At 68.8% G+C, this 57,671-nt stretch carries 54 protein-coding genes (2 of these 54 cut by a window edge); 14 read left to right on the top strand and 40 right to left on the bottom strand.

Going from position 1 to position 57,671, the window contains the following annotated elements:
• A protein-coding gene (locus LX88_RS19425; protein ID WP_258949173.1) for a cytochrome P450 crosses the window boundary here: on the top strand, positions 1-302 show its end. It extends 883 nt beyond the left edge of the window; only the last 302 of its 1,185 coding nucleotides appear in the window; its start codon lies beyond the left edge, outside the window; its stop codon occupies positions 300-302.
• On the opposite strand, the gene LX88_RS19420 is transcribed toward LX88_RS19425, so the two are convergent.
• The gene (locus LX88_RS19420; protein ID WP_258949172.1) at positions 280-690 is read right to left on the bottom strand and encodes an anthrone oxygenase family protein; all 411 of its coding nucleotides are present in this window, start codon (positions 688-690) and stop codon (positions 280-282) included. The two genes, LX88_RS19425 and LX88_RS19420, sit on opposite strands and share 23 nt — an antisense overlap.
• Before the next feature lie 82 nt (positions 691-772).
• Between LX88_RS19420 and LX88_RS19415 the strand changes: the two genes are divergently transcribed.
• Complete coding sequence (locus LX88_RS19415) at positions 773-1,672, top strand: AraC family transcriptional regulator (RefSeq protein ID WP_258949171.1); 900 nt, start codon at positions 773-775, stop codon at positions 1,670-1,672.
• Here the strand turns inward: LX88_RS19415 and LX88_RS19410 are convergent.
• Complete coding sequence (locus LX88_RS19410) at positions 1,654-2,019, bottom strand: VOC family protein (protein ID WP_258949170.1); 366 nt, start codon at positions 2,017-2,019, stop codon at positions 1,654-1,656. The genes LX88_RS19415 and LX88_RS19410 overlap by 19 nt on opposite strands.
• 56 nt (positions 2,020-2,075) lie before the next feature.
• On the opposite strand from LX88_RS19410, the gene LX88_RS19405 reads away from it, so the two are divergent.
• Both LX88_RS19405 and LX88_RS19400 read left to right on the top strand, forming a co-directional pair.
• Complete coding sequence (locus tag LX88_RS19405) at positions 2,076-2,666, top strand: alpha/beta fold hydrolase (protein ID WP_258949169.1); 591 nt, start codon at positions 2,076-2,078, stop codon at positions 2,664-2,666.
• A gap of 58 nt (positions 2,667-2,724) precedes the next feature.
• A complete protein-coding gene (locus tag LX88_RS19400; RefSeq protein WP_258949168.1) occupies positions 2,725-3,990 on the top strand; it encodes an MFS transporter in 1,266 nt (421 codons plus the stop codon).
• On the opposite strand, the gene LX88_RS19395 is transcribed toward LX88_RS19400, so the two are convergent.
• The 7 genes from LX88_RS19395 to LX88_RS19365 form a co-directional block, all read right to left on the bottom strand.
• Positions 3,953-4,351, bottom strand: coding sequence for a VOC family protein (locus tag LX88_RS19395; protein WP_258949167.1), 399 nt, complete (start codon positions 4,349-4,351; stop codon positions 3,953-3,955). The two genes, LX88_RS19400 and LX88_RS19395, sit on opposite strands and share 38 nt — an antisense overlap.
• 10 nt (positions 4,352-4,361) lie before the next feature.
• Positions 4,362-5,489: a glutamate 5-kinase gene (proB, locus tag LX88_RS19390; protein ID WP_258949166.1), complete on the bottom strand. Its 1,128-nt coding sequence runs from the start codon at positions 5,487-5,489 to the stop codon at positions 4,362-4,364.
• 4 nt (positions 5,490-5,493) lie between these two features.
• Positions 5,494-6,942, bottom strand: a complete 1,449-nt coding sequence (gene obgE, locus LX88_RS19385; RefSeq protein ID WP_258949165.1) for a GTPase ObgE — start codon at positions 6,940-6,942, stop codon at positions 5,494-5,496.
• 106 nt (positions 6,943-7,048) lie between these two features.
• Positions 7,049-7,306: a 50S ribosomal protein L27 gene (gene rpmA / locus LX88_RS19380; RefSeq protein ID WP_090071165.1), complete on the bottom strand. Its 258-nt coding sequence runs from the start codon at positions 7,304-7,306 to the stop codon at positions 7,049-7,051.
• 14 nt (positions 7,307-7,320) lie between these two features.
• Complete coding sequence (gene rplU / locus LX88_RS19375) at positions 7,321-7,632, bottom strand: 50S ribosomal protein L21 (protein ID WP_030479431.1); 312 nt, start codon at positions 7,630-7,632, stop codon at positions 7,321-7,323.
• A 265-nt stretch (positions 7,633-7,897) separates the two neighbouring features.
• On the bottom strand, positions 7,898-10,948 hold the full coding sequence (locus tag LX88_RS19370; RefSeq protein WP_258949164.1) for a translation initiation factor IF-2 N-terminal domain-containing protein: 3,051 nt from the start codon (positions 10,946-10,948) through the stop codon (positions 7,898-7,900).
• A 212-nt stretch (positions 10,949-11,160) separates the two neighbouring features.
• A complete protein-coding gene (locus LX88_RS19365; RefSeq protein ID WP_258949212.1) occupies positions 11,161-11,886 on the bottom strand; it encodes a TIGR03936 family radical SAM-associated protein in 726 nt (241 codons plus the stop codon).
• A gap of 205 nt (positions 11,887-12,091) precedes the next feature.
• On the opposite strand from LX88_RS19365, the gene LX88_RS19360 reads away from it, so the two are divergent.
• Positions 12,092-13,522, top strand: coding sequence for a S8 family peptidase (locus tag LX88_RS19360; protein ID WP_258949163.1), 1,431 nt, complete (start codon positions 12,092-12,094; stop codon positions 13,520-13,522).
• 3 nt (positions 13,523-13,525) lie between these two features.
• Here LX88_RS19360 and LX88_RS19355 read toward each other — a convergent pair whose 3' ends face one another.
• The 5 genes from LX88_RS19355 to LX88_RS19335 are packed head-to-tail and all read right to left on the bottom strand — an operon-like array spanning position 13,526 to position 18,499.
• The gene (locus LX88_RS19355) at positions 13,526-13,969 is read right to left on the bottom strand and encodes a hypothetical protein (protein ID WP_258949162.1); all 444 of its coding nucleotides are present in this window, start codon (positions 13,967-13,969) and stop codon (positions 13,526-13,528) included.
• Complete coding sequence (locus LX88_RS19350; RefSeq protein ID WP_258949161.1) at positions 13,966-15,927, bottom strand: TIGR03960 family B12-binding radical SAM protein; 1,962 nt, start codon at positions 15,925-15,927, stop codon at positions 13,966-13,968. Before LX88_RS19350 ends, LX88_RS19355 begins: the two co-directional genes overlap by 4 nt.
• Before the next feature lie 45 nt (positions 15,928-15,972).
• The gene (locus LX88_RS19345; RefSeq protein ID WP_258949160.1) at positions 15,973-16,815 is read right to left on the bottom strand and encodes an ABC transporter permease; all 843 of its coding nucleotides are present in this window, start codon (positions 16,813-16,815) and stop codon (positions 15,973-15,975) included.
• On the bottom strand, positions 16,812-17,585 hold the full coding sequence (locus LX88_RS19340; protein ID WP_258949159.1) for an ABC transporter permease: 774 nt from the start codon (positions 17,583-17,585) through the stop codon (positions 16,812-16,814). The genes LX88_RS19345 and LX88_RS19340 overlap by 4 nt, the downstream gene beginning before the upstream one ends.
• Positions 17,585-18,499, bottom strand: a complete 915-nt coding sequence (locus LX88_RS19335; protein WP_258949158.1) for an ABC transporter ATP-binding protein — start codon at positions 18,497-18,499, stop codon at positions 17,585-17,587. Before LX88_RS19335 ends, LX88_RS19340 begins: the two co-directional genes overlap by 1 nt.
• Positions 18,500-18,554: 55 nt before the next feature.
• Between LX88_RS19335 and LX88_RS19330 the strand changes: the two genes are divergently transcribed.
• Positions 18,555-19,142, top strand: coding sequence for a GNAT family N-acetyltransferase (locus LX88_RS19330; RefSeq protein ID WP_258949157.1), 588 nt, complete (start codon positions 18,555-18,557; stop codon positions 19,140-19,142).
• Between the two features lie 336 nt (positions 19,143-19,478).
• On the opposite strand, the gene ndk is transcribed toward LX88_RS19330, so the two are convergent.
• Positions 19,479-19,889, bottom strand: a complete 411-nt coding sequence (ndk, locus tag LX88_RS19325; protein WP_090071184.1) for a nucleoside-diphosphate kinase — start codon at positions 19,887-19,889, stop codon at positions 19,479-19,481.
• A gap of 97 nt (positions 19,890-19,986) precedes the next feature.
• Between ndk and LX88_RS19320 the strand changes: the two genes are divergently transcribed.
• Positions 19,987-20,604, top strand: a complete 618-nt coding sequence (locus tag LX88_RS19320; protein WP_258949156.1) for a hypothetical protein — start codon at positions 19,987-19,989, stop codon at positions 20,602-20,604.
• Here the strand turns inward: LX88_RS19320 and LX88_RS19315 are convergent.
• The 13 genes from LX88_RS19315 to LX88_RS19255 form a co-directional block, all read right to left on the bottom strand.
• Entirely contained in the window at positions 20,601-22,043 is a 1,443-nt protein-coding gene (locus LX88_RS19315) for a DHA2 family efflux MFS transporter permease subunit (RefSeq protein ID WP_258949155.1), read from the bottom strand. The genes LX88_RS19320 and LX88_RS19315 overlap by 4 nt on opposite strands.
• A 40-nt stretch (positions 22,044-22,083) precedes the next feature.
• Complete coding sequence (locus LX88_RS19310) at positions 22,084-22,539, bottom strand: MarR family winged helix-turn-helix transcriptional regulator (protein WP_258949154.1); 456 nt, start codon at positions 22,537-22,539, stop codon at positions 22,084-22,086.
• 77 nt (positions 22,540-22,616) lie between these two features.
• Positions 22,617-28,016 carry a pullulanase-type alpha-1,6-glucosidase gene (gene pulA / locus LX88_RS19305; RefSeq protein ID WP_258949153.1) on the bottom strand — a complete coding sequence of 1,800 codons (5,400 nt, stop codon included), beginning with the start codon at positions 28,014-28,016 and terminating at the stop codon, positions 22,617-22,619.
• Positions 28,017-28,110: 94 nt separating this feature from the next.
• Complete coding sequence (locus tag LX88_RS19300) at positions 28,111-29,355, bottom strand: hypothetical protein (RefSeq protein WP_258949152.1); 1,245 nt, start codon at positions 29,353-29,355, stop codon at positions 28,111-28,113.
• Positions 29,356-29,376: 21 nt separating this feature from the next.
• Positions 29,377-30,885: an alkaline phosphatase D family protein gene (locus LX88_RS19295; RefSeq protein WP_258949151.1), complete on the bottom strand. Its 1,509-nt coding sequence runs from the start codon at positions 30,883-30,885 to the stop codon at positions 29,377-29,379.
• A gap of 51 nt (positions 30,886-30,936) precedes the next feature.
• Positions 30,937-31,365 (bottom strand): hypothetical protein, encoded by a 429-nt coding sequence (locus LX88_RS19290; RefSeq protein WP_258949150.1) that lies wholly within the window; start codon positions 31,363-31,365, stop codon positions 30,937-30,939.
• A 44-nt stretch (positions 31,366-31,409) separates the two neighbouring features.
• Positions 31,410-32,108, bottom strand: a complete 699-nt coding sequence (locus LX88_RS19285; RefSeq protein ID WP_258949149.1) for an ESX secretion-associated protein EspG — start codon at positions 32,106-32,108, stop codon at positions 31,410-31,412.
• Position 32,109: 1 nt separating this feature from the next.
• On the bottom strand, positions 32,110-33,423 hold the full coding sequence (locus LX88_RS19280; protein ID WP_258949148.1) for a hypothetical protein: 1,314 nt from the start codon (positions 33,421-33,423) through the stop codon (positions 32,110-32,112).
• On the bottom strand, positions 33,420-34,025 hold the full coding sequence (locus LX88_RS19275; protein WP_258949147.1) for a DUF3558 domain-containing protein: 606 nt from the start codon (positions 34,023-34,025) through the stop codon (positions 33,420-33,422). The genes LX88_RS19280 and LX88_RS19275 overlap by 4 nt, the downstream gene beginning before the upstream one ends.
• Before the next feature lie 13 nt (positions 34,026-34,038).
• A complete protein-coding gene (locus LX88_RS19270) occupies positions 34,039-34,335 on the bottom strand; it encodes a PE domain-containing protein (protein ID WP_258949146.1) in 297 nt (98 codons plus the stop codon).
• Between the two features lie 151 nt (positions 34,336-34,486).
• Positions 34,487-34,879, bottom strand: a complete 393-nt coding sequence (locus LX88_RS19265; protein WP_258949145.1) for a DUF4233 domain-containing protein — start codon at positions 34,877-34,879, stop codon at positions 34,487-34,489.
• Positions 34,876-36,213: a bifunctional tetrahydrofolate synthase/dihydrofolate synthase gene (folC, locus tag LX88_RS19260; protein WP_258949144.1), complete on the bottom strand. Its 1,338-nt coding sequence runs from the start codon at positions 36,211-36,213 to the stop codon at positions 34,876-34,878. Before folC ends, LX88_RS19265 begins: the two co-directional genes overlap by 4 nt.
• Before the next feature lie 5 nt (positions 36,214-36,218).
• The gene (locus LX88_RS19255) at positions 36,219-38,867 is read right to left on the bottom strand and encodes a valine--tRNA ligase (protein WP_258949143.1); all 2,649 of its coding nucleotides are present in this window, start codon (positions 38,865-38,867) and stop codon (positions 36,219-36,221) included.
• 85 nt (positions 38,868-38,952) lie between these two features.
• Between LX88_RS19255 and LX88_RS19250 the strand changes: the two genes are divergently transcribed.
• Entirely contained in the window at positions 38,953-39,708 is a 756-nt protein-coding gene (locus tag LX88_RS19250; RefSeq protein ID WP_258949142.1) for a hypothetical protein, read from the top strand.
• A 164-nt stretch (positions 39,709-39,872) separates the two neighbouring features.
• Complete coding sequence (locus LX88_RS19245) at positions 39,873-42,161, top strand: FdhF/YdeP family oxidoreductase (protein WP_258949141.1); 2,289 nt, start codon at positions 39,873-39,875, stop codon at positions 42,159-42,161.
• A 1-nt stretch (position 42,162) separates the two neighbouring features.
• Here the strand turns inward: LX88_RS19245 and LX88_RS19240 are convergent, their stop codons facing one another.
• Both LX88_RS19240 and LX88_RS19235 read right to left on the bottom strand, forming a co-directional pair.
• Complete coding sequence (locus tag LX88_RS19240) at positions 42,163-42,321, bottom strand: hypothetical protein (RefSeq protein ID WP_170176577.1); 159 nt, start codon at positions 42,319-42,321, stop codon at positions 42,163-42,165.
• Between the two features lie 23 nt (positions 42,322-42,344).
• Positions 42,345-42,902, bottom strand: coding sequence for an ArsR/SmtB family transcription factor (locus LX88_RS19235; protein WP_258949140.1), 558 nt, complete (start codon positions 42,900-42,902; stop codon positions 42,345-42,347).
• 93 nt (positions 42,903-42,995) lie between these two features.
• Here LX88_RS19235 and LX88_RS19230 point away from each other — a divergent pair, with 93 nt between their 5' ends.
• Positions 42,996-43,634 carry a DUF2238 domain-containing protein gene (locus LX88_RS19230; RefSeq protein WP_258949139.1) on the top strand — a complete coding sequence of 213 codons (639 nt, stop codon included), beginning with the start codon at positions 42,996-42,998 and terminating at the stop codon, positions 43,632-43,634.
• Here the strand turns inward: LX88_RS19230 and LX88_RS19225 are convergent.
• Both LX88_RS19225 and LX88_RS19220 read right to left on the bottom strand, forming a co-directional pair.
• The gene (locus LX88_RS19225) at positions 43,525-44,016 is read right to left on the bottom strand and encodes a hypothetical protein (RefSeq protein WP_090071217.1); all 492 of its coding nucleotides are present in this window, start codon (positions 44,014-44,016) and stop codon (positions 43,525-43,527) included. The genes LX88_RS19230 and LX88_RS19225 overlap by 110 nt on opposite strands.
• A gap of 45 nt (positions 44,017-44,061) precedes the next feature.
• Entirely contained in the window at positions 44,062-45,576 is a 1,515-nt protein-coding gene (locus LX88_RS19220; protein WP_258949138.1) for a phytoene desaturase family protein, read from the bottom strand.
• A 64-nt stretch (positions 45,577-45,640) separates the two neighbouring features.
• Here LX88_RS19220 and fdhD point away from each other — a divergent pair, with 64 nt between their 5' ends.
• Genes fdhD through LX88_RS19205 form a run of 3 tightly spaced genes read left to right on the top strand, consistent with a single transcriptional unit; the run spans position 45,641 to position 48,506 of the window.
• Positions 45,641-46,468, top strand: a complete 828-nt coding sequence (gene fdhD / locus LX88_RS19215; RefSeq protein WP_258949137.1) for a formate dehydrogenase accessory sulfurtransferase FdhD — start codon at positions 45,641-45,643, stop codon at positions 46,466-46,468.
• Entirely contained in the window at positions 46,455-47,585 is a 1,131-nt protein-coding gene (locus LX88_RS19210; RefSeq protein ID WP_258949136.1) for a CaiB/BaiF CoA transferase family protein, read from the top strand. Before fdhD ends, LX88_RS19210 begins: the two co-directional genes overlap by 14 nt.
• A gap of 39 nt (positions 47,586-47,624) precedes the next feature.
• Positions 47,625-48,506 (top strand): alpha/beta hydrolase, encoded by an 882-nt coding sequence (locus LX88_RS19205; protein ID WP_258949135.1) that lies wholly within the window; start codon positions 47,625-47,627, stop codon positions 48,504-48,506.
• On the opposite strand, the gene LX88_RS19200 is transcribed toward LX88_RS19205, so the two are convergent.
• The 8 genes from LX88_RS19200 to tig all read right to left on the bottom strand — a co-directional run bounded on the left by LX88_RS19200 (position 48,503) and on the right by tig (position 57,419).
• Positions 48,503-49,801, bottom strand: a complete 1,299-nt coding sequence (locus LX88_RS19200; protein WP_258949134.1) for a serine hydrolase domain-containing protein — start codon at positions 49,799-49,801, stop codon at positions 48,503-48,505. The genes LX88_RS19205 and LX88_RS19200 overlap by 4 nt on opposite strands.
• Before the next feature lie 21 nt (positions 49,802-49,822).
• The gene (locus tag LX88_RS19195) at positions 49,823-51,040 is read right to left on the bottom strand and encodes a serine hydrolase domain-containing protein (RefSeq protein ID WP_258949133.1); all 1,218 of its coding nucleotides are present in this window, start codon (positions 51,038-51,040) and stop codon (positions 49,823-49,825) included.
• A complete protein-coding gene (locus tag LX88_RS19190) occupies positions 51,037-52,338 on the bottom strand; it encodes a serine hydrolase domain-containing protein (protein WP_258949132.1) in 1,302 nt (433 codons plus the stop codon). The genes LX88_RS19195 and LX88_RS19190 overlap by 4 nt, the downstream gene beginning before the upstream one ends.
• A 43-nt stretch (positions 52,339-52,381) precedes the next feature.
• Positions 52,382-52,960: an RBBP9/YdeN family alpha/beta hydrolase gene (locus tag LX88_RS19185; protein WP_258949131.1), complete on the bottom strand. Its 579-nt coding sequence runs from the start codon at positions 52,958-52,960 to the stop codon at positions 52,382-52,384.
• Positions 52,961-53,025: 65 nt separating this feature from the next.
• Positions 53,026-54,306: an ATP-dependent Clp protease ATP-binding subunit ClpX gene (gene clpX, locus LX88_RS19180; protein WP_030479397.1), complete on the bottom strand. Its 1,281-nt coding sequence runs from the start codon at positions 54,304-54,306 to the stop codon at positions 53,026-53,028.
• Positions 54,307-54,635: 329 nt separating this feature from the next.
• Positions 54,636-55,250, bottom strand: coding sequence for an ATP-dependent Clp protease proteolytic subunit (locus LX88_RS19175; RefSeq protein ID WP_090071479.1), 615 nt, complete (start codon positions 55,248-55,250; stop codon positions 54,636-54,638).
• A gap of 35 nt (positions 55,251-55,285) precedes the next feature.
• Complete coding sequence (locus LX88_RS19170) at positions 55,286-55,873, bottom strand: ATP-dependent Clp protease proteolytic subunit (RefSeq protein WP_090071481.1); 588 nt, start codon at positions 55,871-55,873, stop codon at positions 55,286-55,288.
• Between the two features lie 199 nt (positions 55,874-56,072).
• Positions 56,073-57,419: a trigger factor gene (gene tig / locus LX88_RS19165; RefSeq protein ID WP_258949130.1), complete on the bottom strand. Its 1,347-nt coding sequence runs from the start codon at positions 57,417-57,419 to the stop codon at positions 56,073-56,075.
• A 250-nt stretch (positions 57,420-57,669) separates the two neighbouring features.
• Between tig and LX88_RS19160 the strand changes: the two genes are divergently transcribed.
• Positions 57,670-57,671: a 2-nt sliver of a hypothetical protein gene (locus tag LX88_RS19160; protein WP_258949129.1), read on the top strand. The gene runs 763 nt beyond the window's last position; a 2-nt sliver of its 765-nt coding sequence is all that appears in the window; the start codon is cut by the window's right edge — 2 of its three bases fall inside, at positions 57,670-57,671; its stop codon lies off the right edge, out of view.

Here is a 57,671-nt window from a genome sequence, read left to right as displayed (position 1 = left end):
GGCAGGGCACGTTCCTGTTGTACAGCCCGTACGTCACGCACCGGCTGGCCGAGGTGTTCCCGGACCCGCTGAAGTTCGACCCGGACCGCTGGGAGACCAAGCCGGCGCTGCACGAGTTCCTGCCGTTCGGCGGTGGCCCGCACCGCTGCATCGGCGCCGGGCTCGCCACGACCGAGCTGACCGTGATGCTGAAAGCGTTGCTGCAGAGGCCGAAACCCGAACTGCTCCCCCAGCGCCTCACGCCGACCGGGCTCGCCGCGATGCGGCCCAAGCACGGCCTCAGAATCCGAGTAGCAGGGTGACCGCCGAGGCGAGGCAGGCGACGGCGCGCACGTGGTTCCAGATCGTCCACGTGCGCAGGTACTGCGGCCAGTAGGCGTCGTCGGTCTGTTCGAGGCGGTTGTTCATCGGCACGTTGACGACCATCGTGAGCAGAACGCAGCCGACGATGTAGAACAGGCCGCCGGCGATCCTGCCCTGGAAGACCTCGATGCCGCACAGCACGGCGTTGCCGAGGAACACCAGCAGGAACAGCGGGTTCTGGATCCGGACGTTGATCCGGCGCATCGCCTCGCGCGCGGTGGAGGCGGGCAGGTCGGCGAGGCCGGGCATGACAGCGACGGAGAAGGCGAAGAAGAGCCCTGCCATCAGGCCCGAAGCGGTGGCTGCGATCAGCGTGATTGTCCCCATGGCGCTCACTCTGACGCTCCAGGCCAGGACTCTCAATGACAATTCATCGCGCGGGCTTGCTCGTTCGTCCAGAATCAACGGCATGACGGACGCACTGGGCGAGGCACTGCACCTGTTGAGGATGTCCGGCACCTTCTACTGCCGCAACGAGCTCACCGAGCCGTGGGGCGCGACGATGCCCGACATGGCGGACTGCCTGTGGTTCCACGTCCTGACCAGCGGCCGGTGCGACGTCGAGGTCGACGGCCAGGTCGTCTCGCTCGAACCCGGCGACGTGTTGCTCGTCCCGGGCGGGCAGCGCCACCGGCTGTTCTACGGCGAGGCGGAGTCGCCGGTCGTCACGACGCTGCCACACGAGTTCGAGACCGACAACTACGCGATCCTGCGGCACGGTGGCGGTGGCGCGGTGACGCACCTCGTGTGTGGTGCGGTCCGCTTCGACCACCCGGCCGCGAAGCACCTCATCAACGTGCTGCCGAACGTGCTGTACGTGCGCCGCGCCGACGACATGCGCGCCACGATCGACCTGATGGCCACCGAGTCCCAGGCCGTGCGCCCCGGCGGCGAGGCGGTCATCACCAGGCTCGCGGACGTGCTGGTGATCCAGACGATCCGCTCGTGGCTCGCCAACGACCCGGCCGCGCGCACCGGCTGGCTCGGCGCGTTGCAGGACCGGCAGATCGGGCAGGCACTCGCGCTGATCCACCGCGATCCCGCGCAGCCGTGGACCGTCGAACGCCTCGCGCACCAGACCGCCATGTCGCGGTCGGCGTTCGCGGCGCGGTTCACCGAGCTCGTCGGCGAACCGGCCATGCGCTACGTCACGCGGTGGCGCATGCACGTCGCGATGAACCGGCTGAAGGACCGCGACAGCACGGTCAGCGAGGTCGCCCGCGGCCTCGGCTACGAGTCGGAGGCCGCGTTCAGCCGGGCGTTCAAACGGATCGTCGGGGTGTCGCCCGGTCAGGCGCGGGCGGGCTGAAGCAGGTCCCAGCGGTTGCCGTAGAGGTCCTCGAACACGGCGACCTTCCCGTAGACCTCCTCGCGCGGCTCCTCGCGGAAGTGCACGCCGTAGGCGACCATGCGGGCGTGGTCACGGTCGAAGTCGTCGGTGTTCAGGAAGAACCCGACGCGGCCACCGGTCTGGTCGCCCACTCGTGCCTGCTGCTGACCTGTGTCAGCCTGTGCCAGCAGTAGCGACGTCCCCTCCCCCGGCGACACCACGACCCAGCGCTTGTCACCCTGCGGCAGGTCCTCGACCAGCGTGAACCCGAGTCCCTCCACGTAGAAGCGAATCGCCTCGTCGTAGTCGCGGACCACCAACGTCACCAAACCAATAGATCGCACGACGACGAGTATCGACGACGAGAGAGGTCTACACCTGCATGGCTGACTCACTCGTACTTCTGCATCCCGGCGGCGCGGACCCTTCGGCGTTCGGTCCCCAGCTCGACGCTCTCGCCGACTTCGCCCTGCACACACCACATCGCGTCGACCAGGCCACTCAGGACCACACCGAGATGGCCCAGGAGACGATCGAGTTCCTGGAACGGACCGGGCCTGCCCACCTGCTCGGCTGCAGCGACGGCGCCACGGTTGCACTCCTCACGGCCGTGCTCAGACCAGACCTCGTGCAACGCCTTGTGGTCGTGTGCGGTGTCTTCCACCACGACGGCTGGGACCCGTCCACGGAACTGACGCCGATGCACCGCCGTTCGCCCGCGCTGACCGGAACAGATCTCGGGAAGTTGCCGAACCGGACGCTGATCATGATCGGCGACGACGACGAGGTGACGCTGGAGCACGCCACGGCCATGTACCGGGCGTTGCCGAATGCCGAGCTGGCAGTCGTCCCAGGCACGTCACACGGGCTGCTGCACGAGAAACCCGCACTGTGCAACGCGATGATCGTCGACTTCCTGACCAATGAACCAACCCCGACAATTGCCCCATTGGGGCGCGCCAGCGCCCGATGATCCAGCCCGCGCTGAACTGGTTACTCGTTCCAAGCACTGTGTGTGATTGGGTGCGTCTATGGCGGTTACATCACAAAAGCATCGACTGCCCGTGCGCACGCTCGTCGCTTCCAGCGCCGGCAACGCGGTGGAGTGGTACGACTGGGGCATCTACACCGCGTTCAGCATCTACTTCGCCACGCAGATCTTCCCCTCCGGCAACGAGGCCGCCGCGCTGCTGAGCACGTTCGCGACGTTCGCCCTCGCCTTCTTCTTCCGCCCGCTCGGCGGCTATCTGCTGGGCCGGTTCGCGGACCTGAAGGGCCGCCGCACCGCGATGCTGTTCACGATCGTGCTGATGTCCGGCGGGTCGGTCATGATCGGCCTGCTGCCGACGTTCGAGCAGGTCGGCTGGCTGTCACCGGCGTTGCTGGTGCTCGCCCGCATCGCGCAGGGCATGGCGCTCGGTGGCGAGGTGTCGAACGCCTCGGCGTACCTGGCGGAGATCGCTCCCGCCACGCACCGCGGCCGGTACTCGTCGTTCTTCTACATCTCGACCGGCGCGGCAGTGCTGATCGCGTCGCTGCTCGGGTTCTTCCTGTCCCGCAACCTCGACAAGGCCGCGATGGCCTCCTACGGCTGGCGCGTGCCTTTCCTGATCGGTGGCGTGCTCGGCCTGGTCGGGTTGTGGCTGCGCAGGGAACTCAAGGAGACCGAGCAGTTCGAGGAGAACAAGGCCAAAGCCGAGAGCCTGCGCAACCCGCTGATGATGACGTTGAAGGAGCACCCGAAGGCCGTCGGGCAGCTCATCGGCATCACGCTGCTCTCGACGCTGAGCTTCTACACGTTCTTCAGCGCGCTGACGCCGTTCGCGGTGAAGACGAAGGGTGCCAACGACATCGACGTGTTCCTGGCGCTGTCGATCGGCACCGTCGTGTTCATCGCGCTGCAGTACCCGATGGGGTGGACGGCCGACCGATACGGCCGCAAACCGCAGATGCTCGTGTGGTCGGCGGCGATGGCGTTGCTGGTCGTGCCGCTGTCGACACTGGTCAAACCCGGGCTGGCGAACCTCGTGATCGTGTTCGCCGTGGGGCTGGGGCTGTACACGGCGATCACGTCGATCGCGCCCGCGATCATGAGCGAGCTGTTCCCGACCGAACTGCGAGGGCTCGGCATCGGGGCTTGGTACAACCTGACCGTCGCGGTGTTCGGCGGCACCGCTCCGCTGGTCATCCAGGCCGTGGGCGGCACCGTCTTCTTCTGGTACGTGGCGGTCGCCGCGGTGACCACGTTCCTCGTGGTGCTCACGCTTCCGGAGACAAAGGGTGTTCGGTTGAGCTGAGGCAGAACTCGTTGCCTTCGGGGTCGGCCAGCACGAACCAGATGCCGTCGCGGCTCACCACCGAGGCACCGAGGACGACGAGTCGCGCCACCTCGGCCTCGACGTCGTCGCACCACAGGTCGACGTGCACCCGGTTCTTGACGGTCTTCGGCTCCGGCACGCGGTTGAAGAAGAACCGCGGCGAGCCATCGAGCAGCACCGACGGGTCGTCCTCGGGGTCGTCGACGCCCATGGCGCTCAACCGCGCCAGCTCGGGCTCGTCGTACGGGGCGATCTCGTGGTCGTCGAGCGCCTGCGCCCAGAACCGGGCGAGCGACGCGGGATGAGCGCAGTCGATGACGACATCGTGCATCCGGGCCATGCACCCGAGACTAACGATGCAACGGCACCAGATCATCGGCGTGCACGACCTCGCGGCGCTGTTCCTCCGGCAGGTCGTGGGTCTTGCGGCCGATCAGCGACGGCAGCTCCGCCGAGTCGTAACCGGCCACGCCGCGGGCCACGACCTCGCCCGCCAGGCTGACCAGCTCGACCACGTCGCCTGCCTCGAAGTCGCCGTCCACACCCGTGATCCCGGCTGCCAGCAGCGAACGACGCCTGCCCACGACCGCGGCGACCGCGCCGTCGTCGAGGTGCAGGCGGCCGTTGGCGTCGGTGGCGTAGCCCAGCCAGAAGCGGCGGGCGGTGAGGCGTGACCCCGTCGCGGCGAAGGCGGTGCCCACGTCGGCGGAGGTCAGCGCACGGCCTGCCTCAGCGGATCCGGTCAGGAGCACCGGGATGCCCGCGGACGAGGCCAGGCGGGCTGCGGCAAGCTTGGAGGCCATCCCGCCGGTGCCCAGACCCGAAGCACCCGCCGTGCCGGCCTGCACACCGTCCACATCGGACGCTGAAGCCACCTCGGTGATGCGGACCGCTCCCGGCTTGCGCGGGTCGCCCGAGTAGAGGGCGTCCACGTCGGACAGCAGGAACAGCGCGTCGGCGCCGACGAGGTGAGCGACGAGTGCGGCGAGGCGGTCGTTGTCGCCGAAGCGGATCTCTTCGGTGGCAACCGTGTCGTTCTCGTTCACGACCGGGACCGCGCCGAGAGCCAGCAGACGCGAGAACGTGCGCTGGGCGTTGCGGTAATGCGCGCGACGCACCACGTCGTCGGCGGTCAGCAGCACCTGGCCGACCGTCAGCGAGTAGCGGCCGAACGAGTTCGCGTAGGCGTGCGCCAAGGTGAGCTGGCCGACGCTCGCCGCGGCCTGCTGGGTGGCGAGGTCGCGGGGGCGGCGGGAGAGCTTCAACGGAGCCAGGCCGGCGGCGATCGCACCCGACGACACGAGCACGACCTGGCTGCCCGCTGCGGCACGAGCGGCGAGGGCGTCGACCAGCGCGTCGAGACGCGCTGGGTCGAGGCCACCTTCCGCTGTGGTCAAAGAAGAAGAACCGACCTTGACCACGATGCGGTTCGCCGAAGCGACCGCTTGCCGAGCTTGTGAGACCACGGGGGCCGTCACTGTGTTACTCCTCGCTGAGATCACCGTAGTCGCCGGGCGCACGGCGGGCCTTTTTCAGGGCCTTGCGCTCGTGGGCTCCGATGCGGTCGTTCTGCTCGAGACGGATGTCCGTGCCACGCCCGGTCATCGTCATCGCGATGCCGGCCGGGGTGGTCGGTTCCCAGTCGAAGACCAGTTCACCGATGGTGACCTGGCAACCGGGGACGGCGCCCATCTTCACGAGCTTCTCCTCGACGCCCAGCCTGTTGAGGCGGTCCGCGAGGTAACCGACGGCTTCGTCGTTGGAGAAGTCGGTCTGGTAGATCCAGCGCTCCGGGCGTTCGCCCTTCACGATGAAGCCACCCTCGACCGAGGGGTCCTCGGTCACGGTGAAGCCCTGGTCGTCCACGGCGGTCGGCCGCAGCACGATTCGGGTCGACTCCTGCTTCGGCTTGGCCGCGCGGTACTCGCGCACGACCTCGGCCAGCTTGAACGTCAGCTCCCGCAGGCCCAGGCGGGACACCGTCGACACCTCGAAGACCGGCAGGCCGCGGGCCTCGATCTCCGGGCGGACGATGTCGGCCAGGTCCTGGGCGTCCGGGATGTCGACCTTGTTGAGGATCACCACGCGCGGGCGGTCCTCGAAGTTGCCGCCGAGCGCCGGGGTGTACTCCGAGAGTTCCTTCTCCAGCGCGTCGATGTCCGCGATCGGGTCGCGGCCCGGCTCGTACGTCGCGCAGTCGACGACGTGCGCGAGGACGGCGGTGCGCTCGATGTGGCGCAGGAAGTCGAGGCCGAGGCCCTTGCCCTGCGACGCGCCGGGGATCAGGCCGGGGACGTCGGCCATCGTGAAGACGGTGTCGCCCGCGGTGATCACGCCGAGGTTCGGGACCAGCGTCGTGAACGGGTAGTCGGCGATCTTCGGCTTCGCGGCGGAGAGTACGGAGATCAGCGACGACTTGCCGGCCGACGGGAAGCCGAGCAGGCCCACGTCCGCGACGGACTTGAGCTCCAGCACCAGGTCCCGCGTCTCGCCCGGCTCACCGAGCAGCGCGAAACCGGGAGCCTTGCGGGCCCTGGACGCCAGCGAGGCGTTGCCCAGACCGCCACGGCCACCGGCCGCCGCGATCAGCTGGGTGCCCTCGCCCACGAGGTCCGCGACGATCTCGCCCGCCTCGGTCAGCACGACGGTGCCGTCCGGGACGCGCAGGACCAGGTCCTCGCCGTTCGCGCCGTCGCGGTTCGCACCGGCGCCGGACTTGCCGCTGGTGGCGGAGGCGTGCGGGTGGAAGTGGAAGTCCAGCAGGGTGTGCACCTGCGAGTCGACGACGAGGATGACGTTGCCGCCACGGCCCCCGTTGCCGCCGTCCGGGCCGCCGAGCGGCTTGAACTTCTCGCGGTGCACTGAAGCACACCCGTTGCCCCCGTTGCCGGCGGCAGCGTGGATCACCACCCGGTCTACGAAGCGGGCCACGGAAATACTTCCTCTCAAAGACTCTTGGACAAACAACGAGGGGCGGAGCCGGATGACCGGGCCCGCCCCTCGCAGAGGTCTAACTACGTTCTAGGAGCGGTCCTTTTCAGACCGCGACCGGAACGATGTTGACGGTCTTGCGACCGCGCTTCGAACCGAACTCCACCGCACCGGGCAGCAGGGCGAACAGCGTGTCGTCCTTGCCGATGCCGACGCCGACGCCGGGGTGGAACTTGGTGCCGCGCTGGCGGATCAGGATCTCGCCGGCCTTGACGACCTGACCGCCATACCGCTTCACGCCCAGGTACTGAGCGTTGGAGTCACGGCCGTTGCGGGAACTGGATGCACCCTTTTTGTGTGCCATGAGAAGTCAGGTCCTCACTTACCGGTGATGCCGGTGACCTCGACACGGGTCAACTTCTGACGGTGACCCTGTCGCTTGTGGTAGCCGGTCTTGTTCTTGAACTTGTGGATGCGAATCTTCGGGCCCTTGGTGTGCTCGACCAGCTTGCCGGTAACCGAGAACTTCGCCAGGGCCGCCGCGTCTGCGGTGACGTCAGTGCCGTCGACCACGAGCAGCGCCTGGAGGGAGATTTCGGTGCCCGGCTCGCCCTCGAGCTTCTCGACCTCGACGATGTCGCCGACAGCGACCTTGTACTGCTTGCCGCCGGTCTTGACGATCGCGTACATCAGGACGGAAGTCTCCTGCTACTCGATGGTGACGGGCCGTGCGCCAACTAAACTGGGAAGGTGTTTCCACCAATAGGCACCAGAGGAGGCACACGACAGGACCCGTCGGATGGCGGGCCGTCAACAAGGTTACGGGAGTGGGTGCTCCCGGAGCAAACCGGGGTGCCCCGATCACGTTCCCGCAGGCTGTGCGGTCCCTCACAACGTTGCCCCGCAACGCAAAACCGGGGCCGCCCGCAGGCGACCCCGGTCTCGCTTCCTCGCGTCAGTCCTCCTGGACCGGCGGTCCCGCGGGCCGCGACACGGCGCGGCGCCTGCGGGTGGTGGTGACCACCGGTGCGGGCATCTGGACCTCGGGCTGCTTGGGCACCTCGACCACGATCGGGGCGGGTGCCTCGGCCGCGGGGGCACCGGCGGCGCGCTTGGCCGCGCGACGCCGTGGACGTGCCGCAGGGGGCTCCACCGCGGCCACAGGGGCGGCGGCGACGGGCTCGGGTGCGGAGACCGGCTGCGGGGCCTCGGCGGGCTCCTGCTCGGGCTCGGCGGCCGGAAGAGGCCGCTGAGCGCCGATGCGGCCGGTCACCGCGGGCTGCTGAGCTCCGATGCGACCCGTCACGACGGGCTGCTCGGGCTCGGCGGGCCGCTGGGCACCGATGCGACCCGTGGCGACGGGCTGTTCGGCGACGGGCTCGACGAGCTCCTCGGCCGTCTCCTCGATCACCTCGGGCTCGGTGACCACGGGGTCGACCTCGACGGGCGCCGGGTCCTCGGCGACCTCGTGCGGCACGTGACCGTTGAGCTCCTGCTCCTCGACCACGACCGCGTCGACCACGGCCTGCGGCTCCTTGTCGCGGCCACGACGACGGCGGCGACGACGGCCGTGGGCCTCGTGCTCCTGGTCGGCGGCGACCACGTCCTCGGTGGTGTCCTCCGGATCGCCGGGCTCGAAGACCTCGACGACCTCGGGTTCGGCCGGCGCCTCGACGGCTGCCTCGACGACCTCGGCCGTCTCGGCGGCCTGCTCGCCACCGCCCTTGTTGCGGCGCGACTTGCGGCCACTGGTCTGCTGCGGCTGCTGCTGGCCGCCACCGTTGCCACCGCCGTGCGAGTGCATGGGCTCGGTGGACACGACGACGCCACGGCCGCGGCAGTGCTCACACGTCTGGCTGAACGCCTCGAGCAGGCCGGTGCCGACCCGCTTGCGGGTCATCTGGACGAGACCCAGCGAGGTGACCTCGGCGACCTGGTGGCGCGTGCGGTCGCGGCCGAGGCACTCGGTCAGGCGGCGCAGCACCAGGTCGCGGTTCGACTCCAGGACCATGTCGATGAAGTCGATGACGATGATGCCGCCGATGTCGCGCAGCCGGAGCTGGCGGACGATCTCCTCCGCCGACTCCAGGTTGTTGCGCGTGACGGTCTCTTCGAGGTTGCCGCCCGAGCCGGTGAACTTGCCGGTGTTGACGTCGATGACCGTCATCGCCTCGGTGCGGTCGATGATCAGGTAACCGCCCGACGGCAGCCAGACCTTGCGGTCCAGCGCCTTCATCAGCTGCTCGTCGATGCGGTACTCGACGAACGCGTCGTTGTTGCCGACGTGCTTCTTCAGGCGGTCCTGCAGGTCCGGCGCCACGTGGCGGACGTACGAGTCGATGACCTCCCACGCCTCGTCGCCCTGGACGACGAGCTGGGCGAAGTCCTCGGTGAACAAGTCGCGGACGACCTTCACCAGCAGATCCGGCTCTTCGTAGAGCAGCGCCGGCGCCTTGGCGGAGGAGCTGGCGGACTTCTCCTTGATGACCTTCCACTGCGCCTGCAGACGGGTGACGTCGCGGCCCAGCTCCTCCTCGGCGATGCCCTCCGAGGCGGTGCGGATGATCACGCCGGCGTCCTCGGGGACGACGCGCTTCAGGATGTCCTTGAGGCGCTTGCGCTCGTTGTCCGGCAGCTTGCGGCTGATGCCCGTGGCACCGCCACCCGGCACGTACACCAGGAAGCGGCCGGGCAGGCTGATCTGCGTGGTGAGGCGGGCACCCTTGTGGCCGACCGGGTCCTTGGTGACCTGGACGAGCACCGAGTCGCCGCTGGAGAGCGCCTGCTCGATCTTGCGGGACTTGCCCTCGAGACCGGCGGCGTCCCAGTCGACCTCACCGGCGTAGAGCACGGCGTTGCGGCCGCGGCCGATGTCGATGAACGCGGCTTCCATGCTCGGCAGCACGTTCTGCACGCGGCCGAGGTAGACGTTGCCCACGATCGAGCCGGAGCCCGACGACGTGACGAAGTGCTCGACCAGCACGCCGTCTTCCAGCACGCCGATCTGCGTGCGGTCGCCGCGCTCGCGGACGACCATCGTGCGGGCCACCGCCTCGCGGCGGGCCAGGAACTCGGCCTCGGTCAGGACCGGGGCACGGCGGCGGCCGGCCTCGCGGCCGTCACGGCGGCGCTGGCGCTTGGCCTCCAGGCGCGTGGAGCCGCGGATGCTGCGCACCTCGCTCTGCGCGGCCTCGGAGTCGGCCTTGTCGTCGCGCGCGTCCCGCGTCTCGCGGACGTGCACGACCGTGTTCGGCGGGTCGTCCTCGGACGTGACCTCGTCCTCGGCGCCGGTCTTGCGGCGGCGACGGCGGCGGCGACGGCGGGTCGAGCTCTCGTCGCCCTCGTCCTCTGCCTCGGCGGCGTCGTCGCTCTCGGCGCTCTCGGTGGCGTCCTCGGCCGGAGCCTCGTCGCCCTCCTCGTTGCCGTCGGCGTCCGTGCCCTTGCCGCGGCCGCGGCCGCGACGGCCACGGCGGCGGCGACGGCGGCTGTCCGCCTCGTCGTCACCGTCGACCTCGGCGTCGGTCTCCGCCTCGGCGGCCTCGGCGGCGTCGAGCTCGTCCGCGGCGATCTCACCGACGGACTTCTCCTCGACGACCGGCTCCTCCTCGACGACGAACGGCGAGGGCGGGGCCTTGGGCCGTTCGATCGGCTGAGGCGGCAGGAACACCGCGCTCGGCGCGGCGAAGATCGGCGCGAGCGCCGGTGCCTCGAACGCCGGGATCGCGGGCGCCTCGTAGTCCTCGGTGACCTCACCGGTGACCACGTCGTCCCAGTCGACGAGTGTCTCGGCGACCTTCAGCGCGACGTCGCGGCTGACGCTCGACTGCGCGCTCTTGGGGACCTCACCGAGGTCCGCCAGCGCCGTCATCACGTCCTTGCTGCTGACGTCCAGCAGTTTCGCCAGTGCGTGGACCCGCAACTTGTCCGGCAGGTCCGCCAGTTGAGGGCGTGCGGCAACCACGCCCTGCCCGCCGGTGACACCGGCAGGCTTGTCCTTGTTCGACATGCAGCTCCTCCACCCCCGGGCGCGTCCCGTGAGGACGCGGCCGCGCAGGGGCCTCTCTTGGTCTCTCTCCGCCGCTGCTCGCGGCAGGAATCCTTGCCTCGCGCGCAGGGCGTGGCGCCTCACTGGGCGCACGCTTGCGCAGGTCCCACGACGACGCCGCTGTCAGCGCCGCTCCTCCTGTTTGCGCGTCACGGTTGACGTTCCTGCGCTCGTCAGGACTCTCTGTCCTGCTGGAGCGGGTCCACCAGCCTGCCCTCGCCGTCGAGCCTTCCCTGCGCCATCCGGGTTGCTCTCGCAGGTACCGGCGGCACGAGATCGGCCACGACGCGAAGCGCATTCAGCACGTCGTCGGGTCGCACGGTAGGCGTTACCTGCCGTACAACCGTCATGAGTATCCCACACGGTCGTGACAAAGCGGTGTCATCGTGTCCGGCGTCGCTCGAACGGGGTTCGACCAGCGCTGACACGACGGCGGGCCGCACGTCGAGCATTTTCGTGCCGTTCTTGGTGAGCCGCTCCACCTCGACGGACTCGGCCGCGAGGAAGACGCTCACCGCCTTCGCCAGCTCGTCGGGCTCGACCCCGTCGAGCTCGATCCTCCACTCGCTCGCGTCGATGCGCTCGGTGAGGTTGCCACCTCGCGCCTGGACGATGTCGACGACGTCGATGCCGGGTGGCAACGCCTCGTCGAGCGCAGCCTTGAGCGCCACCGGGTCGACCCACTCGACCACCGAGACCTCGACGTACTCGGCCTCGCTGGCCACCCCGGTCGGCGCGGCGCCGACCCACGACACCTTCGGGTGAGGGCTGAACCCCTGGGAGTAGGCCATGGGCACGCCCGCCCTGCGCAGCGCACGTTCGAACGTGCGAGCGATGTCGCGGTGCGAAGTGAAACGCAACCTCCCCCGCTTGGTGTAGCGCAGGCGCAGTTTCTGCACCGCGACGGCGGAGGGGTTGTTCGGCAGGTTGCGGCTCAGCGGTGCTCCCCGAGTGGTGTTCCGACGGGTGAGCGGTCCCATCGGCGCAGGCTGTTCGTCCATGAGGACGGTACCGTGAACCTGATTCAGAACGTTCAGCTTGTCTAGATCGTTGCGCGTGGCTACGGTCCGGCTGACTGGACGCCCTGCCGACTGGAGGTCCCTGGTGCCTCTGCCACACCGCGCACGAGCGGCGGCGATGACCGCGTTGCTCGTGGCCGGGTGCTTGGCGGCATCCCTGCCCGCAGGCGCGGAACCGGACCCGGTCTCCGCGGCGCCCTCCTGCATCCAGCCCGGTCCCCTGCTGCGCTATCTGGTGGTGTTCCCGCAGGCCACGCCCGCCGAGACGGCGAACTCCGAGATCACCGAGGCGTGCGGCCTGAGCACCGTCTACTACCCGCAGATCGCGGTCGCGGTGGCCACCTCGCCCGACCCCGGTTTCCTCGAACGGATCGGCCCGCGGCGCGCGTACAGCGCCCAGGCCGAGGGCATCGCCAAGCGGTCCGCGAAGCGCAAGAAGGACGACACGGAGTTGTTCCGGCCCTCGGGCGTGCGCTCGGCCGAGCAGTGGGACATGGATCTCATCAACGCCCCGGCCGCGCACGAGATCACCACGGGCTCCAAGTCCGTCGTCGTCGGCGTGCTGGACTCGGGCGTCGACGCCCGCCACCCCGACCTCGTCGACGCGCTCGCACCTGAGCTGTCCGCGGGGTGCCTGACCGGCAAGCCCGACCCGTCACCCTCCGCGTGGACGCCGACGACCTCGCCCCACGGCACGCACGTCGCCGGCACCATCGCCGCCGCGGACGACGGCCGCGGGACCACGGGCGTCGCGCCGGGCGTCCGCATCGCGTCCGTGAAGGTCGTGGACGACGAGGGCTTCATCTACCCCGAGTACGCGGTGTGCGGCTTCATGTGGGCCGCCGCGCAGCAGATGACGATCACCAACAACAGCTACTTCATCGACCCGTACCTGTTCACGTGCCAGAACGAGCCAGGTCAGCGCATCGTCTACGAGGCCGTGCGCCGTGCCGTGGACTACGCGACCTCACGCAACGTGCTGACCGTCGCCGCCGCCGGTAACGCCGCCGCCGACCTGTCCCGGCCGGGGCGCGACTCGATGTCGCCGACGAACGGCGACGCGCAGACGCGGCCGGTCGACTCGACGTGCGTGGTGCTCCCGGCGCAGCTCAAGAACGTCGTGGGCGTGTCGGCGGTCGACTCGACCAAGACCAAGGCCGGGTACAGCTCGTACGGGCTGGGTGCGATCGACGTGACGGCGCCGGGTGGCGACTCGCGCACGCCGAACGGGTGCGTGCTCTCGACCGTGCCGTCCGGCTACGACTACTCGTGCGGCACGTCGATGGCGACCCCGCACGCGGCCGGGGTGGCGGCGCTGATCGCGTCGGTGCGTCCCGAGACGGACGCGGTGTCGTTGGGGCGCATGTTGAACGCGCAGGCCCAGACGCTGGCCTGCCCCGCCGACTACGACCTGAACGGGACGGGTGTGCAGGACGCGTTCTGCACCGGGTATTCGGAGTACAACTCCTTCTACGGCCACGGACTCGTGGACGCACGCGCCGCCGTGACGAAGTAGCCGTCACGCTGTGACGTCGTAGGCCCTGAGCTGGACCATCAGCGGTAACCCGTTGTCCTGGACCGTGCACCCGATCTGCACCGACCGTGCCGCGGTGTGCCAGCCCGCGACGTAGCCGTACGGGTACCACTCGTCGAGTTCGGCGACGGAGATCGCGCCCGGCCGCCAGCCCTCCGCACGGTGCTCGAACAACTCGCGCAACGCGTCCATCCGCGGCCGGGCCAGCGCTTCCAGTTGCTCGTAGTCGCGGTGTTCCTCGTCGTCGAGGTCCAGCTCCCACAGTTCGAACGTGAGCTCCCAGACGATCATGCCCTCGACCTCGTCGACGCTCGACGTGACGCCACCCAGGTCCAGGTCCTGCACGGCGCCGGCCAGGCCGGCCTTCGTCCAGTCCTCGTGGGACCGGACGAGGCCGAGCACCTGGTCGACGACGTCAGCGTCGCTCACGGCGTGAGCGACGGGTTCTTCACCGGTGAGCCGACGCCGACCGGGGAGATCGGCAGCAGCTTGCGGCCCGTGGGGCCGACCTCGATGTCCGTGCCCATCGCCGGGCAGACACCGCAGTCGAAGCACGGGGTCCAGCGGCAGTCGTCCTGCTCGCGCTCGTCGAGCGCGTCCTGCCAGTCGGCCCAGAGCCACTCCTTGTCGAGGCCCGAGTCGAGGTGGTCCCAGGGCAGGACCTCGAGTTCCTCGCGCTCGCGGGTGGTGTACCAGGCGAGGTCGACGCCGAGCGGTTCCAGCTCCCGCGCGGCCATGGTGGTCCAGCGGTCGTAGGAGAAGTGCTCGCTCCAGCCGTCGAACCGGCCGCCGTCGCGCCACACGGCCTCGATGACCTTGCCGATGCGGCGGTCACCCCGGCTGAGCAGGCCTTCGATGAGGCTCGGCTTGCCGTCGTGGTAGCGCATGCCGATGTTGCGGCCGAGGCTGCGGTCGCTGTTGACGGCCTCCCGCAGCTTGCGCAGGCGGTCGTCGACGACGTCCGGGGCGCACTGCGCGGCCCACTGGAACGGCGTGTGCGGCTTGGGGACGAACCCGCCGATCGAGATGGTGCAGCGGACGTCGTTGCGGCCGCTCGCCTGCCGGCCCGCGCGGATGACGTTCTTCGCCATCTCCGCGATCTGCAGGACGTCCTCGTCCTCCTCGGTCGGGAGGCCGCACATGAAGTAGAGCTTCACCTGCCGCCAGCCGTTGGAGAACGCGGCCGACACGGTCCGGATGAGGTCCTCTTCGGACACCATCTTGTTGATGACGCGGCGCATCCGCTCGCTGCCGCCCTCGGGCGCGAAGGTGAGACCCGAGCGCCTTCCGTTGCGGGACAGCTCGTTCGCGAGGTCGATGTTGAACGCGTCGACGCGGGTGCTCGGCAGGCTCAGGCCCGTGTTCGTGCCCTCGTAACGGTCCGCGAGGCCCTTGGTGATCTCGGCGATCTCGCTGTGGTCCGCGCTGGACAGCGACAGCAGGCCGACCTCTTCGAAGCCGGTCGCCGCCAGGCCCTTCTGGACCATGGCGCCGATGCCCTCGATGGACCGCTCGCGCACCGGGCGGGTGATCATGCCCGCCTGGCAGAAGCGGCAGCCGCGCGTGCAGCCGCGGAAGATCTCGACGCTCATCCGCTCGTGGACGCTCTCGGCGAGCGGCACCAGCGGCTGCTTCGGGTACGGCCACGCGTCCAGGTCCATCGTGGTGCGCTTGAAGACGCGGTACGGGACCCGGTCGCGGTTCGGCACGACGCGCTGGATGCGGCCGTCGGGCAGGTACTCCACGTCGTAGAAGCGCGGGACGTACACGCCGCCGGTCTCGGCGAGGCGCGTCAGCACCTCGTCGCGGCCGCCGGGCGAGCCCTCGGCCTTCCAGTTCTTCACGATCTCGGTGATCTCGAGAACGGCCTCTTCGCCGTCGCCCAGCACCGCCGCGTCCACGAAGTCCGAGATCGGCTCGGGGTTGAACGCCGCGTGCCCGCCGGCGACCACGATCGGGTCGGCCTCGGTGCGGTCCTTCGCGTGCAGCGGGATGCCGGCGAGGTCCAGCGCCGTCAGCATGTTCGTGTAGCCCAGCTCCGTCGCGAAGCTGATGCCCATCAGGTCGAACGCCTTGACCGGGCGGTGCCCGTCGACCGTGAACTGGGGGACGTCGTGCTCCCGCATGAGGGCCTCGAGGTCCGGCCACACGGCGTACGTGCGCTCGGCGAGCACGTCCGGCAGCTCGTTGAGGATCTCGTAGAGGATCATGACGCCCTGGTTGGGCAGGCCCACCTCGTACGCGTCGGGGTACATCAACGCCCAGCGCACGGACGCCTCGTCCCAGTCCTTGACGGTCGCGTTGAGCTCGCCGCCGACGTACTGCACCGGCTTGGAGATCCGCGGCAGCAGGGGCTCCAACCTGGGGAAAACAGACTCGGCACTCACACGACCAGAGTAACGGCCCCCGCGGGCGCCAGCCGAATCGCGGGTTCAGTCGAGCAAAAGCTTCCCCAATCGCCGTGCCGCCACCACCGTTCCCACGGCCGCGAGGACCGCGAAGTACGCGACGTGGCCGAGCATGCCCCAGCCGACAACGCCCAGCGTGAGGCCCCGCATCAGCTCGATGGCGTGATAGAGCGGCGTCCACGTCACCACCGCCTGCAGCCAGCCCGGGTAGACCGACAGCGGGTAGAAGGTCGTCGAGAACAGGAACAGCGGCAGCACCGCGAGCTGCACGAGGTCGAAGTCCTGCCACGACCTCATGAACGTCGTCGCCGCCATGCCCACCGCCGCGAACGCGAACGCCACCAGCAGCGCCGCCGGCAACGCGAGCAACGCCCACGGCGAGAAGATCAGCCCCATCCCGAGCATGACCGCGAGGAACCCGGCCGAGTACAGGCCGCCCCTGAGCAGCGCCCAGGCGATCTCGCCGATCGCGATGTCCATCGGCCCCATCGGCGTCGTGAGCATCGCGTCGTAGAGCTTCACGTACTTGAACTTGAAGAACACGTTGAACGTCGCGTCGTACACGGCCCCGTTCATCGCGCTCGCCGCCAGCAACGCGGGCGCCACGAACGCCGCGTAGCTGATCGGCCGCCCGTCCGGCCCGGCCACCGCCGACACCATCTGCCCGAACCCGAGCCCGAGCGACCACAGGAACAGGACGGGCTCGAACGCCCCGCCGACCAGCACGAACCACGCGCGCCGGTTCACGACCGCAGCGCGTTCGACGAGCATGCTCGCCTTGCCGCCGTACAGCCCCGGCGGAATCACGCGCCACAGCAGCCCCACGCTGGCGGGCACGGCCTTCTCGCGATCGAGGGTCTGCGTCATACCGCCAGCCTCCGGTGGAAGAACTTCACGCCGAGCGCGATGCCCGCGGCCGTCAGCGCCACGAGGTACACGAGATGTCCCAAGGCCGGTAAGAGGCCGACAGTGCCGAACGTCGCGCCTCTGGCGAGCTCGATGCCGTGCCACGCGGGCGTCAGCCACACCAGCGGCAGCAACCAGTCCGGCAGCTGGCTGACCGGGAAGAAGGCACCGGTGAACAGCGTCATCGGCATCATCACGAACCGGAAGATGGTCGTGAACCCGTCCGGCTTGTCCAACGTCGCGCTGTAGGCGACCAACGGCGCGCTGAACGCCAGCGCCGCCACCGTCGCGACCGGGATCGCGACGAGAATGCCGGGTCCCGCCGCCGCACCGAGCACGACCGCGATGCCCACGAACACGGCGGACCGCACGAACATCTGCGAGCCGATCCACAACATCTGCCCGTAGAGCACCTGCGCCGGGGTGATCGGCGTGGCCACCATCCCGACGTACGTCTTCTGCCACAGGAATGCCGACATGATCGCGTAAGTCGACTCGAACGTCGCACCCTGCAGCGCCGTGACGACGACCAGCGCGGGCGCGAGGTACTCCAGGTACGGCACCCCGCCGATCAACGCCGTCGACTGCACCTGCGACCCGAACCCGAGCCCGAGCGCCAGCAGGAACAACACGGGCGTCAGGAAGCTCGACACCACCGTGGCCCGCCAGTTGCGCCGGTACCACGTCCAGTGCTTCTCGAACCCGAACCAGGAAGCCCTCAGCGTCTGCATCAGTCCACCAACGTCCGGCCGGTGAGCCGCAGGAACACGTCCTCCAGCGAACTGCGCCGCACCAGGCTCTGCACCGGCTGCACCCCGTGCTCGTGGACTCTCTGCAGCGTCGCTTCCCCGTCCTGCGTGTAGAGCAGCAACCGGTCCGGCAGCACCTCGACCCGGTCGGCGAACCTCTCCAGGTCGGGCTTCTGCGCGCCGGGCTGGAACCGCAGCTCCAGCACCTCCCTGGTGGAGTACCGGTTGATCAGCTCGCTGGGCGACCCCTCGGCCGCGATCCGCCCGCCGTCCATCACCACGAGCCGGTCGCACAGCTGCTCGGCCTCGTCCATGTAGTGGGTGGTGATGATGAGCGTGACGCCGTCCTGCTTCAGCCGGAACAGCCTGTCCCACAAGAGATGCCGCGCCTGCGGGTCCAACCCGGTGGTCGGCTCGTCGAGCAGGAGCAACTCCGGGTCGTTCACCAACGACCGCGCGATCGTGAGCCTTCTCTTCATCCCACCGCTGAGCGGCTCGACCTCGTGGTCCGCCCTGTCCGTCAGGTGAGCGAACTCCAGCAGCTCTTCCGCTTTGGCCCGGCACTTCTGCCGCGACATGCCGAAGTACCGCCCGTAGGTCTGCAGGTTCTGCCGGACCGTCAGCTCCGTGTCCAGGTTGTCGAGCTGCGGCACCACCCCGAGCCGGGCCCGGATCTTGGGCCCCTCGGTCCCCGGATCCATCCCGAGCACCTTCAGCTCGCCACCGGTCCGCCCCGACACGCACGAGATCATCCGCATGGTCGACGACTTCCCGGCCCCGTTGGGCCCGAGGAACCCGAACGCCTCCCCCCGCCGCACCTCGACGTCGATGCCGCGCACGGCCTCGAACGACCCGAAGTGCTTGGTCAGAGCCTTGGCCTCAACAAGGTTGTCCACCCGCCCGACGTTAACGAACAGGTCTGACAATTCTCGACGCAATTACGATCACCCCATGCCCACGACGAACCTGCTCTGGCTCTCGGAAGCCGACGACGACCTCCGCGCCGAGATCCACGCAGTCGTGCACGACGTGGTCGCGGCAGGCGGCGCCGTCGGCTACCACGAACCCCCGACCTACGACCGCATCTCGACCTGGCTGGACGCAGTCCTCAAACAGGTCCGCGACGGCGACGCCGCCTTCACCGCAGCCACCGTGGACGGCGTGGTGCGAGCGGTGGGCTTGTGGCGCCGCGGCTCGACCGCCGTCTTCCAGCACCGCGCCGAGGTGCAACAGATCATGGCCCACCCCTCGGCCCGCGGCCTGGGCCTGGGCAAGCGGGTGATGGAGGGCCTGATCGAGAACGCCCGCGAACAGGGCATCGAAATCGTCATGCTCGGCGTCCGCGGCAACAACCACGGCGCCATCGAGCTGTACGAGAGCCTCGGGTTCCGCGAGTGCGGGAGGATGCCGAACGCGATCGCCGTGGGCACCGAACGGTGGGACGACGTGTGGATGTACCTGCCGCTCGGCTACCCGGAGGGCACCACTCTCAACGGCGACGAAGCAGGCGGCCTGGGCAGCAGCCCACGACGGACCTGAGCCCCCACGCACCCGATCGCACGCGACGCCGGAGGCGAGCCGTCCTTACCGAACGGTCTGGGTGGGGTGGCTTCGTCACGAGTCGTGCCATAGCTCTTGCTGCATGCGTGAAGGGGTGTCAACCGGACACGCTTTTCGTCCGCTTGACACCCCTTCACGCATGTGGCCTGCTCTTGGTGCGGCTCGTGACGAAGCCACCCCACCAACGCAACCATCTACGCAACGCAACTCCGCCCAAAGCAACAGGCGTGCCATCAACCCGCTGATGGCGTAGACCCCCGGCTTTGGATCAGATTGGCGGGGTCTGGGGCGGAGCCCCAGGAATCAGCCAAGAAATCAGAGGTTCGGGAACCAGATCTTGATCTCGCGCTCAGCCGACTCGGCCGAGTCGGACCCGTGCACCAGGTTGAACTGGACCTCGGTCCCGAAGTCCCCGCGGATCGTGCCGGGCGTGGCCTTCTCGACGGGGTCGGTGCCACCGGCGAGCTGACGGAAGGCCGGCACGGCCCGAACACCCTCGACCACGATGGCGACCAGCGGCCCACCGGTGATGAAGTCGACGAGGTCGGCGTAGAACGACTTGCCGTCGTGCTCCGCGTAGTGCTGCTCGGCGGTGGCGCGGTCGGCGGTGCGCAGCTCCAGAGCGGCGAGCTTGAGGCCCTTGCGCTCGATGCGGGCGATCACCTCGCCGACGAGACCACGGGCAACGCCATCGGGCTTAACGAGAACCAGGGTGCGCTCGGACACGACGGTGTGACTCCTCGAAAACAGGTACGGGATGTGCCAACAGGGTAGCCTCGCACGTCGGGAGGGCTGTGACCCGGGATACGTCATAGTTCTGCGCGTGAGTTCAAAGCACACCGGATCAGCTCTGACCGGCGCCGCCGTCCTGTTCGTCCTGCTCCGGCTCCTCGCGGTGTCGCACTACGACTGGCACACCGCGTTCGCCCTGCTCCACACCCTGGAACTGGACGACGCACCCGGTCTGTTCCTCGGCACCTTCATGGCGGACGACAGGATCAGCACGGTGTTGCTGATGATCGTCACCCCGGCGACGTTCTTCTTCTACTTCCGCACCCGCGAAGACCCGGAACGCGCGAGCACCACAGCGCTTCTCACGCTGATCGTGCTCATCGCCCTGATGGTGTCCCACACGCTGACGTACCACCGTTGGTGGCTCTCCGCGGGCGCCGTCGCGATCGGCGCGGCCATGATGCTGGCCATTCGCAACGCGCGTTGGCTGCTCAAGTGGTTCGCGTGGCTGCTCGCCGGTTCCGCGCTCGCGGTGGCCGCCATCGTCAGCACGCCGTGGGTGCCCAAGGAGAAGATCAACGACGCCGAGGAGGTCTACGTGTTCGAGACGAGCCCGGGTTTCCTCAAGGTCCTCAAGGCGAAGGACCGCGAGTTCACGATCCTTCGCACCGAGGACGTCCTGAAGCGCGTGGAGCTAGCCGATCACTAGTGCACCAGCACCGGCTGGGCCTCGCGGTCGACGGTGACCTGCCGCAGCACGAACACCGCCAGCCCGAGCGCCACCGCCACGAGCGTCGCCGAGATCCAGAACGCCAGGTGGAAGCCCGAGGTCAGCGCTTCCAGACGGCCGACGCCCGAGGCCAGCAGCGACGAGGTGTAGGTGGTCGAGGTCGTGGCCAGCACGGCCAGTCCCAGGGCACCGCCCACCTGCGCGGTCGTGTTCACCAGACCGGACGCGAGGCCCGCCTCGTCGTGTGCGGCGCCGGACATCGCCAGCGTCATCAACGCGGGGAACGACAACCCGAGCCCGATGCCCAACGGCGCCACGGCGGGCAGGATGTGCGCGACGTACGAGCCGTCGACCGGCACCTGCGTGAACACCACCATGCCGACGAGCATGAACAACAGGCCCACGATCAGCATGTTGCGTTCGCCGAAGCGGATGTTCAGGCGGGCTGACAGCGACACCGAGAACACCGCGATCGCGCCTGCGACGGGCATGAACGCGAGGCCGATCTGCAACGGCGTGTACTGCAGCACGAGCTGCATGTAGAGGGTGCCGAGGAAGAACAGGCCGAACATGCCGGCGACCATGGAGATCTGCACCAGGTTCGCGCCGGTCACGTTGCGGGACTTGAACACCCGCAACGGCAGCAAGGGCTTCGCGGCGGTCCGTTGGCGCTGCACGAATCCGACCAGCAACGCCAGCGCGACGGCGCCCAGTCCCAGCGTGTGCGCGGAGCCGAAGCCGTAGTGCTCCGCCTTGACGATCGTGTAGACGCCGAGCATCACCGCGGCCACGATCAGCAGTGCGCCGAGGACGTCCGCGCCTTCCTTCAGTCCAAGACCGACGGAGTCGGGCACCAGGCGCACGGCGGCCACCGCGGCCACGATGCCGATCGGGATGTTCACGAAGAAGATCCAGTGCCACGACATGGCGTCGGTCAGCACGCCGCCGAGCAACAGGCCGAGGGACGCGCCCGCCGCCGCGACGAAGCTGAACACGCCGATGGCGCGCCTCTGCTCGTTGGGCTCGGGGAACATCGTCACGACCATGCCCAGCGTCACGGACGTGGCGAGCGCACCGCCCGCGCCCTGCACGAACCTCGAAACGATCAGCATCTCGGCGCTGAACGAGAGCCCGCACAGCAGCGACGCCACCGTGAAGACGCCCAGGCCGATCAGAAACACCTTCTTGTGCCCGATCAGGTCGCCCAGCCGACCCGCGAGCAGGAGCAGACCGCCGTAGGCGATCAGGTACGCGTTCACGACCCAGGCGAGTCCCGCCTGGCCGAACTTGAGGTCTTCCGCGATCGCGGGCAGCGCGACGTTCACGATCGTCTGGTCCAGCACGATCATCAACATCCCTGCGCACAGCACGATCAGCGCCAGCCAGCGCGAATCAGTTCTCGATCCCCCTGAAGTCATAAGAGGAACCGTAACAGATAGTTTTGTACGGGACTATCTTCTACCCAACGGCATGACGCAGCGCACGTTTGCGCGGCGGCTTCTCGCAGGCGACCGGAGTGCTCAAACGGCCCTCGACCAGCCTCGTCAGGCCGTTGACCATGCCGTCGCGCTCGTCGTCGGGCAACGAGCCCAGCACGCTGCCGACCACGTCCTGGTACACGTCGTCGGCCTTCGCCACGATCGCGCGGCCCTGCTCGGTCACGACCACCACACGGGCGCGGCGGTCCGTCGGCGACGGCCTGCGCTCGGCGTAACCGGCGGACTCGAGCGCGTCCATCGTCACGACCATGGTCGTCTTGTCGATGCTGATCATGTCGGCGATCTCGGTCTGCGTGAGTTCCGCGTCCAGCGCGCTGGACAGCACGCAGCGGGCTCGCGGAGTCAGTCCGATCTCCGCGAGCCTCGCCGTCAGCTCTGTCTCCAGCGCGTGGCCCGTCCGATGCAGCAGCATCATCAGGTCAGTACACCCCGTCGTGCCCATGAGCTCGACGGTACCAAACTAATCTGGAACAAAACTATTTCTCAGCGGGACTATCGCTCGAGCACCACGACCGACCGTGCGGCTCCTACCTTCTTCTCCCTGGTCAGCGGCTTCCAGTCGCCTGCGGGCAACGAGACGAGACGGTCCGTCTCGTAGGGGTTGATGACCACGAGCACTCCCTTGCGGGCGCCGTCCACGTCGGGGCCGGCCGTGTCGTCGACGTGCATGACGATCACACCGGACTCTGCGGCGGGGAAGGACACCTTCTGCTGCACCAGGTCGGCCGACCCCAGCGAGAACAGCGGCGACGACTGGCGGATCCGCAGCAGTTCCAGGGTGGCGTCGAGCGAGGCCCTCATGTCCGCGGACGAAGGTTTGGCCATGCCCAGCAACGGCTTCGCATACGGCCACTTCGACTCGTTGTCGGCCTTCGGCGGCAGGCCCCGGCCGAAACCGTTGTCGCGCAACGACGGGTCGTACGGGTTGAACCAGTCACCCGAGTCGTAGCTGTTGCGGTCGAGCGACTTCGAGCGCAGGAACTCGGTGCCCGCGTGCACGAACGGCCGCCCCTGCCCCAGCAACGCCGGGGCCAGCGAGACCGTCTGCATCTTCACGCGGTCGGCCATCGAGGTCTCGGGCTTGAGCTTGTAGGCCAACGCGTCGAACAACGTCTCGTTGTCGTGCGCGTCGACGTACGTGATCGCCTCCAGCGGCTGCCCGGTGTACCCGGCGGGTGAGCCGTTGTACTGCACGTCCCGGCCCGACACCACCGGCCCGGCCGTCGACTGGAACCGGTACGAGGCCATGTTGCCGGCCATGCCCAGCTTCACCAGGTCGCTGTAGTTCTCCAGGCGCGCGGCCACGTTCCCGTTGGCGGGCGAGGAGTTCACGCCGCCGGCCAGTCCGGAGCCGATGCCCTGCACGCGCGGGTCGTCGTCGAACGGGCCGCCACCGCGCACGGCGTCGCGCAGCCGGTCGCTGAACGTGCCGATGCCCGTCCCGGCCATGTTCGCCTGGGTGGCCTGCTCGAACCGGGCGTTGCCAGCGACCTCGCCGAAGTCCCAGCCCTCGCCGTAGACGCCGATGTTGCGCCCGTCCACGCCGTCACGTTCGACGGTCAGCGCGTCCAGAGCCGCCCGCACCGCGAGGATGTTCGCCTTCGGGTGGTGGCCCATCAGGTCGAAGCGGAACCCGTCGACCTTGTAGTTGCGCGCCCAGCGCACCACGGAGTCCACGACGAGCTTGCCCATCATGGCGTTCTCGGTGGCCGTGTTCGCGCAGCACGTGGAGTTCGCGACCGAGCCGTCGAGGTTGAGCCGCTGGTAGTAGCCGGGCACGACCTTGTCCAGCACGGACGTCGGTGCGTCGCCGAATGCCGCCGTGTGGTTGTAGACGACGTCCACCACCACGCGGTTGCCGTTGTCGTGCAACGACTTCACCATCTCGCGGTACTGCTTCGAGCGCGCCTGGCCGCTCTGCGCGTCCGCCGTGGCGTACGAGCCCTCGGGCACGTCGTAGTGGAACGGGTCGTAACCCCAGTTGAAGCCGTCCTTCGCCGCGACGGCACCGACGCAGGCCTGCTGCTGCTCGGAGTCCGCAGGCAGCGAAGGCAGGTCGCAGGCCGGGACGGCCTGGTCGGAGCGCTTCTCGGGGATCGTCGCGATGTCGAACGTCGGCAGCAGGTGCACGGTGTCCATGCCCGCCGCGGCCAGCGTCTTCAGGTGCTTCATGCCCGTCGAGTCGCGGTGCGTGAACGCCTTGTAGGTGCCGCGGTCCGCCGCCGGGACGGACTGGTCGTTGATCGAGAAGTCCCGCACGTGCAGCTCGGTGATCGCGCCGCCCATGCCCTTCGCGACGTCACGGGACCAACCGGAAGGCATCGACCTGGCGTCCGTCAGATCAGCGAACTGGGAGTGCGACGAGTTCACCGACAACGCGACGGAGTACGGGTCGGTGACGACGACCGTGCGCTGCCAGTCGGTGACCTCGAACTGGTAGTACTTGTTCTTCCAGTCGCCCGTGCCGGTCCACGAACCCGAGGCGTCGTCGCGCTTGAGCTGCACGACCTTCCTCGGCTCACCGGAGGGCTGGTCGAACAGGCGCAGCTGCACGTTCCGGGCGGTGGGCGCCCACAACCTGATCGACGCGCGGCCGTGGTCGAACATCGGTCCGAACGTCAGTTTCGTGGCGGCAACGGCATAACGGTCGTCGAGCACGCCCGCGATCTGCACGCTCGTGCGGTGCCGGATCGCGCCACCCGCGTCGACGTGCACGGCAGAGAGCTTGTCCCGCAACGCCTCGTCGACGAACCCTCGGACGGCGAAGACCGGCTTGCCCTTGAGGTGCGGGAACTGCGCCGGCACCTCCTCGGTCGTGGGAGACAGCCGCAGCACGCGCGAGCCGTACTCCAGCCGGTAGCCGTCGGACTGCACGGACGGAACGTCCCAGACGACCTTGTCCTTCGAGATCCAGATCGCCTTGGCCTTGGTCAGGTCGTCATCGGCGGCCGGACCGGCGTTGGGCGGCAGCAGGTAGGTCTCGTTGCCCTGCAGCTGCCACACCTCGTTGCCCTTCTGCCCCAGGTCGAGGAACTGGTCGGGGCCGGGATCCTTGGCGTCGCCGCGGTGGACGATGTAGCTCAGACCCGCGGCACCGGCGGCGAGCGGCACCGACCAGTAGACGCCGAACTGGTCACGCCCGTCCGGCACCCGCGACTGGTTCCAGCCCGGTGACGGCTCCGCGGAACCCGTCCAGTGGTACATCGTCCAGTCCTCGTAGTCGCCGTCCGGGCGGTTGTAGTGGATCACCGCCCGGTTCTCGGCCGCCGCCTTCGTGGCGTGCACCTTCCCGCCGGCGATCCACGCGTGGCCACCCGCGAACTTGCCCGAAGCCTCCACGGTCGTGCCGCGCACGACGGAGAAGTCAGTGGTGGGCGGGAGTTCCGCGACGCCGTTGACGAACGGCACATCACCTCGTCCGGCGACGCGCACAACGGCCCCGGTGGCGTCACCGGCGTAGTGCACGACCGCCTTGCCCGTGGCCGCCTGCTCCGACGGGTGCACGGCCGGGTCGCCCTGCTTCAGCCAGATCTCGGGTGTCACGCTCGGGTCCACGATCCGGTCGACCGAGGTGTCCTTCTCGTCGCCCTTGTGCGCGATGAGACCGACCGACTTGGCGCCCGGCTTCAGCTTGATCCACGCGAAGCGCCCGTAGGCGTCCTCCCCCGCGAACGGCAGCGGAGCGTTCCACTCGGTCGGCGTCTCGACGTCGCCCCAGGCGTGCAGGCCCCAGCCGTCGTAGTTGTCGCGTGCGTAGTGCACGACCAGCCAGTCGGGGTTCTTCGTGCCCGGGTCCGGGAGCGGCGGCGCGGCCACGAGCGACACGAACGCGCCGTCCGCGCCGATCTCACCGGACTTCGCCACCACGCGCAGTTCGACGCGCTTGCCGACCGCCGCACCCGGAAGTGCCGACAGGTCAGCGAAAACCCGGTAAGGAGCGGCGTCGTCGGTGCCGAGCACGGTCCAGTCGCGAGTGCCCTCGACACGGGCGGCGAACGTCGCCGCCGCGTTGGGCGCGCCGATGCCGTCGGCCCTGAGCTCGACGCGTTCGTCCAGCACGGTTCCGGCCGCCGGGGCGACCAGGACGGGTGCCGGCTTCGACTTGACGACGTCGCTCGTTCCCTTGAGCACCAACGAGGACAGCGCGGGCACGGTCACCGTGACGCGGCCGTTCTGCACCTCCGCGTTCTCCAAAGCCGAGGACGACACGGGCACGGTGACGGTCGCGGGCGAGGTGCCGGCGTTCGCGACGACGAGGTGCTCGCGGCCGAGGATGCGGCTGAACGCGAACACGTCACCGTCGGCGTACCGGAGGACCTGGTTGCCGTCACGCCACACGGGATCGCGGTCGACCTGCTCGGCCAGCGCCTTGAGCTGCTGGTACAGCGGATGCGAGGTGTTGAAGTTGTCGACAGCGCCCGTGCGATCGGACCCGATGAGCTTCTCCGCCATGTACTCCGGCGTCTTCGAGGCGAACATGTCCTGGCGTGCCAGCTTGTCGCCGCCCGCGCCCGCGAAGCCCTGCTCGTCGCCGTAGTAGACGACCGGGTTGCCGCGCCACAGGTACATCAGCTGGTTGCCGAGCTTGAGCCGCTCGAGCAGTTCGGCGTCCGAGATGCCGGGCCGGTCGTTGCGGATCATCCACGCGATGCGGCCCATGTCGTGGTTGCCGAGGAACGTGGGCAGCGAGGACGCGTTGGAGTCGGCGTCGGTGTAGCGGTCGTCGCCGAGCAGCACCTCGCCGAGCCGCTGGGAACCCTTGCCGGACAGGAAGGTCAGCGCACTGCTCTGGAACGGGAAGTCCAGCGTGGCCTGCATCCTGCCGTCGGTCGTGTACTTCGAGGTGTTCTCGGGCGAGGAGTCGAAGACCTCGCCGAAGACGAAGAAGTCCTTCTTGCCCTTGCGGTTCGCGTACTGCTTCACGTGCGGCGCGAGGGCCTGCCAGAACTCCAGGTTGACGTGCTTGACGGTGTCGACGCGGTAGCCGTCGATGTCGAGCGTGTCGATCCAGCTGGTGAAGATGTCCTTCATGCCGTTGACCACGCGCGGGTGCTCGGTCATCAGGTCGTCGAGGCCGGAGAAGTCGCCCTGCTCGCTCGACTCGCCGGAGAACGTCGAGTCGCCGCGGTTGTGGTAGAGCGTGGAGTCGTTGAGCCACAACGGGTACTTCGTCGGGCCGTCCTTGACCGGCGTGTACGGGAAGGACTTCTGGGCGTCCAGCTCCGGGAAGTCCTTGCGGCCCGCGTAGTCGGCGAGGTCGAACGGTTTACCGGAGGCGTCCAGGTACGGCTGCGCGCCCGTGCTGACGTACTGCGTCTTGTTCTCCGCGTACTTGATCACGTCGGCGGTGTGGTTCGCGACGATGTCGAAGAACACCTTGATGCCACGCCGGTGCGCGTCGCGGATCAGGTCGCGCATCTCCTGCGTGGTGCCGAAGTGCGGGTCGAGCAAGGTGTAGTCGAGCGTCCAGTAGCCGTGGTAACCGGCGCTGTCGCCCTGCACCCAGCGGTTCAGGAACATCGGCGTCATCCAGATCGCCGTGATGCCCATGCCGTCGAGGTAGTCGAGCTTCCGGTGCAGGCCCTTGAGGTCACCACCGTGGTAGAAGCCCTTGTCAGCGGGGTCGAAGCCGTGCTCGGCGGCCTTCGAACGGCCACGGTCGTTGCCCGTGTCGCCGTTCGCGAACCGGTCGGGCATCACGAAGTAGAAGCGTTCGCCCCGCAGGTCGTCCCGCTTGGGCGGTAACGCGAGTCTCGAATCTCCGTCGCGCACACCAGGCGCTATGTCCACCACCTCCCCCACGGCCAGGCGTTGCGGTGGTGCGGCAACGGCCTGAACGGGTGTGAGAGGGAGCAAAGCCAGTGCAGCGAGCGCGGCGACGACCCGACGCATCGCGACCTCCTTGTCGCAAACTCTTGCAGGGTTGCTGCACGAAACCACGACAAACAGCGGGAAACAATACGTCGAGCACCGCAAATGTTTGCAATCAGCCTGCCGGACGCCGGTAGGTGATCGCCATCCGCAGCGGATGTGAGCGCCATTCGTTGACCGCGAGCCCGGCGATCACGCCGATGCCCTCGACCGACTCAGCCGTCGCGGGTGCGCTTCGGCTCGGCGAGCCGGCCAACGGCCCCTCGGTCGGCGGCGGCGAGAACTGGGCGATGACCATCTGCTGCCCCTCGTGCGGCTGCACGGCCAGCAGGATGTGCGGATCGGCCTGCTCGCCCTGGTTCTCGATCGGTTCCAGGGACAGGAACTCACCGCGTTCCGCCGCCGCCCCCGCCATCCGGCCGGCCCACTTGAAGGCGTCCATGACGTCGTCGTCGGAGAGCGCCGCGTTGGCCTCGGGCAGCGTGACTTGCTGCAGGCGCGTGCCGTGCGCGGTCATCTGGCCGTTGGTGGTGAAGCGGTCGGGGATCATCGCTTCGCCGGTCTCGACGTCGATGAGGAGCATGTCGCGGAACCGGGTCTCGGCGAGCGGCGACCGGCCCATGAGCCCGCGGCCGAGCATCTCCCCGAGCTTCGGGTCCGTGATCCGCCAGTACGTCGTCTGCTCGCCGATCTGCAACCCGATGAAGTCCCTGACCGGCAGGCTCGGCAGCGCCGTGATGAGGCTCTGACCAGGCGCGACCGGGGGTGGCGGCGCCTGCACCCGGAACGGCGGCAGCGAAGCGAACCCCGGATCCACCCGTGCCGTGCGGACCACGTGATGTGCCCACGCCCGCACGCGCGACAACGGGTGGTCGGGGAACCTCACGTCGTGGCGGGGATCGTCGCCCGCGTGGAACGGCAGCACGCCTTCGAGCTCAGGCGCGTACGGGTGCGGCTTGGCCCAGCTCTGGAACCCGAGCTCGGACGCGAGGATGGCCTCCCGCGTGCCCGTCATGCCGCGTTCCACCGCGCCGAGCTGCAACACGGCGCTGCAGTTCTCCTTGGGGATGGTGAAGGAGCCGACGAACACCTGCCCGTTCGGCTGGTTCGGCAGCGGCAGCTTGACGATCCGCAGCAGCGCAGGTGCCCCTCCGAGCTGGACGACGTGGGCCTCGATCAGGCAGCCGGTCTCGCCGTGGATCAGGGCGAGGTCGTGCCTGAGCCTCGGCAGGTCGTCCAGCCCGGCCGGGAGGTCGGGGACCAGGCCGTAGTAGGCCAGTTCGGCCTGGTCACCGCTGGGGTGCTGCCAGGTGTTCTGGTCGAGCTGACGGAAGCCGGTGGTGTCGAACGAGATGGGCACCCACCGACCCTACGACTCCCGTCAGGCGGCCCTGAGGGTTTTGGACCAGAGGGAGGTGCCGGTCGCGTCACGCAGCCACACCGTGAGCTCGTGCTGCGAGGCCTTGACCTCGCCGAAGTGCTGGAACCCGTCCAGCGGCGAGGTGTTGGCGGCGGGCGGGGCGTGCACGAACACGGCCTGCGGACCGAACGTCGGGTCGAGCGTGTTCGGGCCGAACGCACCGGCGTGCAGCGGACCGGACACGAACTCCCAGAACGGGTCGAAGTCGCCCACGGCCGCGCGGTCGGGCGAGTAGTGGTGCGCGGCGGTGTAGTGGACGTCCGCCGTGAGCCACACGGTGTTCTTGACGCGGCGGCGCTTGAGTTCCCTGAGCACCCACGCGATCTCGTGCTCACGGCCGTTGGGCGCGCCGGGCAGGCCGTTCGCGACACCCTCGATGTCGGTACCGTCCGGCACGGTCAGGCCGATGGGCAGGTCCGCCGCGATGATCTTCCAGGTGGCGGTGCTGCGGCTGAGCCCGTCGACGAGCCACTTCGCCTGCTGGGCGCCGAGGACGACACCCGGCTTGTCCTTGGGCGAGGTGTTCCTGTCCTTGTAGGTGCGCATGTCGAGCACGAAGATCTCGACGTTGCGGCCGTAGGAGAACTTCCGGTAGACGCGACCGTCCACCGCGCGCTTCTGGTCGATCGGCATCCACTCGTGGAACGCCTGGAAAGCCCGCTGCGCCAGCACGTCCACGCGCTTCTCGGTGTAGAGCGGGCTCTCGAGGATCTCACCCGGATACCAGTTGTTCGTGACCTCGTGGTCGTCCCACTGCGCGAAGACCGGCACCTGGGAGGCGAAGCGCTTCACGTTGTCGTCGAGGAAGTTGTAGGCGAACTGGCCGCGGTACTCGTCGAGCGTTTCGGCCACTTTGGACTTCTCGGGCGTGACGACGTTGCGCCAGACCCGGCCGTCCGGGAGCGTCACGCTCGCCTGCATCGGGCCGTCGGAGTAGACGCTGTCGCCGCTGTGGATGAAGAAGTCGGGCCCGCGGTCGGCCATCGCCTTGAAGATCGGCATGCCGCCGATGTCGGGGTTGATGCCCCAGCCCTGGCCCGCGACGTCGCCGGACCACACGAACCGCACGTCGTCGCGGCCGAGCGGGGCGGTGGTGAAGCTGCCCGTGACGGGTGCGCTGCAGGCCCGGCCGTGCAGGTCCTCGGCCGTGACGCGGTAGTAGGCGGGACGGCCGGGCAACAGGCTCGACACCCGGACCTGCCCGGTGCCACCCGTCTCCGGGGTGAGCAACGGGCCGCGAACGCGGCGTGAGAGGCGGAACCTCGGGTCGTTGGACACCTCGACGAACATCCGCGAGGGACGGTCGGCGCGCGTCCACACGATGCCGCCGTCCCAGGTGACGTCGCCGGACTGCACACCGTGGGTGAGGATCGGGCGGCCGGACTTCGCGAGGCTGATGCCCGAGGGCACCAGCGCCGCGGCCGTACCGAGTGCGCCTGCCTTGAACAACGTACGACGGTCGAAGGTCATGTGCGGTTTCTAGTCGCCGGTTCTGGCCGGTGCTGAAACCCGAGGTGAACTTCAGCAGCGCAGGTCGGTCCAGCCGCTCACGTAGCCGCCGCCGGGGACGGTGACGCTGGCGACCGCGCGGGTGCACTTGTTGAGCGTGGCCGCTCCGGCGCCCCACAGCTCCTGCCTGTTCGCGGCCTCGCCTCCGCCGCGCGGGTACTCCTCACCGTTCTCGATCACCGCGATCCAGTTCGAGACGCGGTAGGAGTGGCTCTTGGCGTAGGAGTCCCAGACCCAGGTGTAGGCGTAGTTCTTGCCGCACCCGGCGAACTGCTTGACCGACGCGATGGTCGCGCCCTGGTACTTCACGTGGCCCGTGGTGCCGATCTGCTTGGCGGAGGCACAACCGGGGACGGTCTCGGCGTGGGCGGTGCCGGAGCTCAGACCGACGGACAGCAGCGTCGCGGCCAGTGCGGCGGCGATGGCGAATGGCTTTCTCACAGCCGCGACGCTGGTGCAGTCCGGTTAGGTGGTGGTAAATCCGACTACGTCAGGCGCTTGAGCCAGTCGGTGATGATCTGGCGCGACGCCGGGGTGGCGTGCACCCACGTCTGCTGGTTCTGGTCGGTGTACTTGACCACGAGCCAGCGGCCGTCCTCGAAGTCGATCGTGGTGAGGAACGTCTTGGCGCGCTGCCTGCCCTCGCCGTTGCGCTTCGCCGCGTACAGCTTCGCCGTGCCGTTGCGGGGCTGGGCGAGCAGCTGGCGCAGCGAGATCGACGGCGACGCCTTGCCCGGCTGGTGCAGGTTGATCTCGGACTCGTGCACGTTGATCGACGCGCCGCGGCCCGCCGGAACGTCCGGCAACTGCATCGCGAGGACCTCCGGCGCGTTGTCCGGCCGGATCGGGTGCAGCTGCACGAACCCGTTGTCGTGCAGGGCGAGCACACCGTGCTGCGAGTTCGCCGCGACCACCACGGGCTTGGTCTCGTTCGGCGTGACCGCGATCCAGGCCGAGTAGTCGTGATCCGCCTTGGCGATCAGGTGCAGCGTGCCCCGGACGTCCGGGTGGTCGAGCCCGACCCGCCGCAGCTCGCCGATGACGTCGCGCTCGATGAGCGCGCGTTCGTCCTCGGTCTCACCGGGCGAATCGACGGAGAGCGCGGGGTGGTACTGCCCCAGCTTCTCCTGCTTCCACAACACGTCGAAGGCGAGGTCGGACAGTTGGATCGACGACCGAAGCACGTCAGCCCCCGATCGTCGGCGGTGCGACCATCGGCATGTCGCCGATGATCTCGTTCGTGTTCTCCTCGGTGATGAGGTAGTCGGCGGACTTGTGCTCCAGGTCGTCCTCGCCCTGACCCTTCTGCCCCTGACCGCCCATCCCACCCATGCCGGCCGCGCCGCCGCGTCCGGCCGCACCCGCCGCGCCACCGCGGGCAGCGTTCTGCCCGGTCTCGCCCATGCCGCCGAACACCCCGGCCTTGCCACCGGGTTGCTGGGCCGCCGTGCCACCGGCCGCCGCGCTGCTGCCACCGAGGCCGCCGCCACCGAACTTGCCTCCGGCACCGCCGGCGCCGCCACCTGGGCCGCCGAACTTGCCGCCTGCACCGGGGCCTCCGGGGCCGCCACGGCCACTGCCGCCTGGGCCACCGGGACCGTTCGGACCGCCGGGGCCCTTCGGACCGCCGGTGTTCGGGCGGACGGGCACGCCGATGGGCGGGAGTCCCGTGTTGCCCGGCCGGTCGATCACGCTGCCGACCGGGGGCTTGCCGGTGAGGTTGTCGACGCCGGGCTTGCCGGTGTTGGTGTTGCTGGTGTTCGTGTTGTCGGACGAACTCGTGGTCGTCTGGTCGCCGTTGGTGGTCGGCACGGTCCACGGGGTGCCGACCGTGCTCTGCGGCGTGCTGGTCGAGGAGCTGGTCGAAGTGCTCGACGTCCGCGTGTTCGTCGTGTTTTTCGACGTCTTCTCTTCACCGTTGTGGCCACCGGTTTCGGCGATCTCGACCACGAGGCTGTCGGTCGTGACGCCGGGGAACTCCTTGGGCAGCTCACCGCGGTTGGTGTTGCTGGCGCTCTGGAACTCCTTGTAGACCTCGCGGTTGTGCTTCTCCTCGGCGTTGTAGCCGTTGACCTTGTCCTCGGTGTCGGTGTCCCAGGGGGTCGCGTCGTCCCAGAAGTTCGTGTCCGGCTTGGACGCCGGCATGTCCTTGAGCTGGTTCTTGTTCAGGGTGAACTGGTAGACCTGGTTCGAGATGGAGTGGTCGGCCTGCCTAAGCGCGTCCTGCATCTGGACCATGGCCTGGTTGATCGGGTTCGCGGCAGCCTGAGCGGCACTCGCGCTCGCACCCGTCCACGCTTCGCCCAGCGTCTCGCCGACCCGCTTGAGCCTGGCCTCGATGCCGGCGTAGTCACGCCCCAGTCCGGCGGCCGCAGTGGCGGCGGCGTTCGCCGACGCGGTACCAGGGCCACCATGCATCTGGGAGTAGATCTGTGCTCCCGAGAAGCCCTCGGCGCGCGTGTTGTCCTCGGTGAAACAGCTGGGCGCGGGCCTGGTCATTTCGCACCTGCCTTCATCGTGGTGATGGCGAGGTTCGCGAACTCGGTGATCCCAGCACACGGGTCTGCGAACTTCGGACTGCCTTTGTCGCTCTGGAAGGTGAAGGTGAGGGCTTTGTCGTCGGACACGCCGACGAGCAGGTCGCAGTCACCGTTGGCGCGGGCATCCGACACGAGAGCGATGTAGGTGGGGTAGCCCTGGATGGCCGGCTGCGGCTCGAAAGCTTTGTAGGTGTTGTCCTTGTTCGGGACGATGGTGGAGAGGTTCGTGCCTTCCGGGAGGAACGCGACCCCTGGGGCCATCTTCGCCGCGGTGCTCGCTCCGAGCCAGATGCAGGCCGTTCCGAGTGCCGTGTTGTTCGCCCTGCCGCTGACTCCGGGCATTCCGAACGCTTCCACCTGAGCCGGGGTGACCGTACTGCACGGGTCGGCTTCGAAGGTCTTGACGTCGAGCGGGTTCTCGATCTTGGGAGCTCCCCCGCCGTTGCCACTGCTGGTCGGCTGGCCGGCTGTGGTCGGCGTGCCGGCCGTGCCACCGCTGTCACCGCAACCCGCCAGCAGCGCGAGTGCGGCAGTGCCGGCGACGATGGTTCGGATGCGCAACAGCCCAGTCCTTCTACTTGAGGTTGTCCCGGTTGCCCTGCTCGGTCTGCTCGTACTGGCGCAGCGTCGCTTTCAGGTTCTCGATCCGGGTGGTCAACGTGTCCGCGAGCTGCTCGTTGGACTTCTGGTGCGCCTCACCCGCGGCGCGCGCCCAGTTCGCGTAGACCTGGCTCGGCGCGTCCTTGCCGGCACCCTGGACCGTGGTCAGCACGACACCGGTCTGGCGAGCCATCTGCAGCTCGTCCTTGATCGACTCGTACTCCTTGATGGCAGCGCGCAGCGTCTCCAGATCGACCTTGATCCCGCTCATCCCCCGTGCCCTCCCCGCAGATTCGTGCGTCAAGCAGCATAGCGCCAGGTCGCGGGACCGGTTCCGGTTTCGAAGCACGATCGGGTGAACACAACGAACCCTCGCCGTCGCATTGCGACGGCGAGGGTTCGTTGCACAGAAACGCGCTCTGTCAGGACTGCTGTTGTTGCTGCGCCGGGAGACGGCCCTCGGCCATGCGCTTGAGCAGGTCCTTGCGCAGCCACAGCAGGTACGCCCAGACGAGCCCGAAGATCACGCCGATCACGCCCATCGCCGGCAGCAGCAGCCAGCTGGCGATCAGCAGCACGTGCAGGCCCACGACGGCGCCGATCGCCCACGGCTTGCGGACGAAGGCGCACATCGCGATGAACACCGCGATGAAGCCGAACGCGACCCAGCCGACCAGGGACGTGACGCCGCCGTGCAGCTTGGCGATCACGGGCAGGGCCAGGGCCACGACGATGACCTCGAGGATCAGCGTTCCGGCCATGATGCCCCGGAACGCCTTCATCGGGTCTTTCTTCAGAGGGGCCGGGGTGGTCATGCCGGCTCCTTTCCGAACAGGGCGCGGGCCTCGCCCGCGGTGACGACGGAACCGGTGATGATCACGCCGCCGCCGGACTGCTCGTCCTCGATGAGGTGAATGGCTTCCTCCACGGCGTCGACGAGGCGGGGGCGCACCTCGAAGCGGTCCTCGCCGAAGATCGGGACGGCCAGGCCGGCGAGCACGTCCGGGTCCATGGCGCGTGGCGAGGAGTTGGTGGTGATCACCAGTTCCTGCACGACCGGCTCCAGCGCGGCGAGGATGCCCTCGGCGTCCTTGTCGGACATGACGGAGACCACGGCCACCAGCTTGCGGAAGCCGAACTCCGACTCCAGCGCGCGAGCCAGCGCGGCGGCGCCGTGCGGGTTGTGCGCGGCGTCGACGAAGACGTTGGGCGCGGAACGGACTCGCTCCAGGCGGCCCGGCGTGACGACCGAGGCGAAGCCCTCGCGGACCATCTCGATGTCGACCTTGCGCTCGGGGCCCGCGCCGAAGAACGCCTCGACGGCGGCCAGCGCCAGGGCCGCGTTCTTCGCCTGGTGTTCGCCGTGCAGCGGCAGGAAGATGTCCTCGTAGACGCCGCCCAGGCCCTGCAACGTGATCATCTGGCCGCCGACGGCCACGGCCCTCGACAGGACGCCGAACTCGCTGCCGAAACGGGCCACCATCGCGTCCACCTCGGCGACGCGTTCCAGGATCACCCTCATGACCTCGGGCGTCTGCTCGGCGACGATCGCGACGGAGCCCGGCTTGATGATGCCGGACTTCTCGACCGCGATGTCCTCGGGACGGTTGCCGAGGTACTCGGTGTGGTCGACGCCGATCGGGGTGAGCACGGCGACACGGGTGTCCACGATGGACGTCGCGTCCCACGTGCCGCCCATGCCGACCTCGACCACGGCGACATCCGCCGGCGCTTCCGCGAAGGCCGCGTACGCCATGCCGGTGAGCACCTCGAACTTGCTCATCCGGATCTCGGACCGGGTGTCCACCATCGCGACGTACGGCTCGATGTCGCGGTAGACCTCGACGTAGCGCTCCGGCGAGATCGGCTGGTTGTCGATGCTGATCCGCTCGGTCGCGAGCTGCAGGTGCGGGCTCGTGAACCGGCCGGTGCGCAGGCCGATGCGCGTGAAGAGCGCATCGACCATGCGCGACGTCGACGTCTTGCCGTTCGTGCCCGTCAGCTGCACGACCGGGTAGGACGACTGCGGGTCGCCCAGCACGTGGGCGAGCGCCTTGATCCGATCCAGCGACGGCTCGAGCTTGGTCTCGGGCCAGCGCTGGTTGAGCTCGTTCTCGACGTCGAGGAACTCGTCGAGGTTGGTTTCCACTTTTCTTACGCCTCCGGCAGCGCGGCCAGGCGCTCGTTGATGCGGGTGATCTCGGACTCGGCGACGGCCTTGCGCTCCTCGATCTTGGCCTTGACGTCGGCGGGCGCCTTGGCGAGGAACGCCTCGTTGCCCAGCTTCTTCGTCGTGCCCTCGAGTTCCTTCTGCGCCGCGGCGAGGTCCTTCGCGAGGCGCTTGCGCTCGGCCGCCACGTCGATCGTGCCGGACAGGTCCAGCTCGACCTTCACGGCGCCCTTGGGCAGGCCGACCTCGAGCGTCGCGGAGACGGTGAACTCGTCGCCCGGCTCGGTCAGCCGCGTCATCGCGCGGACCGACGGGACCTGGTCGAGCAGGCCGACGCAGCACGCGCCGCGGACCTTGCCCGCGACCTTCTGGCCCGGCTTGAGGCCCTGTTCGGAACGGAACCGGCGGATCTCGGTCGCGAGCTTCTTCAGGCCCTCGACCTCGGCCAGCGCGTCGAGGTCGCGCTCGGCACCGGACGCCTTCGGCCAGTCGGCGACGACCAGCGACTCACCACCGGTCAGCGACGTCCACAGCGTCTCGGTGATGAACGGGATCGCCGGGTGCAGCAGGCGCAGCACGACGTCGAGGACGTGGCCCAGAACGGACTGCGTGGCCTCGGCGCGGCCGTCCGCGATCTGGACCTTCGCGATCTCCAGGTACCAGTCGCAGAACTCGTCCCACGTGAAGCTGTAGAGCGCCTCGCAGGCACGGGAGAACTGGAACGCCTCGAAGTTGGAGTCCACAGTGGACACCAGTGCGTCGAGCTCGTCGAGGATCCAGCGGTCGGCCGCCGTCAGCTCCTCGCGGGCCGGCAGCGGACGGGCGACCGTCGCACCGTTGGCCAGCGCGAACCTCGTGGCGTTCCACAGCTTCGTGGTGAAGTTGCGGGAACCGGCCGCCCACTCCTCGGCGACGGCCATGTCCGAACCGGGGTTCGTGCCGCGCAGCAGCGTGAACCGGGTGGCGTCCGCGCCGTAGCGCTCCATCCAGTCCAGCGGGTCGATGCCGTTGCCCTTGGACTTCGACATCTTCTTGCCGTGCTGGTCGCGGATCAGGCCGTGCAGGAAGACGTGGCGGAATGGAACTGCGCGGCTGGGCTCTTGATTGTCACTGCCCATCGCGTACAGGCCGAACATCATCATCCGGACGACCCAGAAGAACAGGATGTCGTAGCCCGTGGACAGGACGGAGGTCGGGTAGAACTTCTTCAGGTCCTCAGTGGACTCCGGCCAGCCCAGGGTCGAGAACGGCCACAGACCCGACGAGAACCACGTGTCGAGGACGTCCTCGTCCTGACGCCAGCCCTCACCGGTGGGCACCTCGTCGTCCGGTCCGACGCAGACGACCTCGCCGTTCGGGCCGTAGAAGACCGGAATGCGGTGGCCCCACCACAGCTGACGCGAGATGCACCAGTCGTGCAGGTTGTCGGTCCAGTCGAAGTACCGCTTGTTGAGCTCGGCCGGGTGGATCTTGGTGCGGCCGTCGCGGACGGCGGCGGACGCGGCCTCGGCGATGGTCTCGACCTTGACCCACCACTGCAGCGACAGGCGCGGCTCGATCACCGTGTTGCAGCGCGAGCAATGCCCGACGGAGTGGACGTACGGCCGCTTCTCCGCGACGATCCGGCCCTCCGCGCGCAGCGCGGCGACGATCGCCGGACGCGCCTCGAAGCGGTCGAGGCCGAGGAACGGCCCGTTCGCGGTGATCGTGGCGCGGCCGTCCATGACCGTGAGGTTCGGCAGGCCGTGGCGCTGGCCGATCTCGAAGTCGTTCGGGTCGTGCGCGGGCGTGACCTTGACGGCGCCCGTGCCGAACTTCGGGTCGACGTGCGCGTCGGCGACGATCGGGATGCGGCGGCCCGTCAGCGGCAGTTCGACCTCGGTGCCGATGAGGTGCCGGTAGCGCTCGTCGTCCGGGTGGACGGCGACCGCGGTGTCACCCAGCATCGTCTCGGCGCGCGTGGTCGCGACGACGATCGAGTTCTCCCCGTCGCCGTAGCGGATCGAGACGAGCTCGCCCTCGTCCTCGCTGTGGTCGACCTCGATGTCCGACAGCGCCGTCTGGCAGCGCGGGCACCAGTTGATGATCCGCTCGGCCTGGTAGATCAGGCCGTCGTCGTACATCTTCTTGAAGATCGTCTGGACGGCGCGCGACAGCCCCTCGTCCATGGTGAAGCGCTCACGCGACCAGTCGATGCCGTCGCCGAGCCTCTTCATCTGGTCGAGGATCTTGCCGCCGTACTCCTCTTTCCACTCCCAGACGCGCTCGACGAACTTCTCGCGCCCCAGGTCCTGCCGCGACAGGCCCTGCTTCGCGAGGTCGCGCTCGACGGCGTTCTGCGTCGCGATGCCGGCGTGGTCCATGCCCGGCAGCCACAGCACCTCGTAGCCCTGCATGCGGCGGCGCCTCGACAGCGCGTCCATCACGCTGTGGTTCATGGCGTGGCCCATGTGCAGGCTGCCGGTGACGTTGGGCGGGGGCAGCACGATCGTGAACGGCGGCTTGTCGCTCTTGACGTCCGCCTCGAAGTACCGCCGGTCGACCCACCGCTGGTACAGCTCCGCCTCTACCTCCGCCGGAGTCCACGCGGCGGGGAGGTCGGGACGCTGGGTTGCGGTGTCGAGTTCAGTCACAGCACGCAAGTCTACGGAGGGCTGGCTATCGACTTACACCGAGATACCTGCTAACGAGCGGGCCAACCTCTAGGCTCCCCGCCTCGTGAGTCTTCATGGGGGCATCGAAGATCATCCCGACCTGAACGACGCCGACTGGGGCCGTCGGGTCGAGCGCGAGTTCAACCGGGAGAGACGCGGCAAGCGGGGCATGGTCATCGGGTTCGTGGCGGCGCTCGCGGTCACCGGTCTCGTGGCCGGCGGTCTGCTGCTAGGCGGTGTCGCGGAAGGACCGGCGCACCCCGCGTCCGCCGTGGACTTCGACCGGCCGTTCGCCGGCACCGAGTTCGAGACCTGGGCGGACGGCGAGAAGGGGGTCGTCGCGGCACCCGAGCACGACCAGGTGCGCAAGGCCGTCGTCGCGGCCAGGCTGGACCCCGCGGTGCTGGTGGGGCACGACCCCAGCGCGTTTCTCTCGCTGGTGCCCGCCGAGGCGCGCGAGGCCTGGACGCCGATCCTGCCGACGCTGGTGACCCGGCTCAAGCAGGGCACCACGCTGCTGCCGGGCGGCATCAAGGTCAAGGGCACCATCGCGCCCGCCGTCGACGACGAGGGCGTCGACGTCGTCCGGAGCGACTACCTGATCGCCTACGCCTTCGCGCCCGCTGACCGGGCCGCGGTGGGCGGTCCCGAGGACTTCGTCGTCCTGCTGCACGCGATCGCCGACTACCGGCTGATCCCGCAGGGCCTGCAGATCAGGACCACGAAGATCCGCATCGACCACGCGGCGTGCTCCACGAAGACCGACGGCTACCTGGCGCCGCGGTTCGCCGGCCCCTCGACCTGCGGGGTGAGCGCCTGACCGGCGGCGCTTGATCACTCGTTCAGAGGTGCCGCACGACCGTGACGGCGATCACAATTGACCGGCACGGACCGTTCAACCCCTTGGGGCCCGTGACGGGCGACGCCGCCGCGTTCTTCGGGGGCGCTGGCGGCGCCGACGTCGATCAGCGAACAATGGGACGCATGAGCAGCAAGCCCCCGCAGCACGACGTCGACGAGTCCGCGCTCGAAGTCAGCACCCCCAAGACCTGGGCGGCGGGTATTCCCGGCGTGCTCGTGTCGCTCGACCGCGCGGTCGAGCAGATGGGTGTCGGGCGCACGGTCAAGACGTTGCGACTGCTCAACCAGCGTGAAGGTTTCGACTGTCCTGGTTGCGCGTGGCCCGAACCGCAGGGTCACCGCAAGATGGCGGAGTTCTGCGAGAACGGTGCGAAGGCCGTCGCGGAGGAAGCCACCAAACGACGAATCGGGCCCGAGTTCTTCGCCGAGCACTCCATCGAGAGCCTGCGGACGAAGACCGACTACTGGCTCGGCCAGCAGGGCCGGCTCACCGGACCGATGGTGCTCGCGCCGGGTGCGACGCATTACACACCGATCAGCTGGGACGACGCGTTCACGCTCATCGCCGACGAGCTGACAGCGTTGTCATCACCGGACGAGGCGATCTTCTACACCTCCGGCCGCACCAGCAACGAGGCCGCGTTCCTCTACCAGCTGCTGGTCCGCTCGTTCGGCACCAACAACCTCCCGGACTGCTCGAACATGTGCCACGAGTCGTCCGGCTCTGCGCTCAACGAGACGATCGGCATCGGCAAGGGCTCGGTGTCCATCAAGGACTTCGACCTCGCCGACCTCATCGTGGTCATCGGCCAGAACCCCGGCACGAACCACCCGCGCATGCTCAGCGCGCTGGAGGACGCCAAGAAGAACGGCGCGAAGATCATCGCGATCAACCCGCTGCCGGAGGCGGGCCTGATGCGGTTCAAGAACCCGCAGAACGTCGCCGGCATCGTCGGCAAGGGCACCGCGCTGTGCGATGAGTTCGTTCAGATCAAGGTCGGCGGCGACCAGGCCCTGTTCCAGGCGATCGGTCACCTGCTGCTGCAGTGGGACAAGCTCGACAGGACGTTCATCGAGGCGAAGACCCACGGGTTCGAGGAGTACGCGGCGAGCCTGCGCGAGCTCGACTGGGACGGCGTGCTCACCGCGACCGGCCTGACCCGCGAGCAGATCACGCGCGTGGCCGGCATGTTCGTCGACTCGAAGGCCACGATCGCCTGCTGGGCCATGGGTCTCACGCAGCACAAGCACAGCGTGCCCACGATCCGCGAGGTCACGAACGTCATGTTCCTGCGCGGCATGATCGGCAAGCCGGGCGCGGGCCTGTGCCCGGTGCGCGGCCACTCGAACGTGCAGGGCGACCGCACGATGGGCATCTACGAGAAGATGCCGGAGAAGTTCTTGCAGGCCCTGGAGAGCGAGTTCAGCATCTCCGTGCCGCGCAAGCACGGTTTCGACACCGTCGACGCGATCAACGCGATGCGCCAAGGCCGCGGCAAGGTGTTCATCGCGATGGGCGGCAACTTCGTCAGCGCCACCCCGGACACCCCGGTGACCGAGAAGGCGCTGGAGCAGTGCTCCCTGACGGTGCACGTCTCCACGAAGCTCAACCGTTCGCACGTGGTGCACGGCAAGACGGCGTTGATCCTGCCCGCGCTTGGCCGCACCGAGAGCGACGTGCAGCACTCGGGCGAGCAGTTCGTCACGGTCGAGGACTCGATGTCGGTCGTGCACCGCTCACGGGGCCGGCTCAAGCCCGCCTCGGACCAGTTGCTGTCCGAGATCTCGATCGTCTGCCGGCTCGCGCGCAAGACCCTCGGCACCTCGCACCCCGTGGCGTGGGAGGAGTTCGAGAAGGACTACGACGTCATCCGCGAGCACATCTCCCGCGTCGTGCCGGGCTGCACCGACTACAACACGCGCGTGCGTCAGCCCGACGGTTTCGTGCTGCCGCACCCGCCGCGCGACTCGCAGGAGTTCGCGACGGCCACCGGCAAGGCGAACTTCACGGCGAACGAACTGACGGTCATCGAGATCCCCGAGGGCCGGCTGCTGATGCAGACGCTGCGCAGCCACGACCAGTACAACACCACGATCTACGGCCTGGACGACCGCTACCGCGGCGTGAAGGACGGTCGTCGCGTGGTGTTCGTGAACCCGGACGACATCAAGGCCCTCGGGTTCTCCGACGGCCAGATGGTGAACATCGTGTCGGAGTGGAAGGACGACCCGACGGGTGTCGTCGAACGCCGCGCCGAGTCGTTCCGGATCGTCTCCTACTCGACCGCGCGCGGGTGCGTGGCGACGTACTTCCCCGAGGCGAACCCGTTGGTGCCACTGGACTCCAAGGCGGACATCTCCGGCACGCCGACCTCCAAGTCGGTGATCGTGCGCTTGGAGCCCGTCGCCTGACCTACGCGGGCCGGACCCGGACGAAGAGCCTCAACAGGCGTCGTTCGGGTTTGGCCGCAACGGTTTCGGACTTCTTGACGAGCCGGCGCGCGGCCGCGTCGGCCTCGAACTCCTGCTGCCGGTACTTCGCGATAGCAAACGCTTCGTGGTGCGAGATCACGACGGTTCTCCTTCAGCGGGTTGTTACTCGGTGGCGACCGTGACGCTCAGGAACACCCTGACGGGCTTGGCGCCCTCCGGCCGCAGTGACTCGTCGGTCCTGCGCTCGTCGTACTTGTTCAGCACCGCCTGCAGCTCGGCGAGGTACCCGGCGGTCTCCTCGGCGGTGAGGAACTTGATGTGCCCCTCGGTGCCGACGGACTTGCGCCAGTCCTCCGGCAGGTGCTCGCGCTGACGCAGGCGCTCCCGCGTGCGCTCGAACTCCTGGTCCAGGTAGGCCATCGCCGCGGCCTCGGCCGCCATCGCCGCCTCTCCCTCCAGCCCTTCCGGCGAGATGGACTGGCGCCCCCTGACGATCTGCCACGGCTTCTGCCGGCCCGGACCTTCGACCTCGGTGACGAAGCCGTACTTGGCCAGCATGTTCAGGTGGTAGGAGCAGCTCGCGACGCTCTCGCCCAGCTTCTCGGAGCATTGCGTGGCAGTGCGCGGTCCCTGCTCGGTGAGCAGCTGGATCAGCTTCCACCTGAAGGGGTGCGACAGCGCGCGGAGCGCCTTGGGGTCACTGAGCGGAGCCTCGGTCATGACACCAAGGTACGCGTATCAAGAAACCTTTAGCAAGGTTCCTTGATATATAGATCCTGATATAAAACGGCCAAGATCGGCCACGATGTGCTCATGACACGGGGGAAGTGGTGGCTGCTGGGCGCGTTCGGCGCGCTGATGGCGGTGACGTGGATCAACCCGCTTTGGCCCGCCGAACAGGCGTTGCACAGCTCGTTGACGGCCGTGGCGCTCCTGGCGCTGTGGCTGTCGAGGCGCAGGCTGGACACCGCGCAGTGGGCGTGGGCGCTGTTCTTCCTCGCGCTGCACACGATCGCGGCACGCTGGATCTACTCGTTCGTCCCGTACGACGGCTGGACGGACGCGCTGCTCGGCGTACGGATGTCGGAGGCGTTCTCCTGGGACCGCAACCACTTCGACCGGCTCGTGCACTTCGCGTACGGCCTGTGCCTGACCGCGCTGCTGCGGCGGAAGTGGGTGCGGTCGCTGGAGATCGTGCTCGCGACGAGCGCCCTCTACGAACTGCTGGAGTGGGCGATCGCGATGACGCTCGCCCCCGGCGTCGCCGAGGCCTACAACGGCCAGCAGGGTGACGTGTGGGACGCCCACGCCGACATGGCGCTGGCCGCGCTCGGCGCGCTCGTCACCAGTCTGGCGAGTTGCGCGCGACGGCGGTCACCAGCGGCAACGACTCGATCACAGGCACCCGCAACAACTCCGCAGGAACGTCCGGGTCGCGCACGGGCTCGATGAGCTCGCGCAACAGCGCGCCGACGACGTCGTCCGCGGACTGGTCGACCTCGTGGATCAGGTCGCGCAACTGGTCCGCGGCCTCGTTGAGCACGCGCGGTCGTTGCGGGTCCTCCAGCATCAGCGCCGCCAGCCGCAGCACGCGGCGGCAGGTGCGCAACCGGAGGCTCCTGCTCGCGGACTCCCGCGTGCCCGCGAGGCCGAGGCGGCCACGCGTGCGTTCGATCCACGGCTCTACCGTCTCGCGCCGCCAGATCGGGCCGGACGCGAGTTCCGCGTCCGGCTCGGGGATGCCGTGCGACCGTCTTTTGCGCCAGACGGCCACCAGTTGCCGGCTGAGCCCCATGGCGTCGGCGATCTCAGCGATTCCGTAGAAGTCCCCCACGCCGCCAACTGTAACCAGAGATGACGCGGAGTGTCATCAAAAATGTCAAATGCGTTCGAGCACTGCCCTCGCAGCGTTGTGGCCGCCGATGCCGCTCACGCCGCCGCCGCGCCGGGAGCCCGCTCCGCAGACGAAGACGTTGTCCACGTCGGTCTCCACGCCCCACCTGCCGACCTGCTCGTCGGTCTCGGCGAACGGCCAGTCGAGCTCGCCGTGGAAGATGTTGCCACCCGGCAGGCCGAGCTCCTCCTCCAGGTCGAGCGGGGTGCGCGCCTCGATGCACGGGGCGCCCTGAGCGTCGACGGCCAGGCAGTCCTGGATCGGCTCGACGAGGTGAGCGTTGAGCTGGTCGAGGTAGCGCCGCACCAGTTCGTCGCGCAGCTCGGTGTTGCGGCCCTCGAACAACGACGCCGGCAGGTGCAGGCCGAACAGCGTCAGCGTCTCGTGGCCGGCGAGCGACGGCCCGAGGATCGACGGGTCGGTCAGCGAGTGGCAGTACATCTCGCCCGGAAGCACCGACGGCACCTGCCCGGCGGCGCTCTCCAGGTACGCGGTCTCCAGCTGGTCGTAGGACTCGTCGAGGTGGAACGTGCCCGCGAACGCCAGCCGCGCGTCGACACCGGACTTCAGCTCGGGCAGCCTGCGCAGCAGCATGTTGATCTTCAACTGGCAGCCGGGAGCGTCGTGGACCTCCTTGCCCCGCAACCGTCCCAGCACCGACGGGGCCACGTTCGACAGCACGAACCGGGCCTCGGCCGTCTCGTCCCCGTACGTCACCGAGGCGGTCCTGCCGTCCGACTCGACGGACGTGACCTCGGCACCGGTGACGATCCGCGCACCGGCCTCGCGCGCGACCCGTTCCAGTTCGGCGGTGACCCCGCCCATGCCGCCGACCGGGACCTTCCACTCCCCCGTCCCGTTGCCGATCACGTGGTAGAGGAAGCACTTGTTGGCGCGCAACGAATGCAGCGACGAGTGCGTGCCGATCAACGCGTCCGTGGCGACGACGCCGCGCACCAGGTCGTCGTCGAACAGCTCCTGCAGCGTCGCGCCGAGCGGCCGTTCGAAGACCTGCTCCCACAACCGGCCTCGCACCGCCGCGTCGACGCGCAGACGCAGATGTTCGCGGGACACCAGCGGTTCCAGCAGGGTCGGCGCCAGCGCCTGTGCCAGCAGCTCCAGATCGGCGTACCAGCGCTGCCACCGCTCCCAGTCGCCGAGCGACCCGCACACGGCCTCGAACGACTTCACGGTCGCCTCGCCCGGCGAGCGCTCGACCAGCAGCCCACCCTTGCCGTTCGGCGTGTAGGAGGAGGCCGAACGGGACTTCAGCGCCAGCTCCAGCCCCAGGTCCGACACGATCTGATCGGGCAGCAGTGAGACGAGGTACGAGAAGCGCGAGAGCCGGGCGTCGACGCCCTCCCACGGTGAGGCGCTCACCGCCGCCCCGCCGACGTGCGGCAGCTTCTCCAGCACCCTGACCGACTTCCCCGCCCTGGCGAGGTACGCGGCCGCCACCAGCCCGTTGTGGCCGCCCCCCACGATCACGACGTCGTCCATGCCCCGGAATCCCTCCCACGTAGCCTGGTCGGTGGGAACTTAGCGGTCCGAAGGAGATGTGCACATGGGCCGAGTGACGGTGCGCCGAGCGGTCGAACGGGTGTCGCCGAGCGGCCGCCTGCGCAGAGTCGACTCGCTCGCCGCCGAGGAGCCGCTGGAGCTGCGGGTCAACGGGAAGGCGCTGGCGGTCACGATGCGCACGCCCGGCCACGACGTCGAGCTCGCGCACGGCTTCCTGCTCAGCGAGGGCGTCATCGGGTCGTCGAAGGACATCTCGATCGCGCGGTTCTGCGAGGGCACAGGGCCGGACGGGATGAACACCTACAACGTGCTGGACGTCGCGCTGGCCGAGGGCGTGCCGCCGCCGGACACCGGGGTGGAGCGGAACTTCTACACCACGTCGTCGTGCGGGGTGTGCGGCAAGGGCGCGCTGGACGCGGTCAAGCTCAAGACCCGCTACTCCCCCGCGCTGGACGAGGTCCGGGTCACACCCGAGGCGTTGACGGGCTTCCCGGACGCGTTGCGGGAACGGCAGAAGGTCTTCGAGAGCACCGGCGGGCTGCACGCGGCCGGGCTGTTCGTCGACGGTGAGCTGCTGGTCGTGCGTGAGGACGTGGGGCGGCACAACGCCGTCGACAAGGTGCTGGGCTGGGCGGTGCTGCAGAACCTCGTGCCGGTGCGCGGCGCGGTGCTGATGGTGTCCGGGCGGGCGTCGTTCGAGCTGGTGCAGAAGGCGGCGATGTCCGGGATCCCGGTGCTGGCCGCGGTGTCGGCGCCGTCGTCGCTCGCGGTCGAGCTGGCCGAGGAGCAGGGCATGACGCTCGTCGGCTTCCTGCGCGGCGACTCGATGAACATCTACACCGGTGGGGAGCGCGTGGTTGAGACCGCTTGACGGCGTCGTGGTGGTGAGCCTGGAGCAGGCCGTCGCCGTGCCGTACGCGACGCGGCTGCTGGCCGATCTGGGCGCGCGGGTCATCAAGGTCGAACGGCCCGGCACCGGCGACTTCGCGCGCCACTACGACTCGTCGTGCGGCGAGGTGTCGTCGTACTTCGCGTGGACGAACGCCGGCAAGGAGTCGGTGTCGCTGGACATCAACCACCCCGACGGCCGTGAGGTGCTGGACCGGCTCGTGGCACGGGCCGACGTGCTGCTGTGCAACCTGTCGCCGCGGGTGTGGCAGCGGCTGGCGCTGGAGCTGCCGCCGGCGTTGATCGTCGGTGAGCTGTCCGGTTACGGCTGGGACGGCCCGTACGCGGACCGCAAGGCGTTCGACGCGCTGGTGCAGTCCGAGGCCGGGCTGGTGTCGCTGACCGGCGAGGGCGACGTGGTGGCCCGCGCCGGCATCTCGGTCGCGGACATCGCGGCGGGCGTCCAGCTCCAGGCCGCCGTGCTCGCGGCGTTGCTGCAACGCGGCCGGACGGGTGAGGGCGCACGACTGCGGTTGTCACTCTTCGGGGCGATGGCCGAGTGGATGCACCAGCCGATGCTCTACGCCGCCGGCACGGGCGCCGCGGCCCCGCGTTCGGGTGCGCACCACCCGAGCATCGCGCCGTACGGTCCGGTGGCCTGCGCGGACGGCGCCGTGCACCTCGCCGTGCAGAACGACGGCCAGTGGCAGCGGCTGTGCGGCCTGATCGGGCTCGCCCCGCAGGAGAGGTTCGCCACAGTGGCGTCGCGGGTGGAGCACCGGGCGGAGCTGCAGAAGCTGCTCGAACAGGCGTTTTCGGACCTCACCGCAGCCGAGTCGCTGACCACTTTGGACGCCGCCGACGTGCCCGCCGCACTGACCCGCCCGATCACCGACCTGCCCACCCACCCGCAGCTCGACACGTGGGTTGACGTGCGCGTTCCCGGCGGAACGGCGCGGATGCTGCCGCCGCCGGTAACCGGTTTCGAGTGGTCGCCGGGTGCGGTCCCGGCACTCGGCGAGCACAATCAGGACGTGCTGACGTGGCTGGGCTATTCGAGTGAGGAACTGTCTTCCTTGCGCGTGCGTTCCGTCCTCTGAGAAGGAAACGAGGAACGGTGCCCACGCGATGAGGTGAGCATGGGGGAACCGAGGTACAGCCGCCGCACCCTCCTCGCGGCGATCGGCGTGGTCATCGCGACGGCCACCGGGGTGGTGACGTACGTGTCGTCGTCGTCCGACGCCGTCGAGCGGCAGATCGCGACTGCGGACAAGGTGCGGGCCACGTCCGCCGCGAAGCCGGCGATCCGCTTCGAGCGCGTGTACTCGGCCGCCCGCCACCGCGAGGTCACCCTCGCCTTCTACCTCCCGGCCGGCGCGAACACCCGCGGCCTGCCGATGTCGATCCTCCTGCACGGCCTGCACGGCGACGCCAGGCACGCCGCCGTGGGCAACCTGACCGAGGTCCTGGCCGCCGCCGTCGCGAAGGGCTCGGTGCCCGCGTTCGGCTTCGTCGCGGTCGACGGCGGGGACAACTACTGGCACGAGAACGTCCCCGGCGACGACCCGATGGCGATGTTGCTCGACGAGGTCCCGCGCTGGCTCAAGGAACGCGGCTACGGCGAACCGTTCGCGGTGACGGGCGTGTCCATGGGCGGCTTCGGATCGCTGCTCTACGCTCGCCGCCGGGCAGAGCGCGGCGACCCGGTCGCGGCCGCCGCGGCCATCTCCCCCGGCCTGATCACGACGTGGCCGGAGATGGCCAAGCGGCGTGCGTTCAAGAACGAGCGCGAGTGGGCGTCGCTCGACCCGCTGCGCCACCTGAAGTCGACCGGACCGACCGCGCTGGGCGTGTGGATCGGCGACCGCGACAGGTTCATCGAGGGCACCCGCCGGTTCATCCGCGACGTGCGGCCCGAGGCGAGCGCGGTCAAGGGCGGCGGGCACGACGACGGGCTGTACCGCAAGGTGACGCCCGACGTCGTGCAGTTCCTCGCCAAGTACGCCAAGCGCGCCGTCTAGACCCTCATGGCCGCACGCCCCCAGTGCAGCCACTTCACCCGGTCCTGCTCGTCGCGGCCGCACAGGACGATCACCGAGTGGTTTCCGTCCCCCTTCTCGACGGCGATCAGCGCGTCGTCGCGCAGCCCGGTGAACTCGTGCTCGTCCCCGTCGATGAAGGACTCCCAGCCGGGGTCGAGCCGCTCGTACCGCAGCTTGACCCTGCCGCCGTCGCCTTCGGTGACGTGCAGTTCCAGGCCGGTGGACCGGTACACACCGACGACCCGTTCGACGTCCACCGGCACCGGGAACTGCGGCGGCGTGGGGAGGGAGGGCAACGCGACGCCCGCCAGGTCGCCCAGCACCGCGTCGTAGACCGCCCGAGCCAGCGACAGGGTTTCGCCGCCGTTGGTGAGCACGGCGATCGCGAGCCCTGACTCGGGGATCACTCGCAGGTAGGCCCGGTAGCCCAGGGTCGATCCGGTGTGGCCGATGCCGGTGACGCCGTTCGCGTACTCGTGCAGCGCCCAGCCGAGCCCCTGCTTGCCGCCTTGCCCGAAGTCGGGTGGCACGACCTGGACCTCGCGCATCGCGTCGAACTCACTGGTGCGGAGGTGCATCCGCACGAAGTCCAGCAGGTCCCGGGCGCTCATCGCGAGCACCGTGCCCGCCGGCGCGTCGCCCTCGGCCATGAGCTTGCCGGCGGGCTTCAGCTCCTTGCCCACGTGCCCGGTGGCGAGGGTCTGCGCGGCGTACTCGGCGTGGCTCGCGGCCGCGGCGCGCAGGCCCAGCCGCTCGATGAGGCGTTCCCGCAGGACTGTGCGGAAAGGCTTGCCGCGCAACATTTCCACGATCCGGCCGAGCAGCGTGAAGCCGCTGTTGCAGTACGTGTAGAACTCTCCTGGCGGCGCCTCCTGCCGCGCCTCCGCCATGCGCCCGACGTACTTCTCCAGCATGTCGTCACCGCTGCCGGTGTCGTGGAACAGATCACCCTGGAAACCCGCGGTGTGGGTGAGAAGGTGCCGTGGCGTGATGATCCGCGCGGCCTGTTCGTCGGCGAGCATGAACTCCGGCAGCACGTCGCGCACCGGGCGGTCGAGGTCGAGCAGGCCCTCGTTCACCAGTTCCTGCACGAGCGTCGCCGTCCAGACCTTGGTGATCGACCCGATCTGGAAGATGGAGTCCGTCGTCACCTTCTCGCCGGTGACGTTGTTCAGCACGCCTGCTGCCATGTCGACGATTGCGCCGTTGTGCAGCACGGCTACTTGGGCGCCTACGACGCCGTGTTCCTCGACCAGTTCGTCCAGATTGATCATGTTTCTCCCCCAGGAGGTTTCTCAGATCCGGGCGGCGGCCCGCCCGAAGTGCAGCAGATCACCCATCAGCACCAGCACGGTGTGCGGTTTCTCCAGGGCGATCAAGGCGTCGTCGCGCAGAGCCGCGAACTCGCGTTCCTCGCCGTCGAGCTCGACCCGCACGCGGCCGTGTTCTGCTTGCGTGACAACCACTTCGTGGCCGGCGCAACGGTAGGTGCCGAGGAAGCGCCCGTCCACCGGTCCGGGTGCGCCGGGCGGTGCCGGTGGCTTCGGCCTGCGCACGGCCGCGAGTTCGCTGAAGACGTTCTCGATGACGTCGTCGAACACTTCGCGTGCCTCGCCGCCGTTGGTCAGCAGGGCGACCGCGATTCCGCGTTCCGGCGCTACCCGCAGGAACGAGGCCAGGCCCCTGTTCGCGCCGTGGTGGCCGATCACCAGGCCGCCGGAGTAGTCCGGCAGCTCCCAGCCCAGACCCCAGGAAGCGTGATTCCCGAAGTCCGGCAACGAGACCTGCGGCTCGCGCATCACCGCGAACGCCGGCGTCGCCAGGTGCATGCGCGCGAACGCGAGCAGGGTCCGCGCGCTCATCGCGAGCGCCGACCCGGCGGGCCAGTCGGACTCCGGGCCCGGATCGGTCACCGGTCGACCGTCCTCGTGCCCGACGGCGTGCGACGCGGTGCGTTCCGCGTAGGCCGTCGCGACGGTGAGCCCCAGCGGTGCTGCCAGCCGTTCCTTGAGGACGGCGTTGAAAGGTCTGCCGCGCAACACTTCCACGATCCTGCCGAGCACGGTGAAGCCGCTGTTGCAGTAGGACCACACCTCACCCGGCGGCGCGATCTGCGGGGCGTCGGCCAGCCGTGCCACGAACTTCTCGACCGCGTCGTCACCCGAGCCGGTGTCGTGGAAGAGGTCGCCGTCGATGCCGGACGTGTGGGTCAGCAACTGTCGCGGCGTGATCACCGGGCGGAAGCCCGGCAGAACGTCACGCACCGGACCGTCGAGGCCGAGCTTGCCCTCGTTCACCAGTTCCTGGACGAGCGTCGCCGTCCAGACCTTGGTGATCGACGCGATCTGGAAGAGCGACTCCGTCGTCACCGGCGCCCGCGTGCCGGCGTTCAGCACTCCTGCGGCCACGTCGGTGATCTCGCCGTCGGCCAGCACGGCGAGCTGCGCACCGACGACGCCGTGTTCGTCGACCAGTTCCGGGAACCTGCGGGCGACCCACTCGGCGGCGTTCACCGTCGCACCGCCGCCCTGCCGAAGTGAACCAATCTCACCTGGTCACCGCGACGGACCAGCCGGAGCACGCTGTGCGGCTCGTCCACGGCGATCAGGGTGTCGTGGTCCAGGGCGGTGTACTCGGTGCCCTCGTCGGCCATCGTCGCCTCAGCGATCCAGTTCCGCGGCTCGTACCGGACCCGCACCCGGCCGGCCGAGGCCGGAGTCACGTGGATGTTGACTGCGGAAGAGCGGTAGACGCCGGTGACGCGGTCGGCCTCCACGGGGATCGCCGGTACCGGCGGCACGGGGAGCTCGGCGAGGCGGACACCGGCCAATTCGGCGAGCAGGTGGGAGAACACGGCGCGCTGGAGCTTCCCGGCAGCACCTCCGTTGGTGAGGACCGCGATCGCCACGCCCGCGTCCGGGAGCACGCGCAACGCCGCGTCCTGGCCCATGGTGGCGCCACCGTGGCCGATGCCGACGGTGCCGTCCGGGTAGTTGTGCACTGTCCACCCCAGACCCCAGCCACCGCCGTCAGGCGTCTTCACCTGTTCCACGCGCATCGAGTCGTAGGTCGTCGTCTCCAGGTGCATGCGAGCGAAGCTCACGAGAGAGCGCGCGTTCATGGCGAACGCCGAACCGGCGGGAGCGTCGGAGCCCGGCATCATCCTGGCGACGGGGCGCTGCGTCCCTCCGACGGGCAGATGGCCTTCCGCGACCTGGCGGACCGGGTACTCGTCGTAGTGCGTGACCACGTTCGTCAGGCCCAGCGGCGCCACGAGCCGCTCACGCAGCACCACGTGAAAAGGCTGGCCGCGCACCACCTCCACGATCCGGCCCAGCACGACGTAGCCGGCGTTGCAGTACGAGAAGAGTTCACCCGGCTCGGTGAGCTGACGCGCGTCGGCGAGCCGCGCCACGAACTCCTCGACGCAGTCGTCGCCCGTCCCGGTGTCGAACCACTGGTCGCCCTCGAAGCCGCCGAGATGGCACAGCAGCTGCCGCGGCGTGACCACTCGCGCCACCTGCTCGTCGGCGAGGCGGAAGCCGGGCAGGACCTCGCGCACCGGACGGTCGAGGTCGAGCAGGCCCTCCTCGACGAGCTGCGCGACCAGCGTCGCCGTCCACACCTTCGTGATCGACCCGATCTGGAACAACGAACCGGTGGTCACCGGCTCGCCGGTGGCGGTGTTGAGCACGCCCGCGGCCACGTCGACGATCTCCCCGTCCGCGAACACCGCGACCTGGGCACCGACACCGTGGTCCGCGACGAGCTCGGGCAGCCTGCGGTGCAACCAGTCGATCGCTTCGTTCACGTTCCCCCCAGGAAGTGATGTGCAGGCCCTGTCCTGCGCGGCTCTAGCGCGGTGAGAGCGGCACCGTCTTCGACCGCACCCACTTGAGCACCGCGGGCCACTCCCCGTAGCCCGCGTCGATGTTGACGTGCCCGGCGCCCGGCAGGACGTCGATCTCGATCCGCAACGCCTCGGCGAGCTCCTTCGCAGCCTGCATCGAGCAGTGCGGGTCGCCCTCGCCCGCGACCAGGCGGGTGTGGGTGGCGGCGCGGCGCAGGTTCGCCGGGTCGAGCGGGGCCGGGAAGAACGACTTGATGGCCGGTTCCGGGTGGTCCAGCGCCGGCGGGGCGACGAGCAGCACGCGGTCGACGTGGGCGATGGACTCGCGGGCCGCGTGGTGCAGCCAGAGGTAGCAGCCGAGCGAGTGCGCCACGACGACCCGTTCACGGTCGGTGGGCAACGCCTCGAGGTGCGTGTCGAGTTCGCGCAGCCACGTGTCCCGGTCGGGTGCGTCGGGGCTGCTGAAGTGCGGCAGGTCGGCGAGGCCGCCGTGCTCGGACACCGTCTGGGCCAGCCAGCGCTGCCAGTGGCCAGGGCCGGAACCGGTGTAGCCGTGGAGCAGGAGCACGTGAGGCAGCGACATGGCTCCACCTTAGAACGAAGAACGGCCCTGGCAACGAGTCGCCAGGGCCGTTCCAAGAAGATCACTTACGCGGACTTCTCCCGGCGTTCCCGGCGCGAGGGCTGCCGAGCCACGATGGTCGGGTTCACGTTCTCCTTCACCGTCTGCTCGGTGATGACGACCTTGGCGACGTCCGTGCGGCTGGGGATGTCGTACATCACCGGCAGCAGGACCTCTTCCATGATCGCCCGGAGGCCACGAGCACCGGTGCCACGCAGGATCGCCTGGTCGGCGATCGCCTCGAGCGCGGTCTTGGTGAACTCGAGCTCCACGCCGTCCATCTCGAAGAGCTTCTGGTACTGCTTCACCAGTGCGTTCTTCGGCTCGGTGAGGATCATCACCAGAGACGGCTTGTCGAGGTTCGTGACGGAGGCGACCATCGGCAGACGCCCGATGAACTCGGGGATCAGGCCGAACTTGATCAGGTCCTCCGGCATGGAGTCGGCGAAGAAGTCCGACGACTCCACCTCGGCCTTGGAGCGGACCTCGGCACCGAAGCCCAGACCCCGCTTGCCGACGCGGTCCTGGATGATCTTCTCCAGACCCGCGAAAGCACCGGCCACGATGAACAGCACGTTCGTCGTGTCGATCTGGATGAACTCCTGGTGCGGGTGCTTGCGGCCGCCCTGCGGGGGCACCGAGGCGGTGGTGCCTTCCAGGATCTTCAGCAGTGCCTGCTGCACGCCCTCACCGGACACGTCGCGCGTGATCGACGGGTTTTCACTCTTTCGAGCGATCTTGTCGACCTCGTCGATGTAGATGATGCCCGTCTCGGCGCGCTTCACGTCGTAGTCGGCGGCCTGGATGAGCTTCAAGAGGATGTTCTCGACGTCCTCACCGACGTACCCGGCCTCCGTCAGCGCTGTCGCGTCGGCGATGGCGAACGGCACGTTCAACATCTTCGCAAGCGTCTGCGCGAGGTAGGTCTTGCCGCACCCCGTCGGGCCGAGCATCAGGATGTTCGACTTCGCCAGCTCGACGCCGTCGTCACGACCCTCGCGCCCGCGGTCGCCCGCCTGGATGCGCTTGTAGTGGTTGTAGACGGCGACGGAGAGGGTGCGCTTGGCGTCACTCTGTCCGATGACGTACTGGTCGAGGAACTCGTGGATCTCGGCGGGCTTCGGCAGCTCGTCGAGCTTCACGTCGCCGGCTTCGGCCAGCTCCTCCTCGATGATCTCGTTGCAGAGATCGATGCACTCATCGCAGATGTAGACGCCGGGGCCGGCGATGAGTTTCTTCACCTGCTTCTGGCTCTTTCCGCAGAAAGAGCACTTCAGCAAGTCGCCGCCGTCACCGATACGCGCCATGACCGCTGACCTATGTCCCCTCCGGCGCACACCTGCTGTAGTGCGCCTGCTGACTTGCTGTGGCAGTCCCACTGGCTGTGGGTGCTGAGCCCGTTCTCCTGACGGTACCTGGCCGACCCCGTTTCAGGGGAGGACCCGCGTCCCCCGACGCGCCGATCAGGCCGGACATCCGGTCACATCGGCGTGTCGGGTGGGTGCGCGATGCCCAGGAGCCGGGGATTTTCCCAGCCACCAGGACAAGGCCCGGAACCTGGAGCGTTCCCAGGCGGACACCGGGCGGCGGGCGAGGCGAGCGCTCTTCACGAACGCACCTCACCCACCGTCGCCCGTCAGGACTTGGCGGAAAGCTTGCGGTAGGGCAGCACCGTGTCGACGATGCCGTATTCCCGTGCCTCTTCGGCCGTGAGGATGCGGTCGCGCTCGATGCTCTCGCGAACCTCCTCCGCCGTCCGGTTCGTGTGCCGCGCGAGGGTGGATTCCATCAGGCGGCGCACGCGCTGGATCTCGTTGGACTGGATCTCCAGGTCGGACACCTGACCGTACGCGCCCTCCATCGAAGGCTGGTGGATCAGGATTCGCGCGTTGGGAAGCGCGTGGCGCTTACCAGGCGTTCCAGCCGCCAGCAGCACGGCCGCGGCGGAGGCCGCCTGGCCGAGGCAGTAGGTCTGGATGTCCGGGCGGACGAACTGCATCGTGTCGTAGATGGCCATCAGCGAGGTGAACGAGCCACCCGGCGAGTTGATGTACATCAGGATGTCGCGGTCCGGGTCCTCGGACTCGAGCACCAGCAGCTGCGCCATGACGTCGTTCGCCGAAGCGTCGTCAACCTGCACGCCGAGGAAGATGATGCGCTCCTCGAAGAGCTTGTTGTACGGGTTCGACTCCTTCATGCCGTAGCTGGTGCGCTCCACGAACGACGGCAGCACGTACCGCGACTGAGGCATGTGGAACTGGCTCACTTGAGGTCTCCTAGCTGACGTCAGTTGTTCGAGTCGCCGACGGGCTGAGCCCTGGTGACGACCTTGTCGACGAAGCCGTACTCCAGCGCTTCCTGCGCCGTGAACCAGCGGTCGCGGTCGGAGTCGCGGGTGATGGTCTCGAGGCTCTGCCCGGTGTGCTCGGCGATGAGCTCGGCCATCTCGCGCTTGGTGCGCGTCAGCATGTCCGCCTGGATCGCGATGTCCGCGGCCGTACCACCGACACCGGCCGACGGCTGGTGCATGAGGATGCGGGCGTGCGGGAGCGCGTGGCGCTTGCCGGGCGTGCCGGCGGAGAGCAGGAACTGCCCCATCGAGGCCGCGAGGCCCATGGCGTACGTGGCCACGTCCGGCTGGATCAGCTGCATCGTGTCGAAGATGGCCATGCCCGCCGTGACGGAACCACCCGGCGAGTTGATGTAGAGCGTGATGTCCTTGTCGGGGTCCTCAGCGGCGAGGAGCAGCAGCTGAGCGGTGATCTGGTTGGCGATGCCCTCTTCGACCTGTGATCCCAGGACGATGATTCGCTCGCGGAGCAGCCGCTCGTACACCGAGTCGTTGAGGTTCATCCCGGCGGTCACCGACCGCATCTCGGGGGTCGGGAAGGAGTGCTGCGTCACGTCTGCCTGCCTAACTCCAGGTGGAACGAATCTGGAAGCGAAAAACTCTCTGCGATCGACCTTAACGAAGGCGGGCGGCGTCAGATGCCCGACACCGCCCGCGTTCGCTATCAGCTGTATTTCCGGAGCTCGCCCACTCGCGGGGGAAGGGCGAACAACTCGGTCGTCGCTACTCCTGGCCGTCCTCATCGGACTTCGTCTCGCCGAAGAGCTCCTCGAGGTCCAGCTTCTGGCCGGCCGAGTCGCTGACCTCGGCCTGGCGCACGACGCTCGCGAGCGCCTTCCCGCGGCGGACGTCGGCGAAGATCGCGCCGAGCTGACCGGACTGCTGCGCGCGCTTGACGTACTCGTCCGGGCTGATGCCGAAGCGCTGGGCCTGGTAGATGATCCGTTCGGTCAGCTCGCCGTCGGACACCGTGACCTGCTCGGCGTCGGCGATCGAGTCGAGCACCAGCTGCGTCTTGACGGCCTGCTCGGCGGCCTTGCGCAGCTCGGCGTCGAACTCCTCCTCGGACTGACCCTGCTCGGTCAGCCACGCGGCGAACTTCGCGTCGTCGTGGTCGAAGGCGTGCACGGCGTCGTGCTTGCGCGCGTCGATCTCGCCCTGGACGATGCCCTCGGGCAGCGGGACCTCAGTGGTCTCCAGCAGCGCCTCGAGGACCTTGTCGCGCGCCTGTACGCCCTGCTGCATCTTCTTGACGCGGGCCAGGCGGGTCTGCAGGTCGCCCTTGAGCTCGTCGAGCGTGTCGAACTCGCTGGCGAGCTGCGCGAACTCGTCGTCGAGCTCGGGGAGCTGACGCTCCTTGACACTGCTCAGCACGACGGTGACCTCGGCCTCGCGGCCCTCGTGCTCACCGGCGACGAGCGTGGTGGCGAAGGTCTTGGTCTCGCCCTCGGAAGCGCCGACGAGCGCGTCGTCGATGCCCTCGACGAGCTGGCCGGAGCCGACCTCGTAGGACAGGCCGCTGGTGCGGGCCTCCTCGACCTCTTCGCCGTCGACGGTCGCGGACAGGTCGACGATGACGAAGTCGCCGGTCTGGACCGGGCGGGTGACACCGGTCAGCGTGCCGAAGCGGGCGCGGAGCTCGTCGAGCTGGGTGGTCACGTCCTCGTCGGTGACCTCCTGCTCGTCGACCGTCACGGCGAGCTCGCCGAAGGCCGGCACGGTGATCTCGGGACGGACGTCGACCTCGGCGGTGAACTCGAGCGTCTGACCGTCCTCGATCTTGGTGACCTCGAAGTCCGGACGGCCGAGCGTGCGCACCTCACCCGCGTTGACGGCTTCCAGGTACTTGGCCGGGATCGCCTCCTGGATGACCTCGTCCAGCACCGGGGCGCGGCCGATGCGGTTCTCCAGGACCTTGGCGGGGACCTTGCCGGGACGGAAGCCGGGGATGCGGACCTGCTTCGCGAGCTTCCGGTACGCCTGGTCGAAGTTCGACTTGAGCTCGTCGAACGGCACCTCGACGTTGATCCGGACCCTCGTCGGGCTCAGGTGCTCGACGGTGCTCTTCAACGTGGACTCCTCGATACGAACAAGAACGTGCAAGACAGCCGGATACCGCCACTTCGGGACGCCCGGATTCCCAGCGAGTCTAGGCGAGACCCGCGCTGTGACCGTCGCCACCCCGCTTTGCACGCTCACCAGGGACCCTCAAACCCCGCCCGCACAGCACGGCCCGAAACTGTCAGACCCCACCACTACGATCGAGCAGGACGGCCGATTCGTGCCGTGCAGGGCTTATCACTGGTTCCTGGGGGGCCACAT

It is taken from the genome of Lentzea californiensis, assembly GCF_024648825.1.
GTDB classification, from domain to species: domain Bacteria; phylum Actinomycetota; class Actinomycetes; order Mycobacteriales; family Pseudonocardiaceae; genus Lentzea; species Lentzea californiensis.
Note: the sequence above shows the minus strand (reverse complement) of the source record. Positions and strands in the feature narration are given on the sequence as shown.

Bases quoted from the DNA above. Each gene is read 5' to 3' on its own strand.
- LX88_RS19420 (WP_258949172.1), bottom strand. From the start codon at position 690: ATGGGGACAATCACGCTGATCGCAGCCACCGCTTCGGGCCTGATGGCA.
- LX88_RS19415 (WP_258949171.1), top strand. From the start codon at position 773: ATGACGGACGCACTGGGCGAGGCACTGCACCTGTTGAGGATGTCCGGC.
- LX88_RS19405 (WP_258949169.1), top strand. From the start codon at position 2,076: ATGGCTGACTCACTCGTACTTCTGCATCCCGGCGGCGCGGACCCTTCG.
- LX88_RS19400 (WP_258949168.1), top strand. From the start codon at position 2,725: ATGGCGGTTACATCACAAAAGCATCGACTGCCCGTGCGCACGCTCGTC.
- LX88_RS19395 (WP_258949167.1), bottom strand. From the start codon at position 4,351: ATGGCCCGGATGCACGATGTCGTCATCGACTGCGCTCATCCCGCGTCG.
- rpmA (WP_090071165.1), bottom strand. From the start codon at position 7,306: ATGGCACACAAAAAGGGTGCATCCAGTTCCCGCAACGGCCGTGACTCC.
- rplU (WP_030479431.1), bottom strand. From the start codon at position 7,632: ATGTACGCGATCGTCAAGACCGGCGGCAAGCAGTACAAGGTCGCTGTC.
- LX88_RS19370 (WP_258949164.1), bottom strand. From the start codon at position 10,948: ATGTCGAACAAGGACAAGCCTGCCGGTGTCACCGGCGGGCAGGGCGTG.
- LX88_RS19345 (WP_258949160.1), bottom strand. From the start codon at position 16,815: ATGACGCAGACCCTCGATCGCGAGAAGGCCGTGCCCGCCAGCGTGGGG.
- LX88_RS19340 (WP_258949159.1), bottom strand. From the start codon at position 17,585: ATGCAGACGCTGAGGGCTTCCTGGTTCGGGTTCGAGAAGCACTGGACG.
- LX88_RS19330 (WP_258949157.1), top strand. From the start codon at position 18,555: ATGCCCACGACGAACCTGCTCTGGCTCTCGGAAGCCGACGACGACCTC.
- LX88_RS19315 (WP_258949155.1), bottom strand. From the start codon at position 22,043: ATGACTTCAGGGGGATCGAGAACTGATTCGCGCTGGCTGGCGCTGATC.
- LX88_RS19310 (WP_258949154.1), bottom strand. From the start codon at position 22,539: ATGATGCTGCTGCATCGGACGGGCCACGCGCTGGAGACAGAGCTGACG.
- pulA (WP_258949153.1), bottom strand. From the start codon at position 28,016: ATGCGTCGGGTCGTCGCCGCGCTCGCTGCACTGGCTTTGCTCCCTCTC.
- LX88_RS19295 (WP_258949151.1), bottom strand. From the start codon at position 30,885: ATGACCTTCGACCGTCGTACGTTGTTCAAGGCAGGCGCACTCGGTACG.
- LX88_RS19280 (WP_258949148.1), bottom strand. From the start codon at position 33,423: ATGACCAGGCCCGCGCCCAGCTGTTTCACCGAGGACAACACGCGCGCC.
- LX88_RS19270 (WP_258949146.1), bottom strand. From the start codon at position 34,335: ATGAGCGGGATCAAGGTCGATCTGGAGACGCTGCGCGCTGCCATCAAG.
- LX88_RS19265 (WP_258949145.1), bottom strand. From the start codon at position 34,879: ATGACCACCCCGGCCCCTCTGAAGAAAGACCCGATGAAGGCGTTCCGG.
- LX88_RS19245 (WP_258949141.1), top strand. From the start codon at position 39,873: ATGAGCAGCAAGCCCCCGCAGCACGACGTCGACGAGTCCGCGCTCGAA.
- LX88_RS19235 (WP_258949140.1), bottom strand. From the start codon at position 42,902: ATGACCGAGGCTCCGCTCAGTGACCCCAAGGCGCTCCGCGCGCTGTCG.
- LX88_RS19230 (WP_258949139.1), top strand. From the start codon at position 42,996: ATGACACGGGGGAAGTGGTGGCTGCTGGGCGCGTTCGGCGCGCTGATG.
- LX88_RS19220 (WP_258949138.1), bottom strand. From the start codon at position 45,576: ATGGACGACGTCGTGATCGTGGGGGGCGGCCACAACGGGCTGGTGGCG.
- fdhD (WP_258949137.1), top strand. From the start codon at position 45,641: ATGGGCCGAGTGACGGTGCGCCGAGCGGTCGAACGGGTGTCGCCGAGC.
- LX88_RS19205 (WP_258949135.1), top strand. From the start codon at position 47,625: ATGGGGGAACCGAGGTACAGCCGCCGCACCCTCCTCGCGGCGATCGGC.
- LX88_RS19200 (WP_258949134.1), bottom strand. From the start codon at position 49,801: ATGATCAATCTGGACGAACTGGTCGAGGAACACGGCGTCGTAGGCGCC.
- LX88_RS19185 (WP_258949131.1), bottom strand. From the start codon at position 52,960: ATGTCGCTGCCTCACGTGCTCCTGCTCCACGGCTACACCGGTTCCGGC.
- clpX (WP_030479397.1), bottom strand. From the start codon at position 54,306: ATGGCGCGTATCGGTGACGGCGGCGACTTGCTGAAGTGCTCTTTCTGC.
- LX88_RS19175 (WP_090071479.1), bottom strand. From the start codon at position 55,250: ATGCCTCAGTCGCGGTACGTGCTGCCGTCGTTCGTGGAGCGCACCAGC.
- LX88_RS19170 (WP_090071481.1), bottom strand. From the start codon at position 55,873: ATGCGGTCGGTGACCGCCGGGATGAACCTCAACGACTCGGTGTACGAG.